Annotated in this window: 63 protein-coding genes and 2 pseudogenes (1 of these 65 running past the window's edge); 55 read left to right on the top strand and 10 right to left on the bottom strand. The window is 45.1% G+C overall.

Annotated features, from left to right (window positions below; translation table 11 throughout):
* The 6 genes from AC0YN4_RS29690 to AC0YN4_RS29665 all read left to right on the top strand — a co-directional run.
* Positions 1-422, top strand: partial view of a phosphotransferase gene (locus AC0YN4_RS29690; protein ID WP_475837489.1) — the 3' portion only. Its footprint begins 568 nt before the window's first position; only the last 422 of its 990 coding nucleotides appear in the window; its start codon lies beyond the left edge, outside the window; it ends in the stop codon at positions 420-422.
* 138 nt (positions 423-560) lie between these two features.
* Complete coding sequence (locus tag AC0YN4_RS29685) at positions 561-1370, top strand: VanW family protein (RefSeq protein ID WP_475837488.1); 810 nt, start codon at positions 561-563, stop codon at positions 1368-1370.
* A gap of 23 nt (positions 1371-1393) precedes the next feature.
* The gene (locus AC0YN4_RS29680) at positions 1394-1663 is read left to right on the top strand and encodes a hypothetical protein (RefSeq protein ID WP_475837487.1); all 270 of its coding nucleotides are present in this window, start codon (positions 1394-1396) and stop codon (positions 1661-1663) included.
* 4 nt (positions 1664-1667) lie between these two features.
* Positions 1668-2240, top strand: a complete 573-nt coding sequence (locus AC0YN4_RS29675) for a hypothetical protein (protein WP_475837486.1) — start codon at positions 1668-1670, stop codon at positions 2238-2240.
* On the top strand, positions 2240-2899 hold the full coding sequence (locus AC0YN4_RS29670) for a hypothetical protein (protein WP_475837485.1): 660 nt from the start codon (positions 2240-2242) through the stop codon (positions 2897-2899). The genes AC0YN4_RS29675 and AC0YN4_RS29670 overlap by 1 nt, the downstream gene beginning before the upstream one ends.
* A 50-nt stretch (positions 2900-2949) precedes the next feature.
* Positions 2950-3681 carry an AAA family ATPase gene (locus tag AC0YN4_RS29665; RefSeq protein ID WP_475784543.1) on the top strand — a complete coding sequence of 244 codons (732 nt, stop codon included), beginning with the start codon at positions 2950-2952 and terminating at the stop codon, positions 3679-3681.
* Between the two features lie 52 nt (positions 3682-3733).
* Here the strand turns inward: AC0YN4_RS29665 and AC0YN4_RS29660 are convergent, their stop codons facing one another.
* Positions 3734-4744 carry a LysM peptidoglycan-binding domain-containing protein gene (locus tag AC0YN4_RS29660; RefSeq protein WP_475837484.1) on the bottom strand — a complete coding sequence of 337 codons (1011 nt, stop codon included), beginning with the start codon at positions 4742-4744 and terminating at the stop codon, positions 3734-3736.
* Positions 4745-5047: 303 nt separating this feature from the next.
* Here AC0YN4_RS29660 and AC0YN4_RS29655 point away from each other — a divergent pair, with 303 nt between their 5' ends.
* The 4 genes from AC0YN4_RS29655 (at position 5048) to AC0YN4_RS29640 (ending at position 7601) form a co-directional block, all read left to right on the top strand.
* On the top strand, positions 5048-5974 hold the full coding sequence (locus AC0YN4_RS29655; protein ID WP_475837483.1) for an aminoglycoside phosphotransferase family protein: 927 nt from the start codon (positions 5048-5050) through the stop codon (positions 5972-5974).
* 34 nt (positions 5975-6008) lie between these two features.
* Positions 6009-6827, top strand: coding sequence for a GNAT family N-acetyltransferase (locus tag AC0YN4_RS29650; RefSeq protein ID WP_475784540.1), 819 nt, complete (start codon positions 6009-6011; stop codon positions 6825-6827).
* A 36-nt stretch (positions 6828-6863) separates the two neighbouring features.
* Entirely contained in the window at positions 6864-7205 is a 342-nt protein-coding gene (locus AC0YN4_RS29645) for a hypothetical protein (RefSeq protein ID WP_475784539.1), read from the top strand.
* A 105-nt stretch (positions 7206-7310) separates the two neighbouring features.
* On the top strand, positions 7311-7601 hold the full coding sequence (locus tag AC0YN4_RS29640) for a DUF3817 domain-containing protein (RefSeq protein ID WP_090980738.1): 291 nt from the start codon (positions 7311-7313) through the stop codon (positions 7599-7601).
* A 9-nt stretch (positions 7602-7610) separates the two neighbouring features.
* Here AC0YN4_RS29640 and AC0YN4_RS29635 read toward each other — a convergent pair whose 3' ends face one another.
* The 3 genes from AC0YN4_RS29635 to AC0YN4_RS29625 form a co-directional block, all read right to left on the bottom strand.
* Positions 7611-8462 carry a nicotianamine synthase family protein gene (locus tag AC0YN4_RS29635; protein ID WP_475837482.1) on the bottom strand — a complete coding sequence of 284 codons (852 nt, stop codon included), beginning with the start codon at positions 8460-8462 and terminating at the stop codon, positions 7611-7613.
* Between the two features lie 143 nt (positions 8463-8605).
* Positions 8606-9067 (bottom strand): DinB family protein, encoded by a 462-nt coding sequence (locus AC0YN4_RS29630; protein ID WP_475784537.1) that lies wholly within the window; start codon positions 9065-9067, stop codon positions 8606-8608.
* 14 nt (positions 9068-9081) lie between these two features.
* A complete protein-coding gene (locus tag AC0YN4_RS29625) occupies positions 9082-9933 on the bottom strand; it encodes an aldo/keto reductase (RefSeq protein WP_475837481.1) in 852 nt (283 codons plus the stop codon).
* A gap of 168 nt (positions 9934-10101) precedes the next feature.
* Here AC0YN4_RS29625 and AC0YN4_RS29620 point away from each other — a divergent pair, with 168 nt between their 5' ends.
* From AC0YN4_RS29620 to AC0YN4_RS29580, 9 genes are all read left to right on the top strand, one after another.
* Entirely contained in the window at positions 10102-10995 is an 894-nt protein-coding gene (locus AC0YN4_RS29620; protein ID WP_475784535.1) for an AraC family transcriptional regulator, read from the top strand.
* A gap of 172 nt (positions 10996-11167) precedes the next feature.
* A complete protein-coding gene (locus AC0YN4_RS29615) occupies positions 11168-12346 on the top strand; it encodes a sugar efflux transporter (RefSeq protein WP_475837480.1) in 1179 nt (392 codons plus the stop codon).
* Between the two features lie 131 nt (positions 12347-12477).
* Positions 12478-13458, top strand: a complete 981-nt coding sequence (locus AC0YN4_RS29610) for an aldo/keto reductase (protein WP_475784533.1) — start codon at positions 12478-12480, stop codon at positions 13456-13458.
* Positions 13459-13850: 392 nt separating this feature from the next.
* Entirely contained in the window at positions 13851-15356 is a 1506-nt protein-coding gene (locus tag AC0YN4_RS29605; protein WP_475837479.1) for a malate:quinone oxidoreductase, read from the top strand.
* Between the two features lie 219 nt (positions 15357-15575).
* Positions 15576-16403 (top strand): class I SAM-dependent methyltransferase, encoded by an 828-nt coding sequence (locus AC0YN4_RS29600; RefSeq protein ID WP_475837478.1) that lies wholly within the window; start codon positions 15576-15578, stop codon positions 16401-16403.
* Between the two features lie 25 nt (positions 16404-16428).
* The gene (locus AC0YN4_RS29595) at positions 16429-16959 is read left to right on the top strand and encodes a GNAT family N-acetyltransferase (protein WP_475837477.1); all 531 of its coding nucleotides are present in this window, start codon (positions 16429-16431) and stop codon (positions 16957-16959) included.
* A gap of 174 nt (positions 16960-17133) precedes the next feature.
* Complete coding sequence (locus AC0YN4_RS29590; RefSeq protein WP_475837476.1) at positions 17134-17616, top strand: DUF2975 domain-containing protein; 483 nt, start codon at positions 17134-17136, stop codon at positions 17614-17616.
* A gap of 10 nt (positions 17617-17626) precedes the next feature.
* On the top strand, positions 17627-17836 hold the full coding sequence (locus AC0YN4_RS29585; protein WP_091222640.1) for a helix-turn-helix domain-containing protein: 210 nt from the start codon (positions 17627-17629) through the stop codon (positions 17834-17836).
* A complete protein-coding gene (locus AC0YN4_RS29580) occupies positions 17836-18618 on the top strand; it encodes a DUF817 domain-containing protein (RefSeq protein WP_475837475.1) in 783 nt (260 codons plus the stop codon). Before AC0YN4_RS29585 ends, AC0YN4_RS29580 begins: the two co-directional genes overlap by 1 nt.
* 41 nt (positions 18619-18659) lie before the next feature.
* Here the strand turns inward: AC0YN4_RS29580 and AC0YN4_RS29575 are convergent, their stop codons facing one another.
* Together AC0YN4_RS29575 and AC0YN4_RS29570 are read right to left on the bottom strand one after the other, a co-directional pair.
* Positions 18660-19364 (bottom strand): protein-glutamine gamma-glutamyltransferase, encoded by a 705-nt coding sequence (locus tag AC0YN4_RS29575; RefSeq protein WP_475784527.1) that lies wholly within the window; start codon positions 19362-19364, stop codon positions 18660-18662.
* 377 nt (positions 19365-19741) lie between these two features.
* The gene (locus AC0YN4_RS29570; protein ID WP_475837474.1) at positions 19742-20605 is read right to left on the bottom strand and encodes an imm11 family protein; all 864 of its coding nucleotides are present in this window, start codon (positions 20603-20605) and stop codon (positions 19742-19744) included.
* Positions 20606-21690: 1085 nt separating this feature from the next.
* On the opposite strand from AC0YN4_RS29570, the gene AC0YN4_RS29565 reads away from it, so the two are divergent.
* The 13 genes and pseudogenes from AC0YN4_RS29565 to AC0YN4_RS29505 all read left to right on the top strand — a co-directional run bounded on the left by AC0YN4_RS29565 (position 21691) and on the right by AC0YN4_RS29505 (position 33858).
* Positions 21691-21972, top strand: coding sequence for a hypothetical protein (locus tag AC0YN4_RS29565; protein ID WP_475837473.1), 282 nt, complete (start codon positions 21691-21693; stop codon positions 21970-21972).
* Between the two features lie 421 nt (positions 21973-22393).
* Positions 22394-22606, top strand: coding sequence for a winged helix-turn-helix domain-containing protein (locus AC0YN4_RS29560; protein WP_475837513.1), 213 nt, complete (start codon positions 22394-22396; stop codon positions 22604-22606).
* Positions 22607-23018: 412 nt separating this feature from the next.
* The gene (locus AC0YN4_RS29555) at positions 23019-24866 is read left to right on the top strand and encodes an ABC transporter ATP-binding protein (protein ID WP_475837472.1); all 1848 of its coding nucleotides are present in this window, start codon (positions 23019-23021) and stop codon (positions 24864-24866) included.
* Complete coding sequence (locus tag AC0YN4_RS29550) at positions 24841-26670, top strand: ABC transporter ATP-binding protein (protein ID WP_475837471.1); 1830 nt, start codon at positions 24841-24843, stop codon at positions 26668-26670. The genes AC0YN4_RS29555 and AC0YN4_RS29550 overlap by 26 nt, the downstream gene beginning before the upstream one ends.
* 480 nt (positions 26671-27150) lie before the next feature.
* Positions 27151-27612, top strand: a complete 462-nt coding sequence (locus AC0YN4_RS29545) for a hypothetical protein (RefSeq protein WP_475784521.1) — start codon at positions 27151-27153, stop codon at positions 27610-27612.
* A gap of 64 nt (positions 27613-27676) precedes the next feature.
* On the top strand, positions 27677-28090 hold the full coding sequence (locus AC0YN4_RS29540) for a GNAT family N-acetyltransferase (protein WP_475837470.1): 414 nt from the start codon (positions 27677-27679) through the stop codon (positions 28088-28090).
* 248 nt (positions 28091-28338) lie between these two features.
* Positions 28339-28755, top strand: coding sequence for a hypothetical protein (locus AC0YN4_RS29535; RefSeq protein WP_475837469.1), 417 nt, complete (start codon positions 28339-28341; stop codon positions 28753-28755).
* Positions 28756-29485: 730 nt separating this feature from the next.
* Entirely contained in the window at positions 29486-29926 is a 441-nt protein-coding gene (locus AC0YN4_RS29530) for a hypothetical protein (RefSeq protein ID WP_475837468.1), read from the top strand.
* 181 nt (positions 29927-30107) lie between these two features.
* Positions 30108-30614 (top strand): hypothetical protein, encoded by a 507-nt coding sequence (locus tag AC0YN4_RS29525; RefSeq protein ID WP_475837467.1) that lies wholly within the window; start codon positions 30108-30110, stop codon positions 30612-30614.
* Between the two features lie 37 nt (positions 30615-30651).
* Positions 30652-31076: pseudogene (gene fabZ, locus AC0YN4_RS29520) on the top strand (3-hydroxyacyl-ACP dehydratase FabZ).
* 55 nt (positions 31077-31131) lie between these two features.
* Positions 31132-32088 carry a phosphotransferase family protein gene (locus tag AC0YN4_RS29515; RefSeq protein ID WP_475784515.1) on the top strand — a complete coding sequence of 319 codons (957 nt, stop codon included), beginning with the start codon at positions 31132-31134 and terminating at the stop codon, positions 32086-32088.
* A 95-nt stretch (positions 32089-32183) separates the two neighbouring features.
* On the top strand, positions 32184-33029 hold the full coding sequence (locus AC0YN4_RS29510) for a DNA-primase RepB domain-containing protein (protein ID WP_475837466.1): 846 nt from the start codon (positions 32184-32186) through the stop codon (positions 33027-33029).
* 298 nt (positions 33030-33327) lie between these two features.
* Entirely contained in the window at positions 33328-33858 is a 531-nt protein-coding gene (locus AC0YN4_RS29505; protein WP_475837465.1) for a hypothetical protein, read from the top strand.
* 72 nt (positions 33859-33930) lie between these two features.
* Here AC0YN4_RS29505 and AC0YN4_RS29500 read toward each other — a convergent pair whose 3' ends face one another.
* Positions 33931-34941 (bottom strand): LacI family DNA-binding transcriptional regulator, encoded by a 1011-nt coding sequence (locus tag AC0YN4_RS29500; protein ID WP_475837464.1) that lies wholly within the window; start codon positions 34939-34941, stop codon positions 33931-33933.
* A 339-nt stretch (positions 34942-35280) separates the two neighbouring features.
* On the opposite strand from AC0YN4_RS29500, the gene AC0YN4_RS29495 reads away from it, so the two are divergent.
* The 15 genes from AC0YN4_RS29495 to AC0YN4_RS29425 all read left to right on the top strand — a co-directional run bounded on the left by AC0YN4_RS29495 (position 35281) and on the right by AC0YN4_RS29425 (position 49538).
* A complete protein-coding gene (locus tag AC0YN4_RS29495) occupies positions 35281-36348 on the top strand; it encodes a glycoside hydrolase family 130 protein (RefSeq protein ID WP_475837463.1) in 1068 nt (355 codons plus the stop codon).
* Positions 36349-36383: 35 nt separating this feature from the next.
* On the top strand, positions 36384-37367 hold the full coding sequence (locus tag AC0YN4_RS29490; RefSeq protein ID WP_475784510.1) for an ABC transporter permease: 984 nt from the start codon (positions 36384-36386) through the stop codon (positions 37365-37367).
* Between the two features lie 27 nt (positions 37368-37394).
* Positions 37395-38288, top strand: a complete 894-nt coding sequence (locus AC0YN4_RS29485) for a carbohydrate ABC transporter permease (protein WP_090980804.1) — start codon at positions 37395-37397, stop codon at positions 38286-38288.
* A 96-nt stretch (positions 38289-38384) separates the two neighbouring features.
* Positions 38385-40109: an ABC transporter substrate-binding protein gene (locus AC0YN4_RS29480; protein WP_475784509.1), complete on the top strand. Its 1725-nt coding sequence runs from the start codon at positions 38385-38387 to the stop codon at positions 40107-40109.
* 103 nt (positions 40110-40212) lie between these two features.
* Entirely contained in the window at positions 40213-41001 is a 789-nt protein-coding gene (locus AC0YN4_RS29475) for a phytanoyl-CoA dioxygenase family protein (RefSeq protein WP_475837462.1), read from the top strand.
* A 34-nt stretch (positions 41002-41035) separates the two neighbouring features.
* Positions 41036-41992 (top strand): DUF1861 family protein, encoded by a 957-nt coding sequence (locus tag AC0YN4_RS29470; RefSeq protein WP_475837461.1) that lies wholly within the window; start codon positions 41036-41038, stop codon positions 41990-41992.
* A 107-nt stretch (positions 41993-42099) separates the two neighbouring features.
* On the top strand, positions 42100-44562 hold the full coding sequence (locus tag AC0YN4_RS29465; protein WP_475784506.1) for a discoidin domain-containing protein: 2463 nt from the start codon (positions 42100-42102) through the stop codon (positions 44560-44562).
* A 192-nt stretch (positions 44563-44754) separates the two neighbouring features.
* The gene (locus tag AC0YN4_RS29460; RefSeq protein WP_475784505.1) at positions 44755-45027 is read left to right on the top strand and encodes a hypothetical protein; all 273 of its coding nucleotides are present in this window, start codon (positions 44755-44757) and stop codon (positions 45025-45027) included.
* Between the two features lie 394 nt (positions 45028-45421).
* Positions 45422-45655 (top strand): hypothetical protein, encoded by a 234-nt coding sequence (locus AC0YN4_RS29455; protein WP_475837460.1) that lies wholly within the window; start codon positions 45422-45424, stop codon positions 45653-45655.
* A gap of 15 nt (positions 45656-45670) precedes the next feature.
* On the top strand, positions 45671-46351 hold the full coding sequence (locus tag AC0YN4_RS29450) for a serine/threonine protein kinase (protein ID WP_475837459.1): 681 nt from the start codon (positions 45671-45673) through the stop codon (positions 46349-46351).
* 432 nt (positions 46352-46783) lie between these two features.
* Positions 46784-47332 carry a hypothetical protein gene (locus AC0YN4_RS29445; RefSeq protein WP_475837458.1) on the top strand — a complete coding sequence of 183 codons (549 nt, stop codon included), beginning with the start codon at positions 46784-46786 and terminating at the stop codon, positions 47330-47332.
* Between the two features lie 68 nt (positions 47333-47400).
* Positions 47401-47550 carry a hypothetical protein gene (locus AC0YN4_RS29440; RefSeq protein ID WP_475784828.1) on the top strand — a complete coding sequence of 50 codons (150 nt, stop codon included), beginning with the start codon at positions 47401-47403 and terminating at the stop codon, positions 47548-47550.
* 47 nt (positions 47551-47597) lie between these two features.
* The gene (locus AC0YN4_RS29435) at positions 47598-48413 is read left to right on the top strand and encodes a hypothetical protein (protein ID WP_475837457.1); all 816 of its coding nucleotides are present in this window, start codon (positions 47598-47600) and stop codon (positions 48411-48413) included.
* Positions 48410-48967 (top strand): hypothetical protein, encoded by a 558-nt coding sequence (locus tag AC0YN4_RS29430; protein WP_475784830.1) that lies wholly within the window; start codon positions 48410-48412, stop codon positions 48965-48967. Before AC0YN4_RS29435 ends, AC0YN4_RS29430 begins: the two co-directional genes overlap by 4 nt.
* 145 nt (positions 48968-49112) lie before the next feature.
* The gene (locus tag AC0YN4_RS29425; protein ID WP_475837456.1) at positions 49113-49538 is read left to right on the top strand and encodes a DUF1801 domain-containing protein; all 426 of its coding nucleotides are present in this window, start codon (positions 49113-49115) and stop codon (positions 49536-49538) included.
* Between the two features lie 83 nt (positions 49539-49621).
* On the opposite strand, the gene AC0YN4_RS29420 is transcribed toward AC0YN4_RS29425, so the two are convergent.
* Positions 49622-50614: a Gfo/Idh/MocA family protein gene (locus tag AC0YN4_RS29420; RefSeq protein ID WP_475784832.1), complete on the bottom strand. Its 993-nt coding sequence runs from the start codon at positions 50612-50614 to the stop codon at positions 49622-49624.
* A 2-nt stretch (positions 50615-50616) separates the two neighbouring features.
* A complete protein-coding gene (locus AC0YN4_RS29415) occupies positions 50617-51606 on the bottom strand; it encodes an aldo/keto reductase (RefSeq protein ID WP_475837455.1) in 990 nt (329 codons plus the stop codon).
* Between the two features lie 222 nt (positions 51607-51828).
* On the opposite strand from AC0YN4_RS29415, the gene AC0YN4_RS29410 reads away from it, so the two are divergent.
* From AC0YN4_RS29410 to AC0YN4_RS29400, 3 genes and pseudogenes are all read left to right on the top strand, one after another.
* On the top strand, positions 51829-52497 hold the full coding sequence (locus tag AC0YN4_RS29410) for a cysteine hydrolase family protein (protein WP_475837454.1): 669 nt from the start codon (positions 51829-51831) through the stop codon (positions 52495-52497).
* Between the two features lie 97 nt (positions 52498-52594).
* Positions 52595-52867 (top strand): hypothetical protein, encoded by a 273-nt coding sequence (locus AC0YN4_RS29405; RefSeq protein ID WP_475837453.1) that lies wholly within the window; start codon positions 52595-52597, stop codon positions 52865-52867.
* 353 nt (positions 52868-53220) lie between these two features.
* Positions 53221-53379: pseudogene (locus tag AC0YN4_RS29400) on the top strand (HIT domain-containing protein); the annotation flags it as partial.
* A 554-nt stretch (positions 53380-53933) separates the two neighbouring features.
* Here AC0YN4_RS29400 and AC0YN4_RS29395 read toward each other — a convergent pair.
* Positions 53934-54332, bottom strand: coding sequence for a MerR family transcriptional regulator (locus AC0YN4_RS29395; RefSeq protein ID WP_475784836.1), 399 nt, complete (start codon positions 54330-54332; stop codon positions 53934-53936).
* Positions 54333-54444: 112 nt separating this feature from the next.
* Between AC0YN4_RS29395 and AC0YN4_RS29390 the strand changes: the two genes are divergently transcribed.
* From AC0YN4_RS29390 to AC0YN4_RS29370, 5 genes are all read left to right on the top strand, one after another.
* The gene (locus AC0YN4_RS29390; protein ID WP_475784837.1) at positions 54445-54630 is read left to right on the top strand and encodes a hypothetical protein; all 186 of its coding nucleotides are present in this window, start codon (positions 54445-54447) and stop codon (positions 54628-54630) included.
* A gap of 262 nt (positions 54631-54892) precedes the next feature.
* On the top strand, positions 54893-55243 hold the full coding sequence (locus AC0YN4_RS29385; protein WP_475784838.1) for a hypothetical protein: 351 nt from the start codon (positions 54893-54895) through the stop codon (positions 55241-55243).
* A gap of 176 nt (positions 55244-55419) precedes the next feature.
* Positions 55420-56532, top strand: coding sequence for a beta-propeller fold lactonase family protein (locus AC0YN4_RS29380; protein WP_475837452.1), 1113 nt, complete (start codon positions 55420-55422; stop codon positions 56530-56532).
* Positions 56533-56558: 26 nt separating this feature from the next.
* Positions 56559-56777: a hypothetical protein gene (locus tag AC0YN4_RS29375; protein ID WP_475837451.1), complete on the top strand. Its 219-nt coding sequence runs from the start codon at positions 56559-56561 to the stop codon at positions 56775-56777.
* Between the two features lie 126 nt (positions 56778-56903).
* Entirely contained in the window at positions 56904-57356 is a 453-nt protein-coding gene (locus AC0YN4_RS29370; protein WP_475784841.1) for a hypothetical protein, read from the top strand.
* Positions 57357-57671: the final 315 nt, after the last annotated feature.

Genomic DNA, 57671 nt, shown 5'->3' with positions numbered 1-57671 from the left:
GCATAGCTGAAATTTCAACAGAGTTGGAATGGGGGATGTGTCACGGTGATCTTCATGGAGGCAACGTACATTTTCATGAAGGTGCTTTAACCCATTTCGATTTCGATTGTGGCGGCCTTGGATGGAGAGCTTATGATGTGTCCGTTTTCTTATGGAATAGGGTGAGAGGGAAAGAGAAGGAAGATTACGACAATGAGCATTGGGTTGGTTTCCTGGATGCCTATCAGAAGGTTAAAGTGCTAGGTGAATACGATCTTAAATCGATACCTATATTTGTAGCGATTCGTGAAATATGGTTAATGGGTCTCCACACCGGCTTCGGGCATGTCTGGGGCGCTTGGCAGGACGATCATTATTTTAACACGAATCTGAAGTTTCTCCGGAATTGGTGCGAGCATCATGCAATCCGTGCAACGGCATGATCCATTGCTCAGTGTCTCAACTCCCAAAGACTGCCTGCCGGCAGTCTTTTTTGCGTTGCAACTTTTTGAAGCGATTCACGTCTTAATTAAAGTGTAAAAATATAGAAGTTGAGATCATATAAGGAAGGTGCAGTGTAGATGAAACCCATTCGGAGATCTAGGCTGCGGCTTATGATGGGGACTGCTTATTTTACATGGCGCAGATATGCTCGGTGGCTGTTCGGAGGTATCTCATTCGCGCAGACATTCGCAGTGGAACCGCTGGAACATGTGGTATTTCATCATTCAACGCCAACGCTGCGGAAGCTGAAGGACGTGGATATGTGGCTGCAGCATAACAAAGAGATTAATTTGGCGCTTGCGATTCAACGAATACAAGGGCTCGTCATTGCTCCGGGAGAGACCATGTCTTATTGGAAGCTGATCGGACGAACAACTGCGCGAAAAGGCTATGTGCCGGGCATGGTTTTGCACTATGGAAAATTCAAGTCAGGGTTAGGCGGAGGGTTGTGCCAGCTATCGAATTTAATTTATTGGATGACGCTGCATACGCCTCTTACCGTCGTGGAGCGCCATCGTCATAGTTATGATGTGTTTCCGGACGCGAACCGTACACAGCCCTTCGGCAGTGGAGCGACTTGTTCTTATAATTACTTGGATCTTATGATTATGAATTCGACGTCAGTTCCCTTTCAACTGGTGCTTGAGTTGAAAGACCATGTTCTTACAGGCGAGTGGCGCGCGAGCGAGAAGCCGCTGCATGCATACGAAATCTATGAGAAGGAGCATCGCATCGAGCAGCAGTATTGGGGCGGTTATGTTCGGCGAAACGTGCTTCATCGCCGTGTCTACAATCATGATCGTGAACTGATTAACGATGAGTATGTCACCGAGAACCATGCACTCATGATGTACGCACCTTTATTAACAGAAGCGGCATCAGACTAATCGGATGGAGGTCCAAACGTTAAATGGTGAGCATCGGCTTAATGATTGTAACGGTATTTATTGTCATTGTTACACTGATGTTTGTTGTGGGGGGCATGTTGGATTTTATCAAGCCCAGTGTTCTTCAAGTGCAGCTCTTAGGGCTTCAACTAACGCTGTTTGGCATCTTAATCGTATTAGCTTTCCATGAATCAACAGGATATGGTGTGACGATTGGCATTATTGGGCTTGTTACAGGTGTGTTCGGTTCTTTCAGAGAAAAGGCAGATGTGACTAATAGTAACGGCAGGTGATGATGTGAAAAAGCTATGCTTTCTATTCCTGATCATGCTCTTCTGCGCGGGATGTACGGAGACAGAAGAAGAGAAGATGGATAAGTTATTTATGACAATGTCCGATCCGGATTCGTACGAATTCATTTACCAAGAAGAAGTGCCATTAGGAAGAATACTTCTCTATAAAGATGATACGGGTTTTCGGCACGCCTTTTACTCCAATGAACGAGGGGATTGGAACAGTAGTGGAAATGGAGAGGTAAACCCTGTAGAAGGGTTTGATTGGGGAATGATTAATGCTCCGTATATACCTAAGCTTACTTTTGCAGGTGTCATTACGGATGACGATATACAGAATGTGGTTGTTAAGCAGGTTACAGGAAGTAAGAAGGCTAAAATCATTTCAACGGGACAAGGCCGCTATTGGTTCGTATCCTTCGACGAGCTCGAAGCTGCCCCTATAAATGGACCAGACCCTCTTAAAATCGAAGCATCCGGAGCGGACGGTCAAGTCATTTGGAAAACAGGCATATATGATGGGGAGTATATCTCGGGCAAGGTAAGTAAAGCAGATACAACCGGGGAGAGCAGCTAATGAAAAAGCAGTTAGTTGGTATTGTAATCACCTGTGTGCTGGTTGTTGCGGCGGGTTTGATCGTTGCACTGCAACAGACCGAAATCATGGTAGCGAGGGCAAATGGTTATGGTACATCTCCTGAAGGATACAGCCTCTCGATTAGTCCTTATGGCGATCGATTAATACCTTGCAGCTATGAGCAGGTTAGCACGACAAGTGACGATACCTATATCAATATTTCGTATTCCATCGTTTACGAGCAGAATAAATGGTTCAACAACAATCCGCACATTGTGAAGATCCTTCGATTCGAAAGACCTTTCCCGGATAAACAAAACGCGCAAGTTCAAGGCTTCTATTACCGGCTAGTGGATGAGTCGCTTGAAGCGATAAACGAGGATACTTCTGTCTTCACCAGATTGGTTGAGAAACGAGAAATCTATAATAATCTAGCTGACGTTATTCCGCAATCCATTGTCATTCCTCATGCTGATACGATCAAACAAGCGAGACAGTGGGTGGAACAGCATCATCCGGAGTTTCTGCAGCTATTGGATCAAACCGTCGTAGAAGCACCGGTGTTAAGCAGCTGGAAGCGGGACGGTTATCAACAAAATTACAGCAGTAAATCACCCGAGGGATATTCGACAGAGGATTTCATTGACAGTACGACTTAGCAAGAGTATTAGCTTAATCTAACTATTGAATGGTATTGGAGTTGAAATCGATGTACCTGCGCAGTCTCGAACTGATTAGGAATGAGGAAACAGATCCGAAGCGCTATCCATTCTCCATACCAGCGTTGAAATATTTGAAATCTTTGTCGTTTCGGACAAACGTGACCTTTCTGGTGGGGGAAAATGGTTCGGGGAAATCCACGCTGCTTGAAGCGATTGCGTTTCAATGCGGATTTAATACGGCCGGTGGCGGGCGGAACAATAATTATGATGTGGATGCCGCGCATTCCATTCTTGGAGAGCATCTTCGGCTGTCTTGGATGCCGAAGATTACGAATGGCTTCTTCCTGCGAGCAGAAACGTTCTATCAGTTCGCTTCGCATATTGATACGATGCCGGATAGCCTGCCGTATTACGGCGGTCGTTCGTTGCACAAGCAATCCCATGGGGAAGCATTCCTGTCGCTGTTCCAGCATCGATTCGGCAAGAAGGCGATCTATCTGCTCGATGAGCCGGAGGCAGCATTATCGCCTGCAAGGCAGCTGGCTCTAATGCGAGTCATTAAGGACCTGGAAGAGGATGCGCAGTTCATAATTGCGACGCATTCACCAATTCTGCTTGGCTACCCGGATGCTCAAATCGTTAACTTCGATGTCCATCCCATTGAGGAAATCAGGTATGAGGATACGCTGCATTATATCGTTACAAGGCGGTTTCTCGAGAATAGGAAGACGGTTCTTGATGAGTTGTTCTCGGATTCGGATGATGATGATGACGAGTGAAGGTGCATCTGGATAAAAGAAAGAGCTGCCCGTAATGCGGCAGCTCCCAGGTTTACGATTTGAGATAAGGAATTTTCAACACATCGCCTGCTTTAATATCGTCGTTATTTTGCAGATGATTGGTTTGTGCAATGTTGACAGCGTATTTAGCGGAACCATAGTGTTTCTTGGAGATGCTGGAGAGCGTCTCGCCCTGCTGCACAGTATGATTCGCAATCGGCTTCACGACCGGAATAGCCGGAATGATAAGGGAGCTTCCCGCGATCAAATTCTTGGTAGGATCCAGCTTGTTTTGTTTCACGATCAACTCTACATTCTTCTTCGTTTGATAGAATTGCAGGGAGATGGTAGACAAGGTATCGCCGGTGCGCACCAGATAGGTTGCCGGTAAGGTGACCTTGGAGTAGTCCATGTCCTGTGGCTTAGAAGCTGATGCTCCGGCAGTCGATGAGATCGCCGGAATCTTGATGGTATCCCCTTCGACCATATCATTAATAAACACAATATGGTTGTATTCCGCCAAGCGAGCGACATGCTGCTTCGAATGATAGAATTTCATCGAGACGGAGGACAGCGTGTCCCCTTTTTTGAGAACATAGGTCATCGGGTATTTCACGGCAGGCTTAGAGGCTGAGCTTGATGTTGGTTTACTAGTCGGCTTACTGACCGGTTTGCTGGCTTGGACGACCTTAATTTCCGGCTTCTCCGGCGTAACGACCGGGTCCGCAGCAGCCTCTTGATCGTTACTGGCCGAAGTCGCGGGCTTCGTGGTAGTAGTCGTGTTGCCAGTGGATTCCCCGGGAGCAGGCGCTAACTCATGAACAGCCTTGTCTCCGTCATCCTTGGTTGTAGAATCATGAGTGATCACTTGCATGCCCACGGGATCATTCCCTGTGGCGGCTTGCTTCGGTGCGGAGCCGGATTGTGCTGCATAAATGCTATACAGGATTCCACCAATAATAACGATACCTGCTGTTGCCTGTAGGAGGAGTAGGGTGGATTTCTTCTTTTGCGTACGAGCGGCTCTGGGCTGAAAACCTTTGTCTTTCGAGTTTCTGTTCAAAGCGCACACTTCCTTTCATGTTCAGAATCTCTATCATTCTTTATATCTTACTATAATTATCCAAGGCAAAACGGAACATCATGGAAATCAGGTGATTGGCACTATACGGGGCAGGAGAAAGCACCTACTTCTGTTCGGGCATATGATTCTGAAGCCGATAATCATGTGACAGAGGGGAGCAACTCGGGCATTCGAAGTAGCCCATGCTGGTCATGGAGAGGAAATGATCCGAGCGTTGCGAATCATATAGAAGGCTAATTCAAACGAAAAATACAGATGAAAAATTGATCGGAGGTTGTAATTATGACTGCATACGAAAAACCGAATCTATCTATCGCCGAGATAGAGGATGTATTGATCGCTCATCTGGGATCAGCCGTGACAGAGATCACGCCGATGTCAGGAGGCAACCTGAGCAGCGTGTTCTCCTTTATACATGCAGGAAGAGGTCATGTCATTAAATTCAGCGACATGGCAGGGGCATACGAAACGGATCGTTACATCTCGAACCTGTTATCTAGTCAGGGAATACCTTTTCCAAGGATTCTGGGGCAAGGGAAAGTCGGGCATTTGGGATATGTAATCATAGATCGAATAGAGGGCGGCAATCTCGCAGATTGCACCGAGGAGCAGCAACGTAACCAACTTCCGGAGTTGATACAGATTTTGACTCGTATTAACCATGTCGAGCTGGGCTCAACAAGCGGATATGGGTGGATTACACCTACGGGAGACGGAACGTATCAGACGTGGAAGGACTATTTGGTTGATGTGTTCTCGGAGGATCAGACGGGGAACTTCTGGGAGAACTGGTATGACCTCTTTCAAACGACCTGCTTGGAGAAAGAGGTGTTTGACGAATGCTACAGCCGGTTAATGACGTATTCGGTCTACAATGAGCCGTATCGTCATTTTATTCATGGGGATTTTCACCAGTGGAACATCTTATCGGACGGCAAGTGCATTACCGGGATCATAGACGGTAACTGCGCCTACGGCGATTTCCTTGTAGATCTCGCGATACTGGATAGGCATATGCCGGGGCTTGAAGTGGTTCAAGCTTATCAGGATTACCAAGAGCAAGCCGGAATTGTAATTCCGGATTTCAAGGAGAGATTGCTGGGTGCGTATTATTTTAAAGGTATGGATGGGCTTCGCTTCTATGCCAAAATGGGCTGGAACGATGCCTATCAATCGACGCGTAACTTCCTTCTAAGCTTGAATAAGTGATATCTGATCGAACAGAAACGCAAAGGAGATAAATATGCTAACGACTGGACAATTACTGGATATCGAACAATTGCAGATCGAGTGTGAAGCTCATGATCATGCACAGCTGAAGCTCAACTGGGAGATGCTTAGAGGACGCGAATCAGACCGACTCGATTTGTTTCATTATGATAATGAACAGCTTATAGCGTTCGTTGGTTTGTATGCTTTTGGCTCAACGGTCGAAGTATGCGGCATGGTGAAACCGAGTGAACGGCGGAAGGGGCATTTCCAGCGCTTGTTCCGGCATGCGATGGAGAAGGTCCAGCAGAACGGATTCAAGAGAATCTTGTTGAATGCGCCTGCGGGATCAGATGCGGCAAAAGCATTCTTGAGAAAACAAGGCGCCGAGTATGCATTCTCGGAGCATCAAATGGAGTGGCAGGATAAGCCGCTTGGCGAAACGGACGGCATTATACTGAGGCCAGCGACGCCGGAAGATTACGAAATGCGTGTACGCATATCCGTGCAGGCGTTCGGAGATGACGAAGCAGATGCCCATGCGATGGAAAGTCGCGTTTATGCGGGTAACACCGATGTATTCATGATTGGCGTTAATGAAGAGACAGTAGGGAAAATCCGAGTGAGTCGCGAAGAGGGGCAAGCATGGATTTATGGATTTGCCATTCTACCCGAACACCAAGGCAAAGGGATAGGCAGCAAAGTACTACGCCGAGTTATCCATGAGCAACGTGCGGCCGGATATTCGGTACATTTGGAAGTCGAAACGAAGAATGACCATGCTTTAAGGTTGTATGAATCGGTTGGATTCAAAGTGGTACATGCACAGGATTATTACAGCTATCACGGGTGATTAGGCTAACAAGGGAATAGATTGGGAGGTCAAGGTTTGAAGAATAGACTAAGCCTTAGTGTACTCGGTTATGCAGTCTATCTGGTAGGCTTATCGACCCTATCATTTGTATTTTACTGGATTATAAGAATATGGATCGCAATGGGGCGTTTCACAGCAGCTGATGCCTCGCCGGGTGACATTGGTGAAACCGAAAAAATGTTTTATAGTTTCGTTGTCCCCATTGGATACGGTGTGATTATGACCTTGCTTTCCTTTGTGTACCGTCAGATCGTTGGGAAATATTCCGTTAATCTGAGTGCAATCTTTATACTCGCAATCAATGTACTTATTACTGTTTACCTCATGGCACAATTTAGAATCTTTGCTTTTAGTTAATGATGCGGCATGTAACAATATGTTCATTGGGCAGGACCGGGACACCCCTGTATACTGAATAGAGAATCTCGTCCCGGATCGGGGCGAACTAGGAGGTCGAAGTTCATGCAGTTCACTACATCAATGGGCCGTTTGCGAATTATTACCCTCTTGGAAGGGCTCTCTTACATCGTCCTGCTCTGCATCGCTATGCCACTCAAGTATGCCGCTGATCTGCCGGAAGCCGTGAGCATTGTCGGCTCGTTGCATGGATTGTTCTTCGGGCTTTATCTGATTGCGGTCGCACATGTGACGTTCGTTCATCGTTGGTCTCTGGTCAACGTGCTATTCGCGTTAGGCGCTGCCTTTCTCCCGCTCGGCAATTTCTTGCTGGACCGCCGCTTGCTGCGGAAATAGTAGGGTTGCTTAATTACACCGCGAATCCAGACGGTAGAACAGAGTTGAATTGATGACGGTGTCTACCATTGGCGATGTAAGGCCAAGCAGTTGCCAACCGGCGGCGGCCATGGCTTCCTCATTGACTGCTTCATACATCAGTTGGCGTATACCTTCCGCTGTACGTATTGCCACCAAGGTGTCCGTATTCGTACGGCGGATTTGCTCAAGCACATCGTCCTTCCGCGATACAAGACTTGCAATAAACACGTGCCGATACGAAGCATAATCGAACGCTGCACCGTCTCCCAGTACAATTTGCACGTTATCGCTTAGGTCGAGTCGTTCCATCAACAACCGTGCAGCCTCGCAGGCGTCCGGATCGATATCCAGACAGCAGACGTTCACATTCCATCGCAGATGAAGCAGCACAGCACTAAGCGGTAAAGGTCCGCTTCCCACGAAGACGATAGGCGCAGAGGCGTCTTCCGGCCGACTGAGCCTGCCGAGTTGCTTAATCTCCTCACCGACAAGACTTTCATATTTCCTCCAGTTCTTATATTGGAACAGGCTGTCTACCCCGAAATAGAGCTGATTGCAGAGGTGACGGGAGTCGAACAACTCCATCTGGTACTCGGCTTCAGATAGCTTGTCAAGCAAACCTGTCTTCAGAGCTGCTATGTCTGCATTCCCAATAACATATCGGATTTCATCCGATGTGTAGGGTTGCCTGATAACCTCTGACAGATTAGAGATCATTCTCGTGATCTTGGAATTTGAAGGCGACAGATCCGACTCTCGGTGAAGGACATCATACGTCTCCTTTACAATGGTGATCAAATCTGTGATTCGCTTAGATGATGTGGCTATAGAATATTCCATAAGCGACTACCTCCAATCCATTTCATTACCTTATCCTGAACCCAATATATTCGATCTATTAACTATTTAGTAATCGCTAGTTCAAAATAAGAAGGGCTGCCAATTGGCAGCCCTTCTCGTTCTATAGGAGTTCTATTTCATCGCTAGCTGAGTCTCGCGAATAGGATGTAATCCACTGGCTGGGGCTGAGCCCCACTCTGGCGGAGCATGGTGTTGATCTGGCCGCGGTGGTACTGACCATGCAGGGCGGCATGGGTCAGAATGTCCCGAGTCGATGTCTCAAACGGTGCTCCCGCCTGGCTTCGATACGCTACAAGCGTGTCCAGCTGCTCTTCGGGCATGGCGCTGAGCAAAGCATCATAGCCACTTCCGTTCGCTTCGATCAGTGCTGCACAGTCGAGCGAATCCGCATCGTCTACCCACAGCACGATTCCTTCACTGCTCTCGCCGCGCAGCCGAGTCAGCCAGATGCGCTCCGCCTGAAGCACGTGCAGAAACAGAAGCATTGCCTTATTCGCTTCATCCTTCGGCGCAGCTTGTAACGCCTCAAGCAGCTGGCGGTTTGCCCAATCCATATGCGCGAACATATTTCGAATCGTTTGCATGAATTCGACCTCCGTTAGATATCAAGTTTTCTTGTACCTAACCATTGTACCATTGCGGGATCGCGATGAGAGAAGAACAGGCTCTGATTCGTATCTAACGCAGCAATTGACTCCATATCCTCCTGGTGTAGTTCAAAATCAAAGATGTTGATGTTCTCGGCCATTCTATCTTTACGAACAGACTTTGGAATGACAACGACATCCCTTTGGACCAGCCAACGCAGGACCACTTGAGCGACGGATTTATTATGCTTCTCGGCTATGGCTGCCAGTTCCGCGTTCTGGAACAAGTTATTTTTTCCTTCGGCAAAAGGTGCCCAGGATTCGATCTGAACATGATGCTCTTTCATGAAGGCTGCGCTGTCCTGTTGTTGATTGAACGGATGCGTCTCAACCTGGTTTACGGCAGGAGCGACTTCATTATGCAGCATCAAATCGAGCAGACGATCCATGTGGAAATTGCTAACGCCGATGGCACGAACTTTTCCTTCACGATAGAGTTCCTCCATAGCGCGCCATGAGCCATACACATCGCCGTACGGCTGATGAATTAAATACAAATCCAAGTACTCTACTTGCAATCTCTTGAGCGACCTGTCGAACGCTTTCTTCGTGCGTTCGTAGCCGGTATCCTGAACCCACAGCTTCGTAGTGATGAATATTTCCTCTCTTGCCACGCCGCTCCGCTTAATCCCTTTGCCGACGGCTTCTTCATTCTGATAGGAGGCAGCTGTATCAATCATCCGATAGCCTGCCATAATAGCGTCATACACGCTTTGTTCACACTCGGTTGGATCTGCAATCTGAAAAACACCAAAACCAAGTATAGGCATCTCAACACCGTTGTTTAAGATCACGTTGTGCATAAATAATCCTCCCGTGTAGAAGCTCGTTTTCATTAGTATGTAACAGATGGATTTGAGTTCGTTATCCCATTCGTCTCGAATCTTTGCCTAATCCTCTCAGCACCACTTATGCGGCCAACGAAGATGGACTATAATCGAGCTATAGAAATGTCCGACCGGGGGGATCCAATGTCTGAAATGATGACTTTACAACAAAATGAACTCGTTACTATCATTGAGCGCCACGCCGTAACAGATGGCGTTCATCCGACTGCTGTTCCGTCACTGTATTTCATGCGTCTCTCGCATGCATTTGAGTCGAAGCATGGCGTTTATAAGCCATCTTTATGTATGGTGGTGCAAGGAGCGAAGGAAGTATATCTTGCACATGATCTCTACCGATATTCTCCTTCCGATTACCTGGTTGTATCCGTCCATTTGCCCGTGACCACCCAAGTAACCGAAGCCGCTCCGGATGCTCCCTATTTGGGCTTCAAGCTTGAGTTCACACCGAGCCAAATCTTAGAGGTTCTACGTGAGTCGGATGTTCATGTACTGCCAATAGAAAATCCGAAGAGAGCTATAGTTGTCAGTCAGATGGAAACGTCATTGATGGATGCGATCATCAGGTTAGCCCGTTTAGTGGATCGTCCCCAAGATATCCCCGTTCTGGCTCCATTATTTACGAAGGAGATCATCTACAAAGTACTTCAAGGAGAGAACGGCGGGATGCTGGGGCAAATTGCTATGGAAGGCAGCTCAACCCTACAAATTAAAGCGGTTATTGATCAGATTATGAACCAATATGATCGTGCTTTCCGGATTGAGGAGCTTGCGGAAATCGCGAATATGAGTATTTCATCGTTCCATCGGCATTTCAAAGAAGTAACCGCCCTGAGCCCGATTCAATTTCAGAAACATCTCAGGCTTCAAGAAGCCCGCCGACTCCTGTTAACCGAATCGGAAGATGCTACTGACGTGGCATTTCGAGTGGGCTACGAGAGCCCCTCGCAATTCAGCCGCGAATACTCCCGCATGTTCGGTTTTCCTCCAAGACAAGATATTAAACGTCTGAAAACATAAATGGGCATAAATCGAGACCTTCCATGTGATGATGGAAGGTTTTTCTGTGATGAAGTTGACTCCAAGGTGAAAGGATTAGGCAAGGATTCGAGACGAATGGGATAACGGTCGGTAGCTCATTGCTTCATAATAAGTAGAGGTTAACGGGATAATGAAGGAGGATCACTTCGCCTTGTACACACGACTCAGAAATTTACATGCAATCAAGGGATATGGTTTATTCGTCATTTGTGTGCTGATGGTCGGCATTGGGATATCCATAACGCTGCCATACTTAGCGCTGTATTGTACGGAAGAATTGGGTATGAGCGCGGGATTATTCGGCGTGTTGACGGCGGTAAGTTCATTAAGCGGCGTGGTAGCGAATTCGTTTATCGGTAAACATTCGGATCAAAGGCTGGACCGCAAATGGATTATCATCTTTGCCGCGGTTTCATCTGCTCTGGGGTACTCGTCCTACTTACTGTTCGATAACTATATGATTCTGCTTATTATCGTTAGTTTCTTCAGTGGCTTGGGGGCAGCTGCGATGCCGCAAATGTATGCTTACGCTCAGGAATCGGCCAATGAGAGCAGCTTCGACGATAAGACTTTTGCAATGTCTACGTTACGTTCGCTGGTATCACTGGGATTCCTGATTGGACCCTTAGTCGGAACTGTAATTTTAGGCGTTGTCGGATATAAAGGACTCTTCCTGGGGACATCGACCATTTTCTTTGCAATTGCTTCATTAGTGTTTCTCTTTCTGCCGAATAAGAGCGTCATTTCCCCTAAGAGATCCCATGCAGACGCAGCTCCGCTTGGCCGCAGGCAGCTCTGGATTCCGCTCCTTGCTTTCATTTTACTATTTGCGGTTAATGCCATAAATGGGATTGTTACACCATTGTTTATCGTAAACGAGCTACATGGCACTCATGCAAATGTGGGAGTAGTCGTAAGCATTTGTGCGGGCTTGGAGATTCCCATCATGCTTGCGCTTGGCGCATTGGGGAGTAAGATTTCGAACCATTCCTTAATGATTATCGCCTGCTTTATTGCAATCCTGTACTACAGCATATTGAGTGTTTCTAACGATACCTGGCAGCTCATTGCGGCACAGCTATTACAAGCGTCATTCGTGGCTATCGTAATGGGCAACGGACTAAGCTATTTCTCGGAGCTGCTTCCGAATTCACCGGGAATGTCCACTACTTTGTATTACAACGGGTCCATTCTGGGAAGGCTGCTCGGAAATTTAGGCGGCGGAATCATTGCTCAGTATGCTGGGTTTCGCGACGTATACTTGGTCTGTCTGGCCGTATTGATTGTCTCGCTCTTTATCTTAATGAGAAGCCGGAGAAGTTTGGTGTAACGCTGTTCGCAAATATGTAATAATGTTACAGTTTAACTCCTAATGTGATAATATCGGATAAATGCAGCCGGAGCACAATTGGAGTAAACTACATGTGATGAATCCCAAATTTCAGGGAAGTGGTGAATAAGATGGAATATGTGAAACTTGGCAATACGGGACTCGATGTTTCTCGGCTTTGTCTTGGTTGTATGAGCTTTGGCGTTGCTGAGCGATGGACGCATCCGTGGATTCTTGATGAAGAGAACAGTCGTCCCATTATTAAGAAAGCGCTCGAGCTTGGTATTAATTTCTTCGATACGGCGAATGTTTATGCAGATGGAACAAGCGAGGAAATTGTGGGACGGGCACTTAAGGAATATGCCAATCGCGATGAAATTGTGCTGGCGACGAAGGTTCATTTTCGCATGCATGAAGGACCCAATGGTGCCGGACTTTCGCGCAAGGCTATTATGAGTGAAATTGATAAGAGTCTGAAGCGATTGGGAACCGACTATGTGGACCTGTACCAGATTCACCGTTGGGACTACAATACGCCTATTGAAGAGACGATGGAAGCTCTGCATGACGTTGTAAAAGCGGGAAAGGCAAGATACATCGGAGCTTCTGCGATGTATGCCTGGCAATTTCTTAAGGCGTTACATGTAGCGGAGACCAACCGATGGACCCGGTTTGTGTCGATGCAGAATCATTTGAACCTTCTGTACCGTGAAGAGGAGCGGGAGATGCTGCCGCTTTGCAGAGCAGAGAAAATCGGTGTCATTCCGTATAGCCCGCTTGCATCAGGACGATTGACGCGTGATTGGTCGGAAACGACTCATCGCTCCGAAACCGATCAAGTTCAGAAATGGAAATACGATGCAACTGCAGATGCAGATCGATTGATAGTCGATCGCGTTGCGGCAATTGCAGAACAACGAGGCGTACCTCGTGCACAGATCGCACTGGCCTGGTTATTGCAGAAACAGCCGGTAGCTGCACCGATTATCGGAGCAACGAAGTTAGCTCATCTCGAAGATCCGGTAGCCGCTCTGTCAATTGTGCTGACAAGTGAAGAAATCGCTTCGCTGGAGGAGCCGTATGTTCCCCATCCGGTGGTAGGCGCAGTTTAGGAATTCGATCGATCTTCGACACGAAAAGGAGCCGCAGCGGGCTCCTTTTTTTGCAACCCATGATATTTATTTAAATCGCCGGCTTTGGAGAGATTTGGCTTTGTTATTTGATAGGAAGAAATGGTTAAACTAATAAAGGTATGAGTCCTGTTAGTTTTTACCTCTAACGGCCAGCATAGTGGAATAAAGGATATGTTAGGTGTAATTGGTACACGAATTTGTAAAGGATTATTGGTCCCAATTATTTTAATCTCTAAATAATAGTGATACACTAGGAGAGAGAAAAATGACCGGAAAAGATGTGTGATAAGGTTTTACCCTGGCTTGCTGTGGCGCTTTAGCAGGAACGCTCACATCCTTTCTGCAAATCGTAGAGTAGAAGGACGGTAAACATGAGCAACAGACAAACGAATACAGACGTTATCTTAATCGGTGCCGGAATCATGAGTGCTACCTTAGGTTCGCTGCTTAAAGAATTGATGCCGGATTGGAACATTACGGTGCTCGAGCGACGCGCAACCGCTGGTGAGGAAAGCTCAAACGAATGGAATAATGCAGGAACAGGACATTCTTCACTTTGCGAACTTAACTACACTGTCGAGAAACCGGACGGGTCCATAGATATCAGCAAAGCTATTAAAGTGAATGAAGAATACCAGCTTTCGAGACAGTTCTGGTCTTATCTGGTGAACAGCAATTTGATTCGTAATCCACAGGACTTTATCGTACCCGTGCCTCATATGAGTTTTGTTCAAGGGGAACAAGACGTAAACTTTCTGAGGAAACGGTTTAAAGCATTGGAGCACAATCCACTGTTTGACGGGATGGAATATTCCGAAGATCCGGCGAAGCTGAAGGAATGGATTCCGCTGATGATGAAAGACCGGAATGTCAATCAACCTATCGCAGCTACAAGAATCGAATCGGGTACAGATGTTAACTTTGGCGCTTTAACGCGCATCTTGTTTAATCACCTGAAGAGCGAGAACGTCGATATTAAATTCAACCATAACGTGGATGATATCAAACGTGCGTCAGACGGCACTTGGGAGCTGAAAGTGCGCGATGTTGAGTCCGGTAAGGTAGAACGTCAATCAGCGAAGTTCGTCTTCATCGGCGGTGGCGGCGGAAGTCTGCATTTGCTGCAGAAATCCGGTATTCCGGAAGGAAAAGGGATTGGCGGATTCCCGGTAAGCGGACTCTTCATGGTGTGTCAGAACCCGGAAGTCGTCGCGCAGCATCGCGCGAAAGTCTACGGACAAGCTCCGGTCGGCGCGCCTCCGATGTCGGTTCCGCATCTGGATACACGGGTCATCGAGAAGAAAGAGTCTCTGTTCTTCGGACCGTTTGCCGGGTTCTCACCGAAGTTCTTGAAATTCGGTTCGATGTTCGATTTGTCGTCTTCCGTTAAAGGGCATAACCTCGTTACCATGATGGCAGCTGGCGTGAAGAACGTTTCCTTGACCACCTACCTGATTAAGCAAGTTATGCTATCCAAAGAAAAACGCATGGAAGCATTGCGGGAATTCGTTCCGAATGCAAACAGCGCGGATTGGGAATTACTAGTAGCAGGCCAGCGCGTACAAATTATTAAAGATACTGCGGCCGGCAAAGGAACGCTTCAATTCGGTACGGAAGTAATCAGCGCCGCTGACGGCTCCATTGCAGCATTGCTTGGTGCATCTCCGGGTGCTTCCACGGCAGTCTCCGTTATGCTTGAAGTCATCAAGAAATGCTTCCCTACACATATCAACGAGTGGGAGCCGAAGATCAAAGAAATGATTCCTTCTTACGGCGTGTCCCTGCTGAAGAACCCGGAGTTGATCCGTCAACATCAGCTTTCAACAGCGCGGGCGCTTGGACTGAGCGAGAAGGTATCGCTGCAGGCAACGCACTAAAAGGATAGATATGAAGCAGCCGAGATAGTTCGGCTGCTTTTTTCATTAGTATTCGCGGTTAGTGAAATGCGAGTGGCTGCAGTGGAATGCAGAGCTGAGTGTAAATAAGAAATTGCAGAAGAGCATCTTTCTCTTTTTTAGGATATAAATGTAAAGTATCATTGCCTATATGAATGGTAATTTACATCCACTATCACAGTGGTGCTCCCGGAGGTATATATGATCGAGCGAAATTCTACTTACCATATTGAGAAGGCAGTGCTGGGTTACACAGATGAGCTGGCTCGTTTACAGGTACAAGTATTGATGGGGTGGGAGAAAGAGTTTCGTAACTTGCAATGGTTTGGCTTACGGGACGGAATGCGGATACTGGAAGTGGGCAGCGGCCCTGGTTTCTATACGGAACAGCTAGTCGGACAGTTGCCCCACAGTGTAATTACCGCTTTGGAGGTTGACCCGGCACTCTTGAACGAAGCCCGTAATCGAATAGATCCACAATTTGCAACGCAATTGGAGTTTGTCCGTGCCTCTGTCTATGATACTGGGCTGCCGGACAATTCCTATGATTTCGTTATTGCAAGACTGCTCTTCCTCCATTTGAAAGATCCACTGGCAGCGGCCAGAGAAATCTCTCGTGTGCTGAAGCCGGGGGGAAAGCTTGCCATCATTGATGTCGATGATGGGATATTTGGCGCGCTGCATCCCAACTTACCTATGCTGCCGTCCGTATTGCAGAAGGTTGCAGACTATGTGGCTTCCAATGGCGGGAATCGGTTGATCGGCAGAAGCCTGCCGAGGCTATTGAAACAAGCCGATTTTACGGATGTGGATATGGATTCGATTCTCCAGCATAGCGATCTACTTGGTATAGACGGCTTCCGGTATCAGTTTGATAGCAGACGATTCATGGGTTTGTACCAGAATGGCGTTATTACTCAGGAAGAACTGGACCACATGAAACATGCCTCTGAGAAGCTGAATACTTCGTCTGAGGCTTATGCTATGCTGAACTTTGTGATGGCTTGCGGCACCAAGGCGCGTATCTAGTTTCATTCCACTTAGGAGGCAACGAATGATGATTACGTTCAAACAAATGAAACTCGAAGATGCAACGTCCATACGAGACATTGACCGTTCGGAAACCATCCATGTGATCTATACATGCAAGGACGGCACGCTTGATGAGATTAGATCGGAACATGAATGTCCCAATTGGGGAGAAGACGATTACTTAGCAATCATTTCTCGCTATGAATATGAACTTCTAAGCGGCGGAGCAGCATTTGGCGCGTATGATCAAGATAAACTCGTTGGATTCGGTGTCTTAGCTCATCCATTCAGAGGTCCGGACAACAAGCAGCTGCAGGTCGATCTGATGTATGTTACACGGAACTACCGGAGGCAAGGCATCGGCAGGCGTATCTTGGATTTACTAAGTAATGAAGCCATCGCAAGAGGGGCCGAGTTTCTCTATATATCATCGACCGAAACGGAGTCCGCGGTAAAGTTCTATTCCAGCTGCGGCTCGCTTCTTACGTTAGAGGTGGATAAGGAACTGTTTGAAAAAGAACCTCATGATATCCATATGGTTAAGAAGCTTTAGCACTCATAATCGCGAGCAAGGGGAATTCTAATGGAGGCTGCCGGACGGTTGTTGGCGGCCTTTTTATTTTCGGTAAAACAACATAAATAGTGTGTTTAACGATTTAAATTTATTGCAAAACGATAAATTATGTGATAAATTCAAGTGGAGAATAACGAAAATGAGGTGCATGTCATGGAACGAGGTTCAACCCTCTTCTTAAAGGTAACTGTTTTTCTGATTGGCATTCCGGTTCTGGCTATGTGCATATTTGTAATCCCTGAGATCGCGAATTATCTTGCAGAATTATATCCGGATCATACGTATCTGAAATATTTTGTGTGTATTGATCTGTATGCAACGGTGATTCCCTTCTATATTGCGCTGTATCAAGCTTTCAAACTTTTAGGTTACATTGACAAGAACGAGGCTTTCTCGGATTTCGCTGTTACTGCTTTGAAGAATATCAAAACTTGCGCGCTCGTGATCAGTGCCTTGTTTGTACTAGGTATGCCTCTTTTCTACCTCTTGGCAGAGAGAGACGATTCCCCGGGTGTTATTCTAATCGGGCTGGTGTTTATCTTTGCTTCGCTCGTCATTGCGGTCTTCGCGGCGGTTCTTCAGAAGCTGCTGAGAAATGCCATAGATATCAAATCAGAAAACGACCTAACGGTCTGAGGTGAATAACATGGCGATCATTATTAATATCGATGTGATGTTGGCGAAGCGAAAAATGAGCGTAACGGAGCTTTCGGAGAGGGTCGGAATTACGATGGCGAACCTGTCCATTTTGAAGAACGGGAAGGCTAAAGCGATTCGGATCTCCACATTAGAGGCGATTTGTAAAGCGTTGGATTGTCAGCCGGGAGATGTCTTAGAATACAAAATGGACGAATAATGAGAAGAGTGTTGCTGCAGCTCGTTCGTTTCGGCTGGGAGCAGGCATGGTCTTGTCTGTTTCCCGTTGTGATTTTCGCTTCGCTGGCTTTAACGCAGCTTATTCAGATTCCTTGGCTTCCGAGATACGACTTGCTGCTGCTCATTTGCCTTACGATGCAGTGGTGGATGGTTCGTTCCGGTCTTGAATCACGTGATGAGCTTAAGGTCATTACTTTGTTTCACATCATAGGCTTGTCACTTGAAATCTTCAAGGTGCATATGGGTTCATGGTCGTACCCCGGGGAGGGGTACACGAAGGTGTTTGGCGTTCCGTTATACAGTGGCTTTATGTATGCCAGTGTTGCGAGTTATCTCTGCCAGGCTTGGCGGCGGATGGATGTTGAGCTGGTTAGATGGCCGCCGTTCCCGGTGGTGGTGCTGCTAGCTGCTATGATTTATTTGAACTTCTTCACCCATCATTATTGGATCGATGCTCGTTGGTGGTTGTCAGCACTCGTTCTCATCGTATTTTGGCGGACTTGGGTCACCTTCATGGTTGGCGGTACAAGATACCGAATGCCGCTTGCGCCTTCATTCCTGTTAATTGGATTCTTTATCTGGATCGCCGAGAATGTCGCCACTTTCTTCGGAGCATGGGAATATCCGGATCAAGCCGATTCATGGCGGATCGTACATGTTGGTAAAGTGAGCTCATGGCTGCTGCTCGTCATTGTCAGTTTCCTGTTTGTGGCGACTTTGAAGCTGGTGAAAGAAAGGCAAGTCCCGGGTGGGACCAAATGATAGAAGGCCAGGTTGAGCATTCGCTCTTCCTGGCCTTTGTGTTAACGCCGGATGTATCTCCGTACCCCGATGCTCGCACCTACTGCATGCAGGTTTGGCCATCTCGTTGTATTGTAGTACATGCGAATATCAGCCGGTGCGTATTGGGACAAATGATAGAAATCCGGATAAATGAACCGATCCTCCAGGTAAGCTGATTTCGTTGCATCTTCGATGCGTCGTTTGTTAAGCGATGCAATGATGCCTTCTCCACTCTTGATGCCAATGCCGTGCCCGAAATACAGGTCGTCGCTAAGCTTCACGACATTCTCGCCTTGCCATTCCATTTTCTCCGGATTGACATCCGGGTTCTTGAAGTATAATACGTCACCGGGCTGCGATTGTTCGCTTGGAGCATCTTCACTGATTAGCCCGAGGTCGCTGTCTGCTTGCCAGGAGTGCAGGTATAGCCTCTGAAATAACCGATTAAACGGGCTTTCTCCGAGCGTATCCAGAACGGCTTTGTACAACACGATGATGATAGCCGTTGCACACTCGAAGCCGTATTTTTTCCCGTTCGAGAAAATATCTTGGATGGCGTCGGCCGGCATCACGTCCTCCTTGAGTTGAAATCCGCCTTCGTCCGTCAACGTCCAATACTTCTCATTGCAAAACGACTTCTTAAACGTAGCAAATCCAGCTGGGCTGCTCTGCAACTCCCTGGCTGCCGCGATAATATTCGACCGTAAGGTCGGTTCGAACTGCATGTCGCCTCTGCCTCCTCAACATTCTCCAAAATGCCTATTTCATTGTATGGGCAAAGGAGGCAATCGGTCTCCGGATTCAGAAGAAAATACAGCTCTGCGCCAGCTTTATTCGATATGATGGGAACCATCTTCCAACCTGTAACGGTTGATTGGATAAAGAACCAGTTCCAACCTGTAACGGTTGTCACAGTGCTTATATAGCCCATAAAACCCGTTTTCATTTTCTAACGGTTGCCAGCGAGCTTATTTGGGCATTTTTCGATTGAAATCAACCATTATGGAGGGAATAACGATGCTCACAACCGTTAAAATTTTAAAAGGTGTTCATTTCATGAAATAGCCACGCTGACAACCGTTACAGAATCAATTGGCATATGTTATTTTCGGCTGGCAGTGATGGCTCCGATAAGTTTTCCGAGCAGGCCGGTGGCAGGTGGTTCAGGATCCTTAATGCCCCAGGTTACGCCAAATAGGATTGGAGGAATAAACATCGGATCCATCCATTCGTAGGTGCCATCCTCGAGCAGATCTCCGATAAGCATGCCGGTACCCGGATCATGGCGCAAGGCCCACTTGCCGCTGTAAACGATCATGCGTTTCTTCTCGATGTAAGTCATCGCGGTTGCGTAATCGAAGGTTTTCGTACGCGAGCGGTCCGATAGATCAACCATCACTTGAAAATCGGCTTCTTTTTGCTGCCAGCTGCGTTCCGAATCCCACATCTCTATTAACTGGTAGCCAGCAAGGTCGGAATCCGCTATTGCTCTCTGCAATGTATCGCCAACGAACGGGTAACGTACAAGCCTGTTTCCTTCGTGGAACCGGACTCTCTGTATATTATGCTGTGCTACGATATGCTCGTGAAAAGCATAACGATCATAGCCGGTCAACGTGTCTCCGATCCGTTCCACCTTGCAGTTCGGAGCATCAATGCCATTCACGAGATTGAGGACATGAACAAAATAATAGGTATCACCCTCATGCTCCACCGGCAGAAATTCGGCTTCTTCGGGACGAAGATGGCGCTGAAACAGCTTCATAGCCTTCTCAGTCACAAGCAGAGCGCCGTTATGTCGCTTCAGGAAATCAGAAGGTTTATCTTTCGGGTATCGCTTCAGCTTCGGTGGAATCCAGGTAGCGAGCATAGGTTCACCGTCGAAGACGAGGCGTTCATGATCCTCCATATGCTCGAATTCCCAGCGGGCATAGGAAGGATGGTAGTCTAGCAGCCATAGTTTCATTGTGGAATGGTTCTCCTTCTCACGAATAGGGGTTGGGTGGCGTTCACCTATAATCTACCATCTTATCCGAGGTTGCGTAAATCTATTAATAATAAGTAAATTAGCCTGTCATCATGCGACAGTTTTATTTTTTGCTGTGCGTTCTATAGGGAGCTGAGGGTCGCAGTTTCGAACTCTCGGATCAGTTTTGCGGTGATTTCGACGCTGAAAGTCTGATTATTGAACTCTCAGCGTCCATCGGCAGCGCAAGGAGCTTGTTTCAGAGCTGAGAGTTGCATTTTTGAACTCTCGATTTATTTCTGCAGCGTTTTTATCGCTGAGAGATTGATTTTCGAACTCTCGGCTTCCATGGATCGCACCATTAAGCCAATTCTCGGGCAAAATTGTTCCAGTATGTGGTATATTCAAGCAGGGTGAATAGCATAAGCGTAGGCAATTCAGTACTATTAATTTATATGAAGGAAGTCCAGCATGTATAAGTTAAAAGATATGATCATAGGTATCATCATTTCAGCATTGCTTGCCATTGCTCTTATCATATTTATAAAGTACAGCTCGAGCTCTGTTGACGACAATTCAGATGGTTCTGTTACTCAAACGGTTACTTGAATAAGCTTCACGTTGTCAGCCTACTTCTTTACAATGCTATATATTTTTATCTTATTCATGATCATAAGTACGACGATCAGGGTGTTGAGAAAGAAGTGGCGCTCATCGTGAATGGTTATGTTAACGGGAATTAGGCACATATGGAGGAAGACAATTAATTAATATTCGGGGGATCTAGGTATGCCATCATACAAATTTGAGTTAAATCCAAAGGAACTTCTCCGATTACTGTTCTATAAAAAGATCTGTCCGGATTGCATGAGAAAGTTGATGAAAAATAATGAAAAAACCTTTCTCGAAAGAGGTTGGTACAACATGAACGGAACTCATATGTATGGAAACCAATATCATCTGAAGTTTCGGTACTACTGTGGAAATTGTTCTAAAGACATACAATTGCTTGATCTGAGACATAGAAGATTTTTTAATGACAAGTAGTATTGAACTAAACCTGAATAAGGAGTGTAATTGACTGCATGAATGAAATGATAGCTACAATTATGTCTCTATGTGAACAACTCAATGACAAAGAAAAAACATCAATTACCAATGCCCTTTCCAGGCATTTTGAGAAGCAATTACACCTTTCAATTACAGAATTCTCAACATGTAATGAAGATGAACTAATAATAATTAGGAACGTAATAAACGGAGTTATTCTAACTAAAAATCATGTACCTGACATTGTTGAAGCTTATGAACGATTAAAGGAAACTGATGTGCCTCGAAAAGTTTCCTTTGGTCGGACCGAAGAGTAAGCGAGGAACGATAGCTGAATGATATACATAGATTTGAAAAACAACCTTAGCTCGGCGGTTCGCCGGACTAAGGTTATCTTCATGTCTCAGGCCTTGCTGTTCATAAAGATTCTCGTCGTCTTAGGGTAGGCACTGAACTGCTTCAATACACTGAAATGGTTATAACAAGGATTCATACTGCTTTGATAAGTTTATTAAACTTGACTGAAGGATAACCATAATTGCGCTAACGGAGAACAATAGTTCAATTACGAAAATGATTGAACTATCGGGGAACTATAATTCAATTATCCCCACTATGAAACTACATTTGAAATTTATTGAAATGAGGAAATAAAATGTCTAGCATCCCTTCATATAGGGAATTCATACTCCCATTCCTTCAGATATTAAATGATCGAAAACTCTACAATACAGATGAATAATAGATGATTTAGTTATTTTGTTTCGGCTATCAGAGCAAGATCTGAAGGAAATGGTGAAATGCGGAAGACAATATACTTATAGAAATCGAATAATTAATGCAAGAACTTCCCTACTGAGGAATGGATGTATTCAATACGATAGAGAAAATAACTTACTAATTACTGATAAAGGAAGTCAGTTTTTAATAAGTCAGACATCTTTGGACTAACGGGAGACGATAGCTGAATAAACAACCAATTCAATGCTGGCGTCTATGACAGAAGACAACACAATGAATGGATAGTTGAAGTTTCAAAAAGATCATATTTTACTCACAGAATAGAAAAATCTTTGACCGTTTCTCTTTATAGAGGACGGTCTCTTTAATTCTTTATGGTTACAAGCTGCCGGCACGAACGGCGGCTTCTTACGTTAACGGGCAGGAAAACGGGATTATTACGAAGAAATTAGAGGAATAAATTTCAAATGGTAGTTAATTCTACCGTTAATTGAATCTCCCAAATCCTGCAATTTCAACTAATGCTTGATAGGTTGTCATTCGCGGGTGTGCTATGCTGATTCCGACATTGCACTTCACGATGTTGCACGATTAATTATTACTACCATAAGGGGGATTTAGAGTGTCAACTGAGAAAGGAACGGTGTATTCCGCTTGGTCAAACATCAATTATGCTATGCGGTTGCACTGGCGGGCAAGGCCACTCACGCTGATTTGTTGTGTCATCTCGGTGCTAGTTGGTGTTGGTCTGCCATTTGTAAGTATCCTTATGCCCAAAATTGTCATCGACCATATTACAGCAGGTGTCACGCCAGGCAGGTTTATATTGTCAGTTGGCGCTATGGCGCTTCTTCTGGCCTTGCTGAGCAGTGCGAAGAGCTATGCCGATCTCATTACCAATGAATCTGTCGGTACAATCAGCATATTGAAACACCTTCAAACTACGATGCATAAGCATCTGCATATGGATTTCGAGGTGCTAGAGAGTCCCGGATACGCCAAGCTGGGGGAAAAAGCATGGCGTGCCATGCAAAGTAACCACTCCCCCGCCTCCAATGTACCGCGCAACATTTCACAGCTTGTTATGAACGTATTAGGCTTTCTTACATACGGGATGGTTATTGTAACGGTACATCCTCTAATTATTCTCTTTCTAGCTGTTTCAGCCGGAATCAATTGGCTTGCGCTCTCACGTGCCCGTAAGATTGAGATGGACACACGCGAGGAGCGGTCCAAGCTTCATGGGAAGCTGTGGTATATCCAGAAAGTATCGAAAGAGCCGTCAGGCGGCAAGGATATACGCCTATATGATCTAGGCAGTTTAATCAACGGTATCTTTCAAAATGTACTCGCTACAAGCAACAAGAAAGAACGGGAGGTAGCGACAGGTGATATGAAGGCTCAACTGTCGGATGCAGCGCTCAGCCTCCTGCGTGACGGTGCAGCATACGCGTTTCTCATTTATTTGCTCATAAACGACAAGATGACCTTAGGCAATTTCGTGCTCGTGTTTGCCGCCATTGGCGCGTTCGCTGGTTGGTTATCGGGCATATTGAGAAGCTCAAGCGAGCTTATGCGTGCTTTAAGCGAGATGTCAGATATTCGCGTTTATCTTGACGTCCCAGATATTACCAATACCAGCACTGGCGATGAACTGCCGTCCGGAGAAATGCTGCCTCCCGCGATTACGCTTCGAAACGTAGGATATACATATCCGGAGGCAAACGGATCGACCCTTACCGGCATAGATCTTGATATTAAGCCTGGGGAGCGCATTGCCATTGTCGGGGGAAACGGGGCAGGCAAGACGACGTTTATCAAGCTCTTATGCGGGCTCTATAAGCCGACAACCGGCGAGATTACGCTCGGAGGCGTCGATATAACTCGTTATAACAGAGATGAATTCTTTGCGCTTTTCTCGACGGTGTTTCAAGATATCCATCTGTTCTGCTGTGATATTGCCGGAAATATATCTCAACAATCGCCGGAGAAGACAGATTACGAGAAGGTGAAGAAATGTCTGGAAATGTCCGGTCTTATGGATAAAGTAAACGGGCTTGAGAAAAGGGAGTCGACGCTTCTTGTACGCCGCGTACACAACGATGCCATTGAACTCTCAGGCGGCGAGCAGCAGAAGCTGGCGCTGGCGCGCGCACTTTATAAAGACGCGCCGGTTATTATTCTGGATGAGCCGACTGCTGCGCTTGATCCTATCGCGGAGAGCGAAATCTATCAGCGTTACGCCGAGCTGACTGCCGGTAAAACCTCCATTTACATTTCCCACAGACTGGCAAGCACGCGTTTCTGCGACAGAATTCTGTTCATTGACGGCGGAGGCATCGCCGAGTGCGGGTCGCACGATGAGCTTATGAGACATGGCGGGAAATATGCGGAGATGTTTAACGTTCAGTCCCACTACTACAAGGACGGGGAGGTTTCCGAGAATGAAGACGCGCTCCATCTGGCATAACCTGCGCCGGGGATACGGGATTGTTAATCGCCTTACGCCGACCTATATTCCACTTACTTTCGTCTCTTCTTTTATTAAAGCTGTACAGCCGTTAATGATCCTTTTCCTGTCTGCACAGATCATTAACGAGTTGGCCGGCGCGCGCGACACTAGTCGCATTATCCTGTACGCCGCACTTGCAGTAGGGCTTGCATTTGTTTTGTCAGCTGCAAATGCCGTGGTCTCTCGCCGGATTACGACTTTAAACAGTACCTTGTGGGCACGTTTCTACTTCTTCCTAGGCAATCGGTACATGCAGATTAATTACGATCAAGTGGAAGATACGATGAATAATGAAATGTTAGCGGATATTGAAGCGAAGACAAACGGCAACGGACTTGGCATTCTTCGCTTGCACTACAGTTTGCCGGAACTGCTGCAGCCCTTTTTTGAACTTATCGTGTCTATCGTACTGTTCTTCGGCATGTTTACAGCGGCTGCTTCCTACGAGAAGACGTTCATAACATCACCGTTTGCCACCGTTTTGCTGATCATTCTTATCCTGCTTATCCTTCCCTTCACCTATGTTCTCAAGAAAAGGGAGGAGAGGATCCAGAAAACGGTGTTTGAGGAAAATCCGAAAGCAAACACTTATGTCCATTTCTTTAACGAGTATATGCAGGTAAAGAATGCGGCCAAGGATATTCGCCTCTATAAACAGGCTTCAGCAATCGAGGACCATTACAATAAATCAGTGGGAGCGGAGTTCTGGTACAGAATTTTCGACTTAATCGGTAAGAACAACGCATTGGCAGCGGCCGTGAACGCCGTCTTAGGCGGCTGCGTCTATCTCTTTATCGGTCTGCGTGCGTTATATGGCATGTATCCTTTAGGCAGCGTGGTTCAGTATATCGGCGCGGTTTCCGGCGCTGTTAACGCGCTGGCCAAGCTTGTCTCGGTTCTGGGCAACTTTATTACAAACAATCAGTATCTCGAACGAAGCTTCGATTATCTTGACCTGCCGGACAACATGCGAGAGAGCAAAGGAAGCAGACAAATCCCGCAAGGGGATCTGGAGTTTGAGTTCCGTGACGTGTCGTTTAAGTATCCCGGTGCCGATAACTATGCCATTAAGCAGCTTAGCATGACTTTTAATATCGGCCAGCGGGTTGCTGTTGTGGGGTTGAATGGCAGCGGCAAGACGACTATGATTAAGCTCCTTTGCCGGCTTTATGAACCAACAGAGGGTGTAATCACTTTAAACGGCATCGATATTAGGGAGTACGACTATTCGGCCTATATGGGCGTTTTCAGCGTCGTGTTTCAAGATTTTAAGCTCTATTCCTTCTCACTCGGCCATAACGTTGCTGCTTCCGAGAGCTATGACGCAGAATTGGCGGAGGAATCACTCCTTATGGCAGGGTTTGGCTCGAAGTTAAACCAAATGCCGGGAGGGCTAAATACCTTCTTGCATAAGGACTTTTCGGATGACGGTGTTGAAATTTCAGGAGGCGAAGCGCAGAAGGTCGCTCTGGCAAGGGCACTGTATAAGAATGCGCCTTTTGTGGTACTTGACGAGCCAACGGCGGCACTGGACCCCATTGCGGAGTTCGAGATCTATTCCCGTTTCAATGAGTTAATAAGCAACAAGACAGCAATCTTCGTCTCCCATCGGCTCTCGTCCTGTAAGTTCTGTCACGACATCGCCGTGTTTCACGAGGGTCGTCTAATCCAACGCAGTTCCCATGACAAACTCATAACCGACCGGGATGGGAAATACGCTGAACTGTGGAATGCACAGGCACAGTATTATGTCGGTTCGTGATTACTGTTACCGAATATCTGCATAACCGTTTATAGGCCACCATGCTGGTGGTCAGATTGTAGTGAAACCCGCCGTTTTTTAAAACGGCGGGTTTCTCAGGCTGCCCGAGAAGTCTCGGTTTCGGTGGGAATAAAGTTTAACGGTTGTCAGCGTGGCTATTTCATGAAAATAAGGCTTTTTGAAAGGCTAACGGTTGTGACAGACGTTATTTACAGCATATGGGGCTATTCCTAGTGGAAAATGTTCAAATAAGCTCGCTGGCAACCGTTAGAAAATAAAATAGGCGAATTTATGCCCAATAACCACTGTGACAACCGTTAGAGCCGGAAGCGACAAAGCATGCGCTCATCGCAGAGGGTTTCGACAGCCTGGCCACCATGCTGGTGGTCTTTTTTTATACAGATGGCTGTTTTTGTTCACTGGCAGGAAAGTTTATCACCTCGCAGAATTTGTAAATTAGCGAAGATTGGGGGCAAGTTGTTGAAACTTTCAAGATTATTGTTGCTTCTTATTGTGCTACTAACTTTAGGTGCAATAACCTATTTTACGTATCCATTGAAAATTCAAAAAATACTACCCGCGACTGATAATATTCAAACTATTCAAGTGACCTATATTACGGGTGGACAGTTTCTCGAATATGAATTTAGAAATAAGCAAGAATTAATGGAAAATAAAAATGAGTTGGTTAGCATTCTGGATTCCACTTCTTATCGAAGAAGAGTTACTAGTTTTAAAGGCGGTGCTGCTGATGTCATTATGATTAATATTATTTATAGAGATAAGGACGGTGATACTAGAAATTATATGGTTGATTATCGCGAATCCGGAACTTTTATGATTGATAATAAAGAATACCAAATATACGGAAAGTCTAAGATAACATTCGATAAACTTGTAGTATGGTTACAAAAAGAAGGAACTTTGTTGAAGGCTTCATGAGTAATGACTAAGGAAGCATTGGCTTTATACAACCCGTACCGGCTATCAGGAAGGAAGTAAAATAATGAATAGCACCTATATTGTAAATCAGCTATCAGAAAGGCATTTTCAAGATTTAATGAACTTATACAATGAAGCTTCATGGACAAAGGCAAGAACGAGTGAAGAAGTTCGATTGATGATTGATAACTCGTATATATTTGGTTTATGTGATTCTGAATCAGATCAACTAATAGGATTTACGAGAGTTGTGACTGACTACGTCTTCCGAGCAACTATCTATGATGTTATCGTTTTGAAACAATTTCAAGGTGAAGGATTTGGAAGGTTGCTAATCGAAGCGGTAGTTAATAGTGCATTAATAAGGGGAATCGAACGAGTTGATTTATTTTGCGCAGATAATAAAGTGATATTCTACGAAAAATGGGGATTTAAACAAGTTCCAATAACCACCAATTACATGAGTTTAATTAAGTGAGTAAAAGCAGCTGCAAAATTTAGAAATGAGTAGCAGGAAAATTGTGATGTTCCTCCGAGATACGCAAATACCGAGTAGAGCCTACGTAAGCCTTCAGTTCCTTATCGAAAATAGCATAAGGAAATTGCTCACCTCGCTCCCGGCCTTCAATTGCCTTAGGAATTGCCAATAATATTTTATAAATCTTTTGTTAGATTTCATAGTCGAATGGCATCAACGATAGTAGTAGCAAAAAGGAGGAATAGAACTTGGATAATGACATCATGAAATTTAAGGAAGTTCGGAACAATTCTATAGCCTTTATAGAAGGGATAAATCCAGACTTCGCCCTTATTGTTCCAGATGGATTCAATAACAATATTTGGATATTTCCGAAACTACAACAAGAGTATAGGGCTCCTCTCCACTATCATAATATATTCCGAAAGGGGACGAGCCCTAAAACATGGGAGGTTGACCCTCCGACTTTTTTTGAATTAATACCTGTATTCAAGAAACAACTACTCGAGATTCCGGAAGCATGCTTTGGTAATCTAGATAGAAAACTTCCTCGAAAAAAACTCTTAAGTGACTACCTTGTTAGATGTATCAAGGAAGAAACTCATCATTTTCTAAGGATGGTAAAAATTTATGATTCGATAACAAGAGAATACGAAGCGGGCTAACGAGGAAATAAAGTGGAAAGCAATGCCATTCTAGAAACAAGAGGTGGCTTCATGCAAGAAAAGCAATCCGAAGTAAACAGACTGGCTTGGAATACAAAGGCATATGATGCTTGGATGACTCACTTTGGTACTCCGATCGAACAGGCAGAGAAACTAAGAAGAGATCCAAAACATCCACTTCGCAGATGGTTAAAGTATCCTTGCCCCTCAGTATTTAAGCGAAAGAAATATTAGTATTAAGCCAGTGCTATTATGGTAAAAAAAGCAACTTAACTAGGAAGGAATATAGACGTGATGCAGAGGATTAAATTTATGTATAGACAATTCTTGAGGGAACCACTGTGGTTTAAAATTCTAATTTCTTCAACTTTACTTATTACAATTATATTTAGTAGTTCTTTTTTTTCGGATAATGCGTATTATCAAAGCTGTGCCAAATTAGCTGCTGCTATCTTTTTTTGTGCGTATGGCATCAAAATGCGGAGGAATCTTCAACTTTCTGTAATCTTCTATGCAGTAGCAGTTATATGTATTTATCTATCATGGCACAATTTCGAACTCGCAAATCACTAAACTATCGGAGATCGATAATTTAGAATAATCATGGGGCAGCTTGCGATCCGCAGCTGCTCTTATTTATTGCGTTAAAGGGCGAAAAAGCGTAATTTAACGAATGGTTTTATTATTCATTTCCTTCGTAAATAATTAGTGTGAAGGAGATGAGTTTCTGATGAATCGATTCTTAATAATCACATTGCTGCTTTTATTTATTACGGGCTGCGGATATGTGAGAATAGCAACCGCAACATTCCCTAATTTTGAAAATGAATATGGAACTTATATCGATGAGAGTTCCTTTAAAGGTGAGACCCTAGAATGCATACACGTTATAAATCTCCATGTGAAGTATCAGAATGAGCGTAACAATGCTGCTCATGATGAGCTGTTTACAACCAATTTTATCAAGTACCATGGAAAGAGTCATTACACGTCCAGTGACGTAACATATTTATCTGCTACGCTAAGATCAATTAACAAGAATGAGTATGGTCAGTATTTTGCAATTGTCTCAGAAAAGACTGACCTTCCAGGGATAAATGGAGAAGCATCTGATGCTTTTTATGTGCTGAAGATGGAGAATGGAAAGTGGCTTATTGACTCATGGGATTAAAGTAATGGACATGATTGTTCAACCCTGAAATCCCCTGTATTATCCAATCGCAATCGCTGATATGATGGCTTAGTACCGCACTGACAGGAGGAGACATTTTATTATTCGATATGTAATCGTTGCAGCAATAAGTCTAGCAATAATATTAATTGCAGTTAATCTTCCCCCTAAGAAAACAGAAGTGTCAGAGGACTTGCCTGCTCTTCCTCATAAGAAAGCAGAAGTGTCTGACGACTTGGATCCTAAGATTGGTGCTTATAAGGAAAAGTACGATGCGGGTATGTACGATGTAATCAAAGAAGTATATCCTAACAATGCTGACTTTGATAAAGCTGGTTTTTACTGGTTGAACAGCATAAATAGGGAGAATATCCACTATGAGTTTGTGTTTGAAGTAAATAATGCACAGACTAAAAAGCTGTCTGCTAAGTTGAAAGATTACTTCAAGGGTAAAGAAGTTGTAATCAAGAAAACTCAGGTATTATTAAAAAAAGAACTCGAACAAAAGCAACAAGAGATCCATGCTAAGGTAAGTGTTAAACACAAGGACGTAGCTACCGACATCAATCAATATGAACAGATTGTAGTAAAAGCTGATCTATCGGATGCTGAAAAACATGAACTTATTGCCGAATACGGTGAGGGCAGTATAGAATTCCAAAAAGCAGTTCACGCAAGTATGTTTTAGACCATCTTGGACACTGACCTACAGGAGGAGGCAATCCATGCTTGATATTGAAAGAATAAAAAAGGTTATTCCTCATCGATATCCATTTCTATTGGTTGATAGAATCTTAGAAATAGATGAGGGCAAGAAAGCGGTTGGAATCAAAAATGTGACAATCAATGAACCTTATTACTTGGTCATTTTCCCGACTATCCAGTTATGCCTGGAGTCTTGATTGTCGAAGCATTGGCGCAGGTCGGTGGTATCGTTATGTCCAAAGGAGAAAGCAGTCAAACAATAGGCTTATTGACCGGTATCGATAATTGTCGATTCAGACAGCAAGTTAAACCAGGAGACCAACTCCTCCTTACGTTTGAAGTAACGCGAATCAAGGGACAGATAGTCAAAGGAAAAGGCCTTGCCATGGTTAACAATGAAATGGTTTGTGAAGCAGAAATCATGTTTGCATTCAGTTCGATTTAGGTTTAAGCTATCTGGGATTTCGGAGCACGGCACTTCTGGGAGGATGAAAGTTACAATGAAGGAATCCTTAGTTAGTTTGGCAGCACAAATTGCAGGCGATTTTCTCCAGGAGCAGGTAATAGCTTCTTATCAGATAATAGATAAAGGCATCACAAATCAGGTTTACGTAGTCGAAATGAAGACGCATAAAGTTGTTGTTCGTATGAACAATGAAGACGCATTCCCAAGCTTTATTAAAGAGAAATGGTGTATTGAGCAAGCAGTCGAAGCAGGAGTACCGGGTCCTGAGGTGTTGTCCGTTGGCATAGTTGATGAGAGCGCATATATGATGCAAGTCTTTATTGAGGGAGAGAGCGGGGTTGACACTACTTTACCCAAGTCTAATGTTTGGAGAAAACTGGGTGAATATGCCAAGCTTATTCATTCTATTCCAGTGAAAGGATACGGGGAGAATCTGATTGATCCCATCCATGGTGAGTTTCAGTCACCGCCTCATGCTGGATCAGACGGTAGTTGGCAAGGGTATGTACAGCACAATATTAATAGTTTGACTGAGCAGGATCGCTTGATTGAGCTTGGAGTAATCACTAACCTGGAGTCGAAGAAAATAATAGAATGGTTTGAAGTTATGAAGAATAAACCGTTCCAATTCGGCTTAAACCACGGAGATCTCTCTTTAAAGAATACCATTGTCAATCAGGCAAACCAAGTTGTATTGCTGGATTGGAATGCGAAAGTAAGTGTGGTACCTCATGCGACTGTTGCTCAATTAATGCACTACCAGATTCTAGGGCTGGAAGAGAGCCCAAATGCCGAAGAATTCGAAGCGTTTATAGACGGGTATGGAATGAGTGGAAAAGACCTTTCTGACATCAGGCATTATTTGTTATTAAGGGCTTTCGATAACCTCAGATGGGCTATTAATCGTAGGCCTGATCTGATTGAACCGTTTGCTGCATTCGCGAAACAAGTAGTAGATATTAGTATGAATGCAGCAAAGCATGATGTGTGACCACACGAATGGAATATTGGCAGAATATGATTGTGTAAAGGCGGATGCAGCGTGTGATCGTGTGATGTCAGCCTAAAATAGAGGGAAGTGATGGAGTGGAGCAGAGTTTGAACCTGCATGCCAGCCGCATGCGGTCGCGTTCCCGTCAATTCCGGCATTTTATCAAGAAGCTCGGCTGCAAAAGAGGCCAAACCTTACATTTTACGCTCGTCCACGATACGATGGCCCGCAAGCCAACACTACCCACCTCGCAGAGCAAGACGAGGGCGATGACGCTGCATAAGCCATTGAATCAGCTAGAGAGCCGGCTGTCCCGGATTACGCTGCTGACTCCCGCAAAGCGTACCGTTCCGCTGCTCCGCAAAAACAAGGAAGGTTATGCGGTGTTCATGACCGTGAATTATCGGGAGCAGGCCCGAGGCCGTTTCAAGGAGGTTCGCGCTCACTTCATCGACGTCGACCTCAACAAGATCTCCGAATTGTTGGATACGAGAGAAGAGGCGGAGCGCCGCATGCAGGAGCTGAAAACGGACCGGCTGGAACAGATCGAATCCATTAGCGTGACACCCACCAAGCAAGGGCTTTATCAGCTGCTCGGACAGCGAGGCAAGCGAAGAGTGCGGCAGCTCAAACAGAAGTTTCTTGCCAAGCACCGAAAGCTCATTCGCGGTGCAATGATCGTCGAAACCAAGAACGGCTACCACATCTACTGGGCAATCCGTCAAGGCTCGATTGGCTGGTTTGTTCCCATTCAGCGAGCACTGGCCCGTAAGTTCAACTCCGATCCCAAAATCACAGACCTCGCTCGCGTCATGCGCGTTCCCGGTTTCTACCACCGGAAGAACCCGGCAAGTCCTTACCTCGTTAGCGTGAAAAGCTGGGGGAGGAAACAACCCTTCACGCAGGCTGAGCTCATTCGGAGCTTAGCATTATCCTTATAAGCCCTGTACGATTCGTTAGAGTTATCAAGAGGGCTATGCACTGTCAGTTCGACGAATGGACAAAAAGGAAAGCGTTTGTAATGGCGCCACAGATCGGAGAACTGTGACGCCATTTTTTTGTCCTAAGAAAATAATTTCTTAATGAAGAGTCCTCTTTTGGGACAACTCCAAGGCTGGAAAATAAGTGCAACTTTAATGACCGTATTTCGTTTTAACCTAAGTGGAAAAGTTTTCTTGATTTAAGATGAATAGCTAATACGGGTGTCAAGAAACAACGTGATCGCGGAGGAGGCTGTTAATGGATTACATTAGGGACTACGCCATGTATGCATCGGTATTTGGCATGTTTAGTTTTGCATGGTTTGGCTGGGCACAAGAGAATCCCAGAGCTAGCTGGCGAATATATCTGGGCATTGCATCGGGGATTGCGTTAGTAGTGTGCTTAACAGGAGTATATTTGAGCGTTACGAACTGGGATGCACCATCCGCTTTGAATGAGGTGTCCGCTTTCCGTAACTATTTGATTTCGTTTTATGGCGAATTTGTCCTGGCTGGCGTGGGTGCGTATATGTTGATCCGATCGAAGCGCAAGGCTTATGTCGCTCCATGGATCGCTTTTATCGTAGGCATTCATTTTATTAGCTTGAAAAGTGTCTTTGATGATCCCAGCTTATGGCTGCTGGCAGCGCTTATGGTTATCGTCTCGATTGTAGCCGTACTTGTAGCCCCTAGGCTCCAAGTGGCCAACAGCGCGATTACGGGTATTGGGGCCGGCACGGTATTATTCGCTTTTGCAATAGTAGGATTAATCCGATTTATTGCCTTGTAGCAATAAACGTAAACAACAAAGGAAGGCTGCCGAGCACAATTGCTCCGGCAGCCTTCCTTCGTATAATAGGATTTACACCCGTTTAATTGAATCCCGTACAATCAACGTGCTTTGCAGATACGTCGTCTTGCTCTGCGCGCTGTCATGCTTGATACGCCACAACATGCGGTGAACGGCTTCGGTCGCAAAATCATGTTTGCTGATATTCATCGAAGTCAGCGCAGGAGTAACACTCTGGCTCAGGTCCGTGTTGTCGAAACTGATGAGAGATACTTCGTCAGGCACGGAAATGCCTTCCTTTTGCAGCTTGAGCAGCAGCTTATAGGCAGCCATGTCACAGTGACATACGAATGCGGTGGGGAGCTCAGCCGGAAGCTGAAAGTCCATGACATAGGAATTGTTAATATCATTATTCACGATTCTCCAGCTCGGATTAATCTCAAGCTGATGATAGGTAAGGGCTTTAATATATCCACAGTAGCGGTCCATTACGCTGGTTGTGAATTGAGGATTGCCAACGAAGCCGATCCGCGTATGTCCGTTCTGGATCAGGTAATTCGTTACGGTATAACCGGCTTGATAGTTATCGGCCAGAATGCAGTCCAGTGTCATACCCGCCTTGTAGAAATCAATGACTACAATGGGAAATGGGCAGTCCAGCAGCACCTTCATGTAGTCTGCTTCTACCTCTCCTGCAACGAAAAGGCCGTCGAGCTCACTCTGGTCCTGAATGAGGGAGAGCGGAAGCGAGCCGTTCTGCTCCTGCTCGGGATCAAGAACATATAAGGATAGGCTGATATCCTTCCTAGCACATTCCTGATTGGTATAATAATAGATCTTCGTATAGAAGTTATCCGATTCCAGAAAGAATCGTTTAGGTACAATAAGTCCCAGTTTGGAGACGGCAGTAGAAGGTTTGACGTTCCCCTTCTTAATATATCCAAGCTCACGAGCAGATTGAACGATACGTTTCTTTAACTCATCGCTGACACCCGGCTGGTTATTTAGAGCTTTAGATACGCTCACTTTCGTAATGCCGAGCTGCGCGGCAATGGTATCTAGCGTAACTTTACCCACCTGCATGCGAATTTCCCCTAATAATGTCATTTTGACTGCTAACTAAATACTATAAAAAGTTACTTAACAAGTCAATTGTAAAGTTATAAGTTTCCAAGTGTCTTTCCTGTGTTTCGGCATAAAGTTACGATAAAGTAGGTTTTGAAGGTCACTTAACTTCAATAAAACCCGCACTATTACTAGGTTTAATGGCTGTTTCCAACAATTTACTGTTAAAATCGCCTCGAGAAAAATAACTTTATTTTAACCGTTGACAGGAAATAATAACCTAATTTATAATCGCTTACATAAGGTAATAAATTCCCCCTGAAACAACAGAGAAGTAATGGACAGGAGAGAGTGCCCTTGACGAAACCGAGGCGATCACCGAGTAACCCTATTATTCAACCTCAAAATGTTAACGCTTCCAATTCGGATATGGAGGTCATCGGGGTATTCAATGCAGGAGTTACCCGCTATCAAGATGAAACGATCCTGCTGCTCCGTGTTGCTGAACGTCCGATTAACGATAATCCCGAGGTTTACGTAGTACCCCTGTATCGTCCTTCCGAAGACCGCATCGAGCTGCATACGCTTGAACGCAAGCCGGAATATGATTTCTCCGATGTAAGAGTCATCCGCACGCCTGAACGAAATTATCTAACGTCTATCTCTCATTTAAGACTGGCGAGGAGCACAGACGGCATTCAGTTCACAATCGATTCTGAACCAACCCTTCTGCCCAGCAATTCCTATGAGAGCTATGGCATCGAAGACCCCCGCATTACTTTAATAGAAGACATCTATTACATAACCTACTCTGCAATCTCTGAATATGGCATCTGCACCTCCATGATCACAACCGAAGACTTCATTACCTTTACTAGACAAGGGAACATTTTTCACCCCGATAACAAAGACGTTGCGATCTTCCCGGCTTCGATTGGAGGCAGCTACTATGCGCTTCACCGTCCATCTTGCTCCCACTACGGACAACCGGAGATGTGGATTGCAGAATCCAGCGATCTCAAGCAATGGGGCAACCATCGTCACCTCATTGGCGTAAGGCAGGGCTTCTGGGATGACGGCCGAATTGGAGCCAGCGCAGTCCCGTTCGAAATCGAAGAGGGTTGGCTCGAAATCTATCACGGTGCGGACAAGTCCAATCGCTACTGCATCGGGGCGCTGCTGCTGGATAAGCATGAGCCATGGAAAGTCATTGCACGAAGTGTGGAGCCGATCATGGAGCCGGAGACGGACTATGAGCGGGAAGGATTTTTCGGGAATGTCATCTTCCCTTGCGGCGCTCTGCATGAGAATGGCCTGGTGAAGATCTACTACGGGGCAAGCGATACCTCGATCGGTTATGTAGAAATCTCAATAGAAGCAATTAGAGCCAACCTTGGGCTCAAGCAGCTGAATAATCAACTTTGAGTGTACACAAATGATAGACCAGAGGAGGAACAACCATGCCAGCTCCCATAACGCTTGAGCGGCAAACGCAGTCGAAGCCACCGACTGAGAGGAAGAAGAAAGACACGTTCTTACGAGAGATTATGAAGAACCGGTATCTGTACTTGCTCACTTTACCCGGTATTCTGTTCCTCATAGTGTTCAACTACTTACCCATGGCCGGGCTGTACATGTCATTCGTGGATTACAATCCGATGGCAGGACTGTATGGACTGAAGAGTGACTTCGTAGGGCTGATGAACTTCAAGTTCTTCTTTACCTCCAACGATTGGATAACGGTCACGATCAATACGATCTATCTGAACATCTTGTTCATCATTACCGGGCTTGCTGTCCAAATGTTTATGGCGATTGGTCTTAACGAGATTGGCAGCAAGACGGTGAAGAAGATCGCGCAATCCTTTATGTTTCTGCCGAACTTTATCTCATGGACGGTTATCTCGATCTTCTCGATCGCGCTATTCTCCACCGATGCGGGAGTTATCAATCATGTACTCGGTATTTTCGGACTAGAGCCTATCAATTATTATCAGGATGCTTCTTGGTGGCCGTTCATTCTCGTCATGCTTCGTCTGTGGAAGGGCGTTGGATTCGGTACCGTCATCTACTTGGCAACGATTAGCGGTTTGGATCAAGAGATGTACGAAGCGGCTCGCATTGACGGAGCCAACCGGTTCCAATCGATTACTCGCATTACACTGCCAATGCTGAAGACAACGACACTGATGCTGTTCATCTTGTCGATCGGCGGCATTTTCTACGGAGACTTCGGCATGATCTATGCACTTGTAGGCGATAATCCGGTACTTCGACCGACGACGGATGTCATTGATACGTACGTGTACCGCGCTCTTCGCATGAACAATGATATTGGAATGTCATCGGCAGTCGGCCTGTTCCAAGCCGTCGTCGGCTTCATCCTCGTACTCTCAGCTAATGGCATCACACGCAAGTTATCGAAGGATTCGGCACTGTTCTAAGGTCCGGCCTTGAAAGGAGGAATCGCCATGCACCACAAGACGATGGGGGACCGGACGCTGCTAACCGTCTTCTACGTAACCATCATCGGATTCGCGCTCATCTGTATGCTGCCACTGTGGATTGCGCTTGCCGCATCGTTCACCAATGAACTGGCACTGATTCGCAATGGCTACAGCTTATGGATATCGCAGTTCGATCTGACCGCATACAAGCTGATCTTCACAGGGACGCAGAGTGTTTACCGCGCTTATTCCGTTACAATCATCACGACCATCGGCGGCGTTATACTGACGCTCTTCCTTACGAGCTCGCTGGCCTACCCGCTGACGGTCAGCACCTTGAAGTACCGGAATCGCATCACATTCTTCACCTATGTGACGATGGTATTTAACGGTGGTTTGGTCCCGACGTACATTCTAACGACTCGCATGCTGCATTTGCATAACAACATCTGGGTACTGATTATCCCTGGTGCGTTGAATGGCTTTAACGTATTCCTAATGAAGAATTACTTCGCATCTTTGCCGGAGGCATTGTCCGAGTCAGCGAAGATCGACGGAGCAAGCGATATCTATATCTACTTCAAAATCATCCTGCCTCTGTCAGCGCCAATTCTTGCAACCATCGGTTTATTCTCGGCCATGGGGTATTGGAACGAATGGTTCCGAGTTCTCCTCTTCATCGATGATCAGAAGCTGTTTACGCTTCAATACTTGATCATGCGGCTGCAGCAGCAGGCTGAGTTTCTGAACTCCTCATTAAGCTCAGCGGCAAGGGCAGCGCTTGGCGGTGCAACGGTGCCGACCATCGGCATTCGAGTAGCGACAGCGATGGTATCGATCGGTCCGATTGTTTTGCTCTATCCGTTCCTTCAGAAGTATTTTATCAAGGGCTTAACGGTCGGAGCCGTTAAAGGATGAGAGAAGCTTGACCAGATTCATAGAGCGTTCGTTCAGGCTATTACCGGAAAGCCGGTTAGCATATAGCGTTCCAATCAGATCGAGAGGGGTATACAAATGAGAAAAAAGTTGCATAAAAACGCGGCGCTACTTGTTGCAGCGACATTGTCTCTTTCAGCATTAGCAGGTTGTTCAGGTAATTCAGAGGATAACGCCAATACGGCGAACACCACAAACAAGGCAGCCGAGACGAATACGGCGGCAACCAACAACACTTCAAACGCAGCTGAAACAACAGAGAGCACGGCTCCTGAAGAAGTGACGCTTGAATTCTACATGCCTTCTCCAACTGCGAACGTCAACGATCTGGAAGCCGTGCTCGACAAGTTCTACGAAGAAACGAAAGATACGCTCAATACGAAGATCCATTTCAACTTCACGACATTTGATGACATCGGCCAAAAGGTTTCCTTGAAGCTGGCAGCCGGCGAGCAAGTGGACAGCGTATTTACGGCGCAGTGGACGAATCCGAACATCAGCGCGATGATTTCGAAGGATCAGCTCGTCAATTTGGACTCTTACTTCAATAATGATAAATACCCGGGTCTGAAGAAAGCTTTCACACCGGAATATCTCAAGAACAACAGCTTCGCAGACAAAACAGGCAGCTCGCATGTCTATGGCATTCCGTTTACGCATGCGTTCAGTGGCGGCGCAACCATTTATTACCGCAAAGACATGGCTGAGAAGTACGGCATCGGCGAGATTAAATCACTGGCTGATCTGGAGAAGTTCTACGATGCAGTGCTTGCCAATGACAAAGGGATCGTTCCATTTACGTTCAATGGCAGCACCGATTACGTCTCCGATTTGCTGCTCACGATGACACAGCCGCTCACAGCAAAACATAACTACATGGTGAACATGGGCGGTACAAGCGTCAGCGTCGCCATTAAGCCGGACGGAACGGCTTATGCAGCGAAAACAATCGATGGCTACAGCGATCCGGAATTCCTGAAGCTGCTTCCTGAGCCGATGAATACAATGGATCCGCTTAAAGGGTTCAATATGGTTCGCGAATGGTACACGAAAGGTTACCTAGAGAAGGATATCTTGGCACAGAAGGATCCGGATGGCCAATTTATGTCCGGTAAGGCAGCATCCGTGTTCCGTACGCTTGATATTTACTCTTCGGAAAGCCAACAGCTGGAGACATCCATTCCAGGTGCGAAGATCGGTGCTTACGTCATTACACCGGGCCTTATGGATGGAACAGCAAAAGCAGTAGGAAGCGACTTTAAAGCGTGGAACTTTGCAGCTATTCCTGCAAATTCCAAGAACGTTGATCGCACGCTTGCTTTCTTTGACTGGTTGTTCGCGAGTCCAGAGAATCATGACCTGTTCGAGTTCGGTATTGCAGGCAAGCACTGGCAGGCGGAAGGGGATACGAAATACTCCTACCCGGCAACAGTTGATGCAGCAACGAACTACAACTTCCCGGGCTTCACGCTTACTTGGAACCCTACGATGGTTCGTTACGACAACAAAACACCGGATAATATTGTAACGATGCTCAACAACATGGGGGATACAAACTTCTTCTACAAGATGCCGAATGCCGGCTTCAGCTTCGTGCCTGACAGCGTGAAGACAGAAGTTGCGAAAGTAAGCGAGGTTCGCTCGCAGATGTACACCATTGGTCACGGCGTAGTGGACAATGCCGCAGGTAATCTAACTAAGATTCAGAAAGCACTCGATAAAGCAGGGTACCAGAAGGTAGTCGCTGAAGTTGAGAAACAATTTAATGAGTTCTTGAAAACAAATCCATACGAAGGTCAATAACATAAGCAAATCGCATGAAAAGGCGAATAGGCTCTCAGATTCTTGGGAGCCTGTTTGTTATTAATGAAGGGAAGCTGGGAGCTTCCCGAAGGAGGAGATTGATATGCTGAATCCGATCGTCAAACCAGGCGAATTTACGGAGCTTGACCGATTCATGTTTGAATCATGGGGGTATTTTGTCATTCCGAACGTCCTAAGTCCGGAGGAGATCGCGGCATGTCTGGAAGCTTCGCAGCGTCTGCATGCCGATCAGCCGAAGAAGGTTTCCCATCAGGTCGGCGAAGGTTATGCAAGCGAACCTGCATTGGAGCGGCTGATCGATCACCCGGCAGCGATGCCCAAGGTGCGCGGTCTATACGGCTCCGATAACATCATTCTGCAATCCGCATGGTGCACCGTTCAGCCTGCCGGCGGTAAGCATGGCGGCTGGCATCAGGATGGATCGAGCGCATTCGACTTTAAGCTGCTGGGGCATCCGATTCCGCTTCTTCAGCTTAGAGTCTCGTATTTGCTGACGGACCAAAGCGAGCCAGGTAAAGGAAACATGGAAATGATTCCGGGCAGTCATCGCAGCCGTGTGCCAATGCCGGATAGTGTCCGGAAGGGAACAGAGGAATGTCCGCTTCGGCATGTGGTCTGTGCACCCGCAGGTTCAGCATTGGTGTTTCATAACGCGGTTTGGCATCGTTCGCATGAGCATAACCACGACTATGACCGGTACACGATGCATTATATTTACAGCCCGCCTTGGCTCCGGTATTCCGACCGATTCGAGAATGATAGCGAACTTATGGAGCGAACAACGCCTCTGCGTCGCGGCCTCCTAGGTGATTTCGCCAAACCGGATTCGACTTATGCCGGCGGTTACAAGACGCCTCCCTACGAGGAGTAGCACTTTGCTTTACAGATAGAGGAGGTAAGTACGAATGGTAATGTTACACAAACATACAGCGCCGCAGAGCTGCGCGGAATTGCTGGAGCAGTTCGAACAGCAGTCCAGCGCCGGTGTTCAACCCGGGGTGCTGATTCAATTTGTAGGCGTCGGCCCTCGGGACGTCTACAATATTTCTGCGCCTTTCTTAGATAAAGGGGAACCCATTATCGCGGGACGTGTCGAGAGCCGTGAAACCGAACTGTCCGAAGTCGTCTTCTTCCATCAGCGTGGCGATTCGTGGATTCCGCATCCTTCGCATGCGCCATACGAACTGCAGGATCCGTTCTTCACCCGTATTAAGGGTGAGCTGATTTTCGGCGGCGTGAAGCTCGTCATGGATCCGGCCAACCCGGACAAAATCATCTCGTGGGTAACGGAGTTCTACCGGGGACAGGATATCGCAAGCTTGGCGCTGTTCTTGACGGGACCGAGTCATATGAAGGATGTGCGCCTTATTGAATTGGCGACCGGTGAAATCGGCGTCCTAACCAGACCGCAAGGCGAGAAGGGAGGCCGAGGCAAGATTGGTTTCTTCAAATGCGCCGGACTGGAAGACATTACGGCAGATCGAATTGCGGATGCGCCTGTATTTCAAGATCAATTCTTAGAATTGGAGTGGGGCGGAGCGAATGAACCACATCTGCTTTCCAATGGTCTGGTAGGCGTGCTGGGACATATTGCTTCCTTTGAAGGCGAGGACAGACATTATCAAGCGATGACGTTCGCCATTCATCCGGATACGTTCGAGAAAACACCGATGAAAATTATCGCAAGACGGTCCAGCTTTCCGAAGGGGGCAGCCAAACGGCCTGATCTGACGGATGTTATTTTTAGCGGGGGGATTGTGAGGAGGCCGAATGGTCTTGCTGATCTCTATGTAGGGGCGAGTGACGCCGAAGCTTATCGGATCGAGATCGGCGATCCTTTTCTGGAGTACGAACAGGTATAACTTGCGATAACTCTAAAGGTGAAAGGGGGCTCCATTTAATAGAAGGGGAAGTAGAGTGGGAGTTGGTTAGTAGGTGTGCAGGCATCCAAATCGGGAGGGTTATGTAAATGCTAAAGCGTGTGATTAGCTGTTCTCTGGTTGCTTCAATGGTTTGCTCCGTCTCCTTAACGGTCTTTCCGGATACGACTCATGCCGCACCGATTGGACAGGCGAGTATCGGTTACGTCGATTCACTGCCGAATCAGCCTGTGAATTACAGTATGATCGATTGGAATCAGCGGGCAAGGGATTTTGACTCCGTTGTCTTCGATTTCGCCTCTACCGGGACTTATAAGCCACTTGCATTATGGGATGCCACGCATCTGAATATGACGACGACAACCTTTAAGCTTCCTGCTTATGTCGGACCGACTAGCGTCATACCTGATGGCAAACAAGAGGCAATTGCAGGGATGGCAGCCGTTCTCGGCGGTGCACTTACGGGCATTAATAAGAGCAATCAGACCGGCAATGGCTACTCCAACGTCAATTTCGCAGATATGACAAGGACCTACTTCACTGCGGAAGGCATCATCAACAATAACCCGAATGCGGTCACGGCAGGCGAGGAGTTCTGGTATGTGCTCCTTCCTACGCTAACTTTTGCCGGCTTGGATTATCTGTATCCCTCTACTGCAATGGACGCCGCTTTACAGGGTACAGCGAATAAGTGGTATAACGCGATTGTGAACATGGGTGGAAGCAACGTAAATTATAATTACTTGGGTTATGATTTTGCGGCGAATGCTCCCTTTACCGGTAATCGCACGGAGCCGGATGCGGCAATAGGAGCGGGTTTGCTGCAATATTGGGCTTACAAGAAATTCGGAACGGCGAACTACTTGAACGCGGCCAAATGGAGCATGAACTTCCTGCAAAATCAAACGAGCAATCCATCCTACGAAGCGCTCGAATATTGGGGGCCGCTGCTGGCATCGCGGTTAAATGCGGAGCAAGGTGGAAGCTACGATGTGACCAAGATGATGAACTGGGCATTTGATGCGAATTCCAGCCATCGTCCTACTTGGGGAGGGCTCAAAGGAAGCTTCGGCAGTTATGCTATGGATGGACTGATGGGCTCCAATAATGACAATGGCGGCAATTATGCGTTTGCTATGAACACATTTGCAGCGGCGATGGGAATTGTTCCGGTAGCCAGATATGACCAGAGGTATGCGCGTGCAATCGGCAAATGGATGCTCAATGCGGCGAGTAATGCCAGACTCTATTATGGCGATCAAGTGGGATCGACCCTGCAGGACAGCGCATTTTGGACAGGCGACCCTAATCATGGCATTCCGTATGAAGGCTTGCGTTACCGCAAAATCGGAGACAGCACGAAGGCGCCGTTTGCTACCGGAGATCCTTTAACGTATGGCTGGCCTTATAATACGAACTTCGGGATTTACTCCGGTGCGCTCTCAGGTGTGTTTGGCGGGATCATTAAGACGACGAATATAAGCCAAATCCTGCAGCTCGATCTGCTGAAAACGGACTTCTTCCATGATTCGGCTTATGCTTCCTATCTGTACTATAATCCGTATACGACCAGCCAGACGGTATCGATTAACGTTGGGAGTACTGCTGTCGATATTTATGATGCGGTCAGCGATTCAATCCTCCAAACGAACGTTACCGGATCAAGATCGATAACGCTCCCAGCCGATTCGGCTGCTGTAATCGTATTGTCGCCGGCGAACGGAACCAAGACCTATAGCGGGAACAAAATTCTCATTAATAATGTGTTTGTGGGATACAGACCGTCCGCGAACTTAGCATTGGGAATGACAGCTACGGCAAGCTCGGTTCAGAACAATAACTTGGCTAACTATGTAACCGATGGAACGACGGCAACAAGATGGGAATCCGCTACGAGTGACCCGCAAACGATCTATGTGGATTTAGGTGCACCGAAGACGGTTGGCAGCGTCAAGCTGAATTGGGAGGCCGCTTACGCAAGCAGCTTCAAAATTCAAGTGTCGACGGATGCCACGAATTGGACGGATGTTTATACGACTACAACCGGTACCGGTGGAATCCAGAACATCACGTTCAACCCTGTGAACGCCAGGTATGTACGAATGAATGGAACGGCGCGGGGGACGACGTACGCCTATTCGATCTATGAGTTCGAGGTCTATGCGCCAACTAATCTGGCATTAGGGAAGACGGCAACGGCAAGCTCTGTACAGAATGGCAATGCAGCAAGCTATGTTACGGACGGAACGACGGCCACCAGATGGGAATCCGCAACAAGTGATCCGCAGTGGATCTACGTGGATCTTGGCTCATCGCAATCGGTAGCGAGGGCCATCATTAGATGGGAAGCCGCCTATGCCAGCAGCTTCAAAATCCAAACCTCCCCCGACGGCAACACGTGGACAGATAAGTATTCGACGACTACCGGAACAGGCGGCGTATCGAACGTTACCTTTGCCGCAACGAATGCCAAATTCGTGAGGATGTCCGGCACCGTGCGAGGAACCACCTATGCGTACTCCATTTATGATTTTGAAGTCTACGGCAACTAGGTCACGGCTTCATTGGCTTCGTTCATTTGGTAGCTGAGAATAGCAGCACTTCGCGTTTATGCGGAGTGCTGTTCTCGTTATTAGGTATTAAATTAATTTGGTCCTTGCAATTCTACGAAAATCCCAAACATCCTCCGGTGCACTTGAATAGAGTAATAGAGTAGTCAAGCTGTTGAGAGGGAGGAATGACGAATGGCTGTCAGCAAACAACAGATTTCAAAGTATTACGGTAAGAAGATCTATGTGGTCAAGAAGGACGGGACAGTAGTTACAGGAACACTGTCGTCAATTCAAGGTAACCGTGTGATTCTTACACAGGAAAAAGGCAAAACAGTTAAAGTGAAATTTCTTCTTCCATTGTTACTGTTCGATTTACTCGCAATTGGACTATTCACAGGGTTTGGCGGTTACGGCGGTTATTATGACGGATATGGCGGATACGGTGGATACGATTATTTCTATTAATGCATGAGTGGAGGCTCATCTTTCCGTGTTGTAGCGGAAAGGTGGGCTTTTCTTTTTAGCCTATCGTGCAAAATTGACGACCCTTCTACATAAAAGCCATCTACCAAGCTGTAACGGTTGTGACAGTGGCTATTTGGCTGGAAAAGCCCGTTTTTATTTTCTAACGGTTGCAAACGGGCCTATTTGGGCATTTTTCGATTGAAATCAAAGCTTATCCCGTGAATAACGATGCTCGCAACCGTTAGAATTTTAATAGGTGTTCCTTTCATAAAATAGCCACGCTGGCAACCGTTAAAGAATTCGACAGTCTCCCTCATATTTATATAAATACCACATAATGGTTGTTCGAGGAGTTGTTATATTGTATACTTCGCCAAAGGGGAGGGGATCGGTAATGAAGATTAGTTTGATTAGTCAGGAGATTGGTGAAGAATACAGAAGTTATTCTATTGAAGTGAAGAACACCGGTGTATTGGAGATTAGTGATCTACACTTTTATATGTATGATCCGATTATTACGACGAACGGTTCTAAAGGGAATCCTTTTAAAATTGAGGGGAATACTGATAGTAGTAGACCCATAAATCTGAAATCAGGAGAAAAGATTACATACTTAAATATGAAATAGAAGGAGAAGATCGTGATGGCTGCAGACTGGAGTCAAGTTGAGGAAGTGTTGAGGGATATTGAGGTCGTGGGACATGAAAATAATAAGCCTGTTTCCGTCATCGGTTTCGCCGAAGACTTGCGCTGCATTGGTATCGGTACGGATGCTGCGGTCTTTTATTACCCGAACACCCCAAATTACGCCTATAAAGTGTATTCCGCTCAGTCATTAGAGAAGAAGGAAGCGGAGGCCGAAATATACAAACGCTTAGAAGGATCACCGTACTTCGCTCAATGTTACGGTGCAGGACCTAACTATTTGGTATTAAGTTTTGAACAAGGTGTCACCCTATACGATTGTCTTCTGCAAGGTGTCCGTGTTCCGGAGCAAGTCATAGAAGACGTTGAACATGCCAGAGAGTTTGTCCGCAGTCTGGGACTGAACCCGAGGGATATTCATCTGAAAAATGTTCTTCTGCATGAAGGCAGGGGCAAAGTGCTTGATGTATCGGAATATATCAAGGAAGGTAACGATAGTCGGTGGGAGCACTTGGTGTGGACATATAAACATTTTTATCCCCTGATAAGTGAGGTACAGGTACCTCTATGGATCTTGGAGACCATAACGAACTGGTATAACCGGATTGATTCAGCAAGTTTTGGAATAGAAGACTTCTCTAAACGTGTGAGCCAGCTTTTCTTTGGGAAACGCAAGTGAGAGGGGACACCAACTGTCGGGGCACGCTAGCTCAAAAATGTAACACGATTGAAATGCTAACTTCATCTTGCTTTAATGAAGTCCGTCTATAATAAGTCTCAACCCCCTTTTAAAAATATACTTTAGACCCGCGGCCCGTTGCTGCGGGTCTCTTTTTTGCGCTTGGATGTAGAATAAGTGAAATTCTAGTGAGGTGAAGAACGAACGGGCAGTATTGTTCAATAAAAGGTGCAATGTTACACTGATTTAAGTGGGTTAAAATACCATAAATGGAGCGTGGAAACATGAAAATAAACCCTTTTGGATCAATAGGATCGCCTCTGCGCCAGGTGGTACCGGCTATTTACGAGAGTATTCGGTATTACCTGGAATAGAGATTATGACACCTATTGAAGGATAAGCATCATCGCTCATGAACGGGGGATTCGGCATATGGTTCTATCAAAGAAATACATCATAGTATATGGTTTTATTGGAGTTGTTTTAATTGCAATGATTGCTATTTATTTGTCTAATCGTACCAATAAACTTTATGGGAATGATATCGAATCCATACAGAAAGTGATTAAGACTTTTAAAGGTTATGAAGATAAATCAGTTGAGATTTTGGAGATAAAAGACATCAATGATGTACGGATCGTTGGCTTCTTATCCAATAATAATCCAGCCTATATTCGATTTACTAAAAACCATAAAGGCAATTATGAGTCGACAAATACCGAAGAACATACAGGTCAATCGTTTACTGCATTCTTAATCAACCTATCGAATGATGAGACCCGTAATTCAAAATTTATGATGATTACGAATCAGGAAAATGAAATTGCGAAAATGGAATTAGAGGTAAATAAACAAGTAATTGAACAAGCATTTCGTGTAAATCAAAAGTCTGTTACTTGGATTGATTTACCTAAAGATGATACCCTTGCATTCAAATATAAATATTACGATAAGGACGGGAAGCTTCTTAGCGATAATTAACTACAAAGGCTACGCGACAATTCCGCTAAATGCTAGCATAAATTTCACAGTGAGGTTGGAGGAGGGTTATGGCTATATTTATATTTATTGTGTGCATAATTCTAGTTTTAGGCGCGCTTAGAACAGACGTCATGATGAAGGAACAATTAAAGAATGATAAACGCATCATTGAAAGGCTTGATAGGTTAATTAATCTACAAAAAGATAAAAAAGAATGAACGATAACCTATCCGAAAAATATAGTCGTAAATAGCGGGGTATGATGATGAACAAACATTGGATTTGGCTGCTTGCCTTGGCGGTCGCTGCTTCATGGGTGGGCAACCTATGGTTTTATGAGAGTCAAAAAATAGATAAGCCGCTTTTCTTGAAACATTATTATGAGATGCCTGAATCACTGCTCCAACAAATGCGGTTCTATTATCTTACGAATAAGGACTCTTCACGCGAACCTTATCAGATCGAGCTAGCCGATGGCATTATGCTTCATGTTGAGCATATCGAAACAAGAGATGAGAAGGGAAGATTGCAGCTGCGGGAAGCAGTTTTGTCGCCTTCGTCGATCACAATCGGACAGCTTAAAGAACAGCTTATTATCGATCAACTTCGTGTCTATTACAACGACGGATTTGAAGATACGGTAGAGATCGGTAAATTGATTATTCATCCTGATAAACAAGCCCTCCCGCTGGAGTCAAATTTCACGAGAGGTTCCTCAGACGGCACTGGAGGAGACGGATACATAGCGCGCAGAGACGTTGAAATCACAGCCGTTTCGAATAGCTATACCGATTTGCTTGGAAGTGGGTTTGAATTGATGCTAAATAACGGCAGCGTAAAGGCGAGTGATTCCGGCGCTTTTCCTATTCAACTTCGCAAAGGTGACTCCTTCTCAATGAACTATCGCTTTCTGTTGCCAAAGGGGGATATACGTCAATTCGATGTTTTTCAACTCATGGTTGTTGCGGAAGACAAGAATGGCAATCCTGCAGGTGTTATGTACATCAACAAGCAGCCGGATTTATATGAGAAAGATCTATCTAAATACGTCCGTTTGAGAAAGGAGGAAGCATCGCTTTGAAAAACGCTTTTCTCCGTTTCTCTTGGGGTGTGGTAATCGTACTCATAGATTTTCGAATCGGTATGTTCGACATCCTTCCCGACATTGTCGGGTATGCGCTGATGTGGAATGCTGTAATCGGCCTGGGTCATTTTCGCAGCAATTATCTGAAAGCTCAGTGGCCCGCTGCTCTTCTTACTTTGTTCTCTGTTGCGGAAGTGGTGCCGTTCTTTGGCCAATCCGTTCACTCATTTGACGTCTCTCCTCCATGGTTGGCATATGGCAGCATGATGTTGTTTCTTCAATTGCTCTTGGTAAACTGGTTCCTTCTGGCACTATTCCAACACGCGATCGATACCGCAAATCACACCTTCGCTGAATCTGTTAACCGATGCCGTATGTTTGTTATCTTCGTTAATGTCGTATCGTTGATTAGTTTCCCATTTAGTATCAACTGGTCTCAAACTACAGTCATGCTGTGGTCTATCTTGATCCTAGGATTGGGCATTTTATCAGAACTGGCTCTGGTCTACATTTGCAGGCGCGCCGCTGCTTCGGTAGGTAAGTCTGATTAGAAGGCGAACTTGATGAATAAGGCGATGGCGAATGAATGATATTGTATGTTCATTGGATTCATAACTGCATACCAGAGATGGACGTACAGAAATAATAGAGGTGGTTAGAACAGTCTAGTAATTGAAAATGGAAGGAGCACGTAATATGAACACACAAGAACAAATAGAAAAGTATATTACCAGCCAACCTGAACCAAAACGTAGTGATATGCAAGCGTTGCACCGAATCATTCTGCAAATAATGCCAGAATGTAATTTATGGTTCTTGGATGGTAAAAACAATGAAAATAAAACGGTTTCCAATCCTAATATCGGATATGGAATTCACACCATAAAATATGCTGATGGAAAAACCAGAGAATTTTATCAAATTGGCATCAGTGCAAACAAAACCGGAATCTCTGTCTATATCCTTGGTATTGAAGATAAGAAATATTTAACCCTTACATACGGGGAAAAACTCGGCAAGGCGAGTGTGAGCGGATATTGTATTAAGTTCAAAACGCTAAAAGATATAAACATTAGTATACTTGAAGAGGCAATACGATTTGGGGTTGAGGCGACACGATAAAGTAACTCCAATATCCTGTATAAGGACTTTTTCATTAGATGTAAGAAGCCACTCCTGTTGAGGAGTGGCTTCTTTTTAACAGATTAGTTGTGCAGCTCAGACAACGAGACTACGCGTTTCTCAGCCACAGAAAGATAAGCGGCTTCCATGACTCTTGTCAAATCGGTTGCGAACTCGTTATTCTCATCAGGATGAGTATCATTCATTATATGGCCGACCCATTGCTCGATTGCAGTAGGCAAGTCAGAAAGATGGTCAATCGTTACCCACTCCTGTTGTTCCAGCTTGTTGCTGCGAACGCGAATCACGTCATCCGGTAATCCGTATAGAAGCGACCCTTCCGTGCCGTGAATTTCAATACAGAACGGGGAGTGAGGAGTGAGGTAGCCTGTTTCAAGAATACCGACAGCACCATTCTCATAACGAAGCGTTACGGTTGCATTGTCTTCTACTTCTTTGCCAGTTACGTAGCCGAAGCTGGCGGTAACACTTTGCGGCAACCCAAGAAGATAGCGTGTCAGATATACAGGGTGGCATCCCAGATCGATTAGGGCGCCGCCTTGGCATTGCTCAAGATTATAGAAATGATCAGGAAGCCAATTTCCAGTCGTTCCGTTGTGTGCGTTACGAACGCGGACTTGGGTCAGCTGGCCGAAGAGGCCTTTATCAATCAGCCCTTTAATCGTTGGTGTATAACGTTCGTTCAGTCGGAACATCGAAACCGTGAATTTGACTCCGGCTTCTCGTACAGCAGCTTTAATTTCATTAACTTCTTTCAGCGTAGCTGCAACCACTTTCTCTGTGAAAATATGTTTGCCTGCGCGAGCCGCCTTCACCATCACATCGCGATGCATATTTGTTGGCGCATCTACGACGACGGCATCGATATCTGTACGGGCAAGCAGCTCATCTAGATTAGCGATAAACGGTACGCCCAGTTGGTCTGCGATCTCCTGACCACGATCAGGAAGCTCGTCCCAAATAGCGGCTACCTCAAGGTTCGGATTGGCCTGCACTTGATTGGTGTAATCCCAGGCATGTACATGCCAATAGCTGAGCATGGCTACGCGAATCATTTTTAAATTCCTCCTAAGGGTTTGGATGATAAATTATTCTCCAGAAAGTGAAGCTGCTCAGGCGTTAGCAAGAAGTCTCCTGCCGCACAGCTGTCACGCACATACTCTTGTGTTTTCGATCCGATGATCGGAAAAACAGGGAAGGGCTGGGATGTCAAATAAGAGAGCGCGATAACGGTTCCGGTTGTCCCGAGCTCGCCGGCCAGCTGCTGTACGCGATCCAGAAGATCGAAACAGCGATCGTTGAAGAAGGTTCTCTCTACATGTTCTGCACTTCCTTGCGTTCCTGCTGCTTTCCCTCGCGCATACCGACCGCTGAAGAAACCGTTCGCCTGTGAGGAAAATGGGATAACGGCCATTCCGGATTCCTGATAATAGCTTCTATCTGAGTCAAGATCATCCTTCGCCGAGCCGGTATAATAACCAGCTAAATTCCAATAGGGCTGATTAGCTGCGAAGGGGGTAAGCCCATTAGCAGCTGCATAGCTTTGAGCTTGCTTAATCCGCTCCACTGTCCAGTGCGAGCAGCCGATCTGACGGATTTTACCTGCCTGCACTTGGCTGTGCAGAGTTTCCATAATTTCTTCAACGGGCCTGGTTGGCTCATCGCGATGCAGCCAGTATAGGTCGATATAGTCGATTTGGAGCAGCTTTAGACTCTCATCAATCTCTTCCAGAAGATCGTGTCGTCCAAGTCTTGCTTGATGAGGCGTTTCATCCTCGGGATGCCCACCTTTGGTGGCCAAAACAAGCTTGTCTCGGTTTCCCCGTTCCTGCATCCATTCGCCAAGCCGGATTTCGGTTAAGCTTCTTCCGACGCCTAGCCAGTTATCGTAATAATGCGCCGTATCGATAAAATTCCCGCCCAGCTCAACATACAGATCAAGCAGTCGAAATGCTTGCTCCCGAGGCATCCCTCCCCCGAAGCCGCCTGTACCCATGCAAATGACGGAAGCATTTAACCCTGTGCCTGGTATTTCCTTGTAACGCATGTCTATCCATACCTCCCCATATATACACACCTGAACAACCTTGAGATGACATGTTCCTGACGAAGTTGATTCATGTTGTAGAATGCCATGTTTTTCAAAAGATGACAATGTACAATAAAGCAATCAATTAGCGTGATGGTTATTGATAAAAAAGGATAATTGTTCCATGGAATATTTCGGTATAATGAAAACTGACAATATGGGCGAGGGTGGTGTCTAGCTATGGGGAATAATGCAACAGAATTAAGATTATCCGTAAGAAAATATAATGCCGAATCTGATTTGCAAATTAATATCGTTCCAGAAAGAACAGCATTGCTATTAGTTGATTGTGATGAATCATCGGCTGATAAACATGTTGTTGAGAACGAGATATACTCGGCACTTAGCATCGCGAGGGAATCGGGCATGAAAATTGTTTATCTATTCAACGCTATTTATGGGGTTGGGGGGCCAAATGATGTAACAACAAAGATTCATGGATTAGACTTTCTTGAAAATAGTTGGAAACCTATGATTCCTAAGTTTAATCCGGACATACAACCGCTCGATAATGAGGCAGTTATTCCAAAGTCGCATAAAGATGGATTCAATGGAACTGTGCTCGACTATTATCTAAAAACATGGAACATTGATACATTGATTACTGTTGGCTTCCATTTAAAATCGTGTTTATTCCATACTTGTGTAGGGGCTCGCCATCATAATTATCGTGTTGTGATGTTGAGAGATTGTACAAATTCAAGTGAATTCCCAGACACCATTGATGATAATAATCCCGAAGGCGGTTGGTTAAGGTTTGTATTTCTAAGAATATATGAAACCGATATTGGTTATACCTCGACCTCGTACGAATTGAAAAGTGCTTACTCTACTAAAGAGGGTCGATAGCTAAACGAACAAGGAGCAGATTGCTGGGTAGTAACTGTCCATTTGTTGAATGTTTATATAAGAATCCTGTTGCAAAACTTGAAAGGAAGAGAAAACATTGAAAAGTTTTCTTGAAAATAAAATTCAAGTATTTATTAATAAATTAATTTGGTTCACAATATTTTTTATCACATTTGATATGGCTAATTCTCAAATTACACATAGTAAATTTGAGTTTGAAGCTATAAAGATAATTAGCTTTGCAAGTTTTAAGAGGTGTTTTATGAGCCAGTCTTCGTTACAATATCATACTTTTATAAAAGAGATTTTGAATGATAAAACAGTATGGATAGTGAAAGATGAGCAGTGGACTTTCAAAACAAATGGCTAACAATTGCTCGTTCCCAACCCCTTAAAATATAAACACTTTAGACCCGCAGCCCGTTGCTGCGGGTCTAAAGTGTTTCATTGAAGTAACGGGAGGTTAGCGTAACAATTTCCAAACGTTTACGTCTAAATAGTGGAAGAAAGGAGATATAAAATGGAGCTTCTTGTTGCAATGATGATATCATCCTTCATTATATCAATAGTTGTTGTTTTAGTGCGGAGATATAAAAGAGGAATGTGGGCAGAATATAATTCTAAAAATACTGGTCTGATTGTTATCGCGATTGGTTTACTTTTTAATTTATATCTCTTATGGAGAAATTAGGACAACTCTACTAAGGATGTAAATGCGTCTTTTGTAACATTATCGACAGAAAACTTCCATCTACAGTGGAGTATGAGGATGAACAAGTCATCGTATTCCATTGTAAGGTCCACACCGCCCCTATCCACTTGTTAGCCGTCCCCAAAAAACATATTTCAACTGTGATGGACGTAGAAGAATCAGTATTCTAACGGGAAACGATAGTTTAAAAAGAAACAGTTAGCGCGAACGTGTAACAATATTTTCATTGGGCAGGAGCAGAAAATCTCGTCCCGGATCGGGGCGAGGATGAACCTATGGAACCGGAATAACACAGACTGAACGACCCATTTTTCGAAATGATCAACTTCTGTATTCCTTTGGGGAATGATATGAAACTAAGAAAGCCAACAAGAGGAAACCTGCTGCAAATGGCGGTTCCTCTTTTTTTATTGAGCTAACTGTTCATCATCTTTTTTGCTGATACAGGGTCTGTTTTACTTGCTCCAACAGGATGGGTTCTGGAGGAGAAGTTGCGTGAATCTGTTACTATACGTACTTTCATTGTTTTTGCACGTTCACTTATTCTTGTAGTTGATTCAAGTGATAATCGTATTGTAGGGATAGATATTTACGCATAGCCGATTGAACTAACGAGGAACGAAAGCTCATGGCGAAAAGAAGACAATGGAGTTCAACAAAAAGGATGGCATATCGAATGTGCCATCCTTTTTGTTTTAAAGAATGGGATGTGCCCAAATCACATCTAACAACACTTGCCTGTCTTTTGTATCTGCTCCAAACATTCTGTCCAGTTAAGACTTTTGCTGCTTATACAGTTGTCTAGAAGCTGAATCATCGAATCAACATGATTCTTTTTATCTTCTAGTTCGAATCGTTTATTCTTTGCCAATTGCTCCCACTGGTCAGAAATAGGACTATCTGCTTCATAGCCCTCTAATAGTACCGCAATTTCCTGAATGTGAAATCCTGTCTGCTGAGCGACTTTAATAAAGTTGATGCGTTCAAGCAACCTTGAGTCATACCGGCGTTGACCGTTTTTTCGATCGGGGGAGGGCAATAAACCAATTGACTCATAGTACCTCAGAGTCGATGCGGCCACATTAGCCTTTGCAGCTAATTGGCCAATACTAAGCTCATTCATCTCATTCACCCCTTGACTTAAAGTTGACTTTAAGTTTTATGATTGAAATAGTGATATTATTCGAGGCTTAAGAAAATGCATAAGTAATTATGGAGAACGAGGAGGGAGTTATATGGACAAAATCTCCATACAAGTTTATTGCTCACGTTGTCATGAAATAAGATGGATAACCGCCTATCCAGATGAATATAAATATTTCGGACCAAACACTTATCCAGCTGCAATTTGCTTGGATTGCAGAGAAGATATTGAAAGGAAATTGCAAGATTACCTGGAAAAAGAAAACAACAAAAGTTAATCTAGGGACACAAATCCACTTACATAATGTATGGAGTGAAAGCTTGATGAATCAAGCTTTTTTTTATCATCTATTTCGCACGTAGGAATCGCATCTTTTTATCCATAGCATAAGGCATCCGTATAAAGGACTCTATTTAACTACTTTTTTGGGTGCAAAGTGTCCAAGCTATAGTATGAAATATACATATAATAACTAATACCAACTTCCAAAAAAAGGATATTTATTTCTTATTAAGTCTGACGTAAAGAGGGGGGAATGAATGCCACTATTATCAACCGGTCCAATTACAAATGAACCTGTAGATGGGATGAGACCGACTCAACAAGTCACGATAAAAGTGAATAACCGCGATCCTGTTAATTATTCTATCGTTCTACTAGAGGGTTATGTTTTATACGGTACCCGGTCATTGTATGTACAGGAGTTGTTCTCCATCCAACCTAATGCAGTTATTACAAAAAACTATCCAGCAAATTATGACACATTCCAATTCGTTTTTACAACAAGTGGTCCAGCAGTAGACAGTACCGAAATTTCTTTCTGGGGAAAAAAATTATCCGGACAGTTAGTAGCAGTCCAACGTCTTGTATCAAATGAACTTCAAGACTAACGTGAAGAAGGGATGAATGAATGGCATTATTATCAACCGGTCCAATTACAAACGAACCTGTAGATGGGATGCGACCAACTCAACAAGTCACGATAAAAATGGATAATCGCGATCCTGTTAATTACTCTATCGTTCTACTAGAGGGTTTTGTTTTATACGGTACTCGGTCATTGTATGTGCAGGAATTGTTCTCCATCCAACCTGATGCAGTTGTTACAAAAAACTATTCGGCAAATTATGACGCATTCCAATTCGTTTTTACAACAAGTGGTCCGGCAGCAGACAGTACTGAAATTTCCTTTTGGGGAAAAGATCTAACCGGACAGTTAGTAACGGCTCATCGTCTTGTATCAGATGAACTTTTGGGATCAGGAACCGGAGCAACCGGTACCCTATCGGTTAATCGTATTTATGTGACTAACTTCAATAGTAATAGTGTATCCGTAATAGATGGGATAACGAATGCGGTCATTGCTACCGTTCCGGTTGGCATTAGTCCCGCGGGTATAGACGTTAATTCGTTAACCAATCGAATCTATGTTGCGAATGTAAACAGCAGTGAAGTTTCCGTTATTGATGGAAATTCCAATACTGTAATCGCCACCATACCCGCAGGGGATGGATCCGGGGATGTGACTGTCAATCCAGCTACGAACGCGATTTATACTGCGAATTTCAATAGTAATGACGTCACGGAGATTGAAGGCTTGACTAATACCGAGGTGACCACCTTTACACCTGTGGGAGGAAGCCCTTTTCCTACGGGGATAGCTGTCAATCCGTTGACCAATCTGATATATATCGCGAATTTCAATTCCGATATCGTAACTGTGGTCGATGGCACGACGAATACGGTAATCGTCAACATTCCAGTTGGGGTTAATCCATTCCGTGTAGGAGTCGATCCGGCTACAAATCTAATTTATGTTTCGAATTTCACCAGTAACTTTGTATCCGTTATTAGTGGAGCTACCAATCTCGTAGTCGCTAGTATTCCGGTCGGGATTTCTCCAGGTGAAGTAGGGGTTAATTCCTCGACGAATGCGATCTACGTCCCCAATCGAGATTCGGATAACGTATCGGTAATAAGCGGACTAACGAATACCGTTATCGACACGATTATTGTTGGAAATAATCCGAATGGGGTAGGAGTAAATCCAATAACGAATCGGATCTATGTCACTAATCAAGATGATAATAATGTGTCTGTGATCGATGGTGTAACCCAAGCGGTAATTGCTACGATCCCGACAGGGGCACGTCCATACGCGATAGGCGTAAATCCTTAGGAACTTTCGATGGGGTGGTGATTCGTATGAAGGAAGTTCAAACGATGAGTGAATTATGGGAACTGGTGTCCAATCTAACAATAGAAAATTCGGTATGCCAAGTCTTGATCCCCGGAATTGGAACATTCGCAATCGTATTGCAAGAGGTGAACAACCAATACGATTTAGTTATTTTAGATGAAGAGAAGGAACTGCTCAACATGTCGGCATCCGAACTTTCGAGAAATCCATATCTGTTAAATTGAAGAATGGGCTCATTGTTTTTCATTAAAGTAACAGGCTACAGATATCTCTATTATTCTTTGTGTCCAAGCACTTAAACTTTCTATGAATAGATTAGGATAAAAAAGAAAGCGAGCTGTGCACAGAAAATGTCTACTCAATTTTTGGATTCACGTCTATCGTTAAATAATACGTCTAGTACTGGCACTGCAATTTTAACAGCAACTCCCACTTTATTTGGTGATATTGGACTACAAACTGTTCACGCTATAGGGACCCCAAACGTAAATGATGTTCGTATTCAACTTTGGGGAATGGTTGGGGTCAATAGAAGTGCAACAAACACAGTCAACATCCTTATCGAAAGGGGAGGTACTGGTGTATTCGGTACAGGAATTCTCATCTTCTCTTCGAATATTGAATTAACTGCTGGCCCAGGCTCCAGAGACTTGACATTTGTTACTGGCGATTTCCCTCCAGTAACTGATGTTGTAACTGGTCAGATTCGGTATACAATGTATTTGTCAAGTGATGAACCAACTGCTGTAACTCTTACAGGTCCAGTAACTTTTACTGGTTCAGCTTGTGCAGGCACATCTTAAACTAAAAACGATAGTTGAGGAGCTTTGCCCACGTAGCAGCTCCTTTTTCATTTGTTGAACGATCTCTTTGATTATGGCGAGTTTATCTTCAGCAACGTATTGAATTTATAGACATGAAAAAATGCTCCCTTCCTAGCAGCAGGTTGTTATTATTTCACCTGTCTACTATTTGGGGAGCATATCAACAATCGGCAGCCTGTTGTGCTAAACCAGCTAATATCTTGTCAACATTTTTCATTAGAAGCTTGAAAAAATACTGCTATACTAGAATCTAAGCATTACAAATAACCCTCCGAATTTATATTGGAAGGTTTT

This window comes from Paenibacillus sp. J22R3 (genome assembly GCF_056269305.1).
The sequence above is the reverse complement of the archived record's forward strand: the minus strand, read 5'-3'. Positions and strand labels throughout refer to the sequence as shown.

Excerpts from the sequence above, each read along its gene's own strand:
- AC0YN4_RS29540 (WP_475837470.1), top strand. The coding sequence starts at position 27,677 with ATGAATAGCACCTATATTGTAAATCAGCTATCAGAAAGGCATTTTCAA.
- AC0YN4_RS29505 (WP_475837465.1), top strand. The coding sequence starts at position 33,328 with ATGGATTACATTAGGGACTACGCCATGTATGCATCGGTATTTGGCATG.
- AC0YN4_RS29450 (WP_475837459.1), top strand. The coding sequence starts at position 45,671 with ATGGCTGCAGACTGGAGTCAAGTTGAGGAAGTGTTGAGGGATATTGAG.
- AC0YN4_RS29410 (WP_475837454.1), top strand. The coding sequence starts at position 51,829 with ATGGGGAATAATGCAACAGAATTAAGATTATCCGTAAGAAAATATAAT.
- AC0YN4_RS29415 (WP_475837455.1), bottom strand. The coding sequence starts at position 51,606 with ATGCGTTACAAGGAAATACCAGGCACAGGGTTAAATGCTTCCGTCATT.
- AC0YN4_RS29595 (WP_475837477.1), top strand. The coding sequence starts at position 16,429 with ATGATGATTACGTTCAAACAAATGAAACTCGAAGATGCAACGTCCATA.
- AC0YN4_RS29485 (WP_090980804.1), top strand. The coding sequence starts at position 37,395 with ATGCACCACAAGACGATGGGGGACCGGACGCTGCTAACCGTCTTCTAC.
- AC0YN4_RS29620 (WP_475784535.1), top strand. The coding sequence starts at position 10,102 with ATGTCTGAAATGATGACTTTACAACAAAATGAACTCGTTACTATCATT.
- AC0YN4_RS29655 (WP_475837483.1), top strand. The coding sequence starts at position 5,048 with ATGACTGCATACGAAAAACCGAATCTATCTATCGCCGAGATAGAGGAT.
- AC0YN4_RS29605 (WP_475837479.1), top strand. The coding sequence starts at position 13,851 with ATGAGCAACAGACAAACGAATACAGACGTTATCTTAATCGGTGCCGGA.
- AC0YN4_RS29480 (WP_475784509.1), top strand. The coding sequence starts at position 38,385 with ATGAGAAAAAAGTTGCATAAAAACGCGGCGCTACTTGTTGCAGCGACA.
- AC0YN4_RS29425 (WP_475837456.1), top strand. The coding sequence starts at position 49,113 with ATGAACACACAAGAACAAATAGAAAAGTATATTACCAGCCAACCTGAA.
- AC0YN4_RS29635 (WP_475837482.1), bottom strand. The coding sequence starts at position 8,462 with ATGGAATATTCTATAGCCACATCATCTAAGCGAATCACAGATTTGATC.
- AC0YN4_RS29530 (WP_475837468.1), top strand. The coding sequence starts at position 29,486 with ATGAATCGATTCTTAATAATCACATTGCTGCTTTTATTTATTACGGGC.
- AC0YN4_RS29420 (WP_475784832.1), bottom strand. The coding sequence starts at position 50,614 with ATGATTCGCGTAGCCATGCTCAGCTATTGGCATGTACATGCCTGGGAT.
- AC0YN4_RS29460 (WP_475784505.1), top strand. The coding sequence starts at position 44,755 with ATGGCTGTCAGCAAACAACAGATTTCAAAGTATTACGGTAAGAAGATC.
- AC0YN4_RS29370 (WP_475784841.1), top strand. The coding sequence starts at position 56,904 with ATGTCTACTCAATTTTTGGATTCACGTCTATCGTTAAATAATACGTCT.
- AC0YN4_RS29500 (WP_475837464.1), bottom strand. The coding sequence starts at position 34,941 with ATGCAGGTGGGTAAAGTTACGCTAGATACCATTGCCGCGCAGCTCGGC.
- AC0YN4_RS29680 (WP_475837487.1), top strand. The coding sequence starts at position 1,394 with ATGGTGAGCATCGGCTTAATGATTGTAACGGTATTTATTGTCATTGTT.
- AC0YN4_RS29515 (WP_475784515.1), top strand. The coding sequence starts at position 31,132 with ATGAAGGAATCCTTAGTTAGTTTGGCAGCACAAATTGCAGGCGATTTT.
- AC0YN4_RS29625 (WP_475837481.1), bottom strand. The coding sequence starts at position 9,933 with ATGCACAACGTGATCTTAAACAACGGTGTTGAGATGCCTATACTTGGT.
- AC0YN4_RS29435 (WP_475837457.1), top strand. The coding sequence starts at position 47,598 with ATGAACAAACATTGGATTTGGCTGCTTGCCTTGGCGGTCGCTGCTTCA.
- AC0YN4_RS29580 (WP_475837475.1), top strand. The coding sequence starts at position 17,836 with ATGAGAAGAGTGTTGCTGCAGCTCGTTCGTTTCGGCTGGGAGCAGGCA.
- AC0YN4_RS29475 (WP_475837462.1), top strand. The coding sequence starts at position 40,213 with ATGCTGAATCCGATCGTCAAACCAGGCGAATTTACGGAGCTTGACCGA.
- AC0YN4_RS29670 (WP_475837485.1), top strand. The coding sequence starts at position 2,240 with ATGAAAAAGCAGTTAGTTGGTATTGTAATCACCTGTGTGCTGGTTGTT.
- AC0YN4_RS29390 (WP_475784837.1), top strand. The coding sequence starts at position 54,445 with ATGGACAAAATCTCCATACAAGTTTATTGCTCACGTTGTCATGAAATA.
- AC0YN4_RS29455 (WP_475837460.1), top strand. The coding sequence starts at position 45,422 with ATGAAGATTAGTTTGATTAGTCAGGAGATTGGTGAAGAATACAGAAGT.
- AC0YN4_RS29445 (WP_475837458.1), top strand. The coding sequence starts at position 46,784 with ATGGTTCTATCAAAGAAATACATCATAGTATATGGTTTTATTGGAGTT.
- AC0YN4_RS29600 (WP_475837478.1), top strand. The coding sequence starts at position 15,576 with ATGATCGAGCGAAATTCTACTTACCATATTGAGAAGGCAGTGCTGGGT.
- AC0YN4_RS29395 (WP_475784836.1), bottom strand. The coding sequence starts at position 54,332 with ATGAATGAGCTTAGTATTGGCCAATTAGCTGCAAAGGCTAATGTGGCC.
- AC0YN4_RS29375 (WP_475837451.1), top strand. The coding sequence starts at position 56,559 with ATGAAGGAAGTTCAAACGATGAGTGAATTATGGGAACTGGTGTCCAAT.
- AC0YN4_RS29650 (WP_475784540.1), top strand. The coding sequence starts at position 6,009 with ATGCTAACGACTGGACAATTACTGGATATCGAACAATTGCAGATCGAG.
- AC0YN4_RS29585 (WP_091222640.1), top strand. The coding sequence starts at position 17,627 with ATGGCGATCATTATTAATATCGATGTGATGTTGGCGAAGCGAAAAATG.
- AC0YN4_RS29440 (WP_475784828.1), top strand. The coding sequence starts at position 47,401 with ATGGCTATATTTATATTTATTGTGTGCATAATTCTAGTTTTAGGCGCG.
- AC0YN4_RS29685 (WP_475837488.1), top strand. The coding sequence starts at position 561 with ATGAAACCCATTCGGAGATCTAGGCTGCGGCTTATGATGGGGACTGCT.
- AC0YN4_RS29630 (WP_475784537.1), bottom strand. The coding sequence starts at position 9,067 with ATGCAAACGATTCGAAATATGTTCGCGCATATGGATTGGGCAAACCGC.
- AC0YN4_RS29490 (WP_475784510.1), top strand. The coding sequence starts at position 36,384 with ATGCCAGCTCCCATAACGCTTGAGCGGCAAACGCAGTCGAAGCCACCG.
- AC0YN4_RS29665 (WP_475784543.1), top strand. The coding sequence starts at position 2,950 with ATGTACCTGCGCAGTCTCGAACTGATTAGGAATGAGGAAACAGATCCG.
- AC0YN4_RS29550 (WP_475837471.1), top strand. The coding sequence starts at position 24,841 with ATGAAGACGCGCTCCATCTGGCATAACCTGCGCCGGGGATACGGGATT.
- AC0YN4_RS29570 (WP_475837474.1), bottom strand. The coding sequence starts at position 20,605 with ATGAAACTATGGCTGCTAGACTACCATCCTTCCTATGCCCGCTGGGAA.
- AC0YN4_RS29470 (WP_475837461.1), top strand. The coding sequence starts at position 41,036 with ATGGTAATGTTACACAAACATACAGCGCCGCAGAGCTGCGCGGAATTG.
- AC0YN4_RS29565 (WP_475837473.1), top strand. The coding sequence starts at position 21,691 with ATGAATGAAATGATAGCTACAATTATGTCTCTATGTGAACAACTCAAT.
- AC0YN4_RS29590 (WP_475837476.1), top strand. The coding sequence starts at position 17,134 with ATGGAACGAGGTTCAACCCTCTTCTTAAAGGTAACTGTTTTTCTGATT.
- AC0YN4_RS29640 (WP_090980738.1), top strand. The coding sequence starts at position 7,311 with ATGCAGTTCACTACATCAATGGGCCGTTTGCGAATTATTACCCTCTTG.
- AC0YN4_RS29385 (WP_475784838.1), top strand. The coding sequence starts at position 54,893 with ATGCCACTATTATCAACCGGTCCAATTACAAATGAACCTGTAGATGGG.
- AC0YN4_RS29465 (WP_475784506.1), top strand. The coding sequence starts at position 42,100 with ATGCTAAAGCGTGTGATTAGCTGTTCTCTGGTTGCTTCAATGGTTTGC.
- AC0YN4_RS29575 (WP_475784527.1), bottom strand. The coding sequence starts at position 19,364 with ATGCAGTTCGAACCGACCTTACGGTCGAATATTATCGCGGCAGCCAGG.
- AC0YN4_RS29610 (WP_475784533.1), top strand. The coding sequence starts at position 12,478 with ATGGAATATGTGAAACTTGGCAATACGGGACTCGATGTTTCTCGGCTT.